Annotated in this window: 48 protein-coding genes, 1 other RNA gene and 1 riboswitch; of the genes, 20 read left to right on the top strand and 29 right to left on the bottom strand. The window is 68.9% G+C overall.

Annotation, left to right across the window (positions count from 1 at the left end; all coding sequences use genetic code 11):
• The first annotated feature begins 296 nt into the window (after positions 1-296).
• Positions 297-2,243 (top strand): asparagine synthase (glutamine-hydrolyzing), encoded by a 1,947-nt coding sequence (asnB, locus tag ACTIL2_RS06470; RefSeq protein ID WP_442336629.1) that lies wholly within the window; start codon positions 297-299, stop codon positions 2,241-2,243.
• 193 nt (positions 2,244-2,436) lie between these two features.
• Here asnB and ACTIL2_RS06465 read toward each other — a convergent pair whose 3' ends face one another.
• Entirely contained in the window at positions 2,437-2,781 is a 345-nt protein-coding gene (locus ACTIL2_RS06465) for a HesB/IscA family protein (protein WP_442336628.1), read from the bottom strand.
• A 129-nt stretch (positions 2,782-2,910) separates the two neighbouring features.
• Between ACTIL2_RS06465 and ACTIL2_RS06460 the strand changes: the two genes are divergently transcribed.
• On the top strand, positions 2,911-3,636 hold the full coding sequence (locus ACTIL2_RS06460; RefSeq protein WP_442336627.1) for a DUF3043 domain-containing protein: 726 nt from the start codon (positions 2,911-2,913) through the stop codon (positions 3,634-3,636).
• Positions 3,636-4,505 (top strand): nicotinate-nucleotide--dimethylbenzimidazole phosphoribosyltransferase, encoded by an 870-nt coding sequence (locus ACTIL2_RS06455; RefSeq protein ID WP_442336626.1) that lies wholly within the window; start codon positions 3,636-3,638, stop codon positions 4,503-4,505. Before ACTIL2_RS06460 ends, ACTIL2_RS06455 begins: the two co-directional genes overlap by 1 nt.
• Here ACTIL2_RS06455 and ACTIL2_RS06450 read toward each other — a convergent pair.
• On the bottom strand, positions 4,502-5,641 hold the full coding sequence (locus tag ACTIL2_RS06450; protein WP_442336625.1) for a branched-chain amino acid aminotransferase: 1,140 nt from the start codon (positions 5,639-5,641) through the stop codon (positions 4,502-4,504). The genes ACTIL2_RS06455 and ACTIL2_RS06450 overlap by 4 nt on opposite strands.
• Positions 5,642-5,691: 50 nt before the next feature.
• Between ACTIL2_RS06450 and ACTIL2_RS06445 the strand changes: the two genes are divergently transcribed.
• Positions 5,692-7,287: a leucyl aminopeptidase gene (locus tag ACTIL2_RS06445; RefSeq protein WP_442336624.1), complete on the top strand. Its 1,596-nt coding sequence runs from the start codon at positions 5,692-5,694 to the stop codon at positions 7,285-7,287.
• Between the two features lie 70 nt (positions 7,288-7,357).
• Here the strand turns inward: ACTIL2_RS06445 and ACTIL2_RS06440 are convergent, their stop codons facing one another.
• Positions 7,358-7,747 (bottom strand): oxidoreductase, encoded by a 390-nt coding sequence (locus ACTIL2_RS06440; protein ID WP_442336623.1) that lies wholly within the window; start codon positions 7,745-7,747, stop codon positions 7,358-7,360.
• 152 nt (positions 7,748-7,899) lie between these two features.
• Between ACTIL2_RS06440 and sucB the strand changes: the two genes are divergently transcribed.
• From sucB to ACTIL2_RS06420, 4 genes are all read left to right on the top strand, one after another.
• Complete coding sequence (sucB, locus tag ACTIL2_RS06435; RefSeq protein ID WP_442336622.1) at positions 7,900-9,594, top strand: 2-oxoglutarate dehydrogenase, E2 component, dihydrolipoamide succinyltransferase; 1,695 nt, start codon at positions 7,900-7,902, stop codon at positions 9,592-9,594.
• 73 nt (positions 9,595-9,667) lie between these two features.
• Positions 9,668-10,474: a lipoyl(octanoyl) transferase LipB gene (gene lipB, locus ACTIL2_RS06430; RefSeq protein ID WP_442336621.1), complete on the top strand. Its 807-nt coding sequence runs from the start codon at positions 9,668-9,670 to the stop codon at positions 10,472-10,474.
• A 9-nt stretch (positions 10,475-10,483) separates the two neighbouring features.
• Entirely contained in the window at positions 10,484-11,530 is a 1,047-nt protein-coding gene (lipA, locus tag ACTIL2_RS06425; RefSeq protein ID WP_442336620.1) for a lipoyl synthase, read from the top strand.
• Between the two features lie 78 nt (positions 11,531-11,608).
• On the top strand, positions 11,609-12,385 hold the full coding sequence (locus ACTIL2_RS06420) for a DUF4191 domain-containing protein (protein WP_442336619.1): 777 nt from the start codon (positions 11,609-11,611) through the stop codon (positions 12,383-12,385).
• Positions 12,386-12,392: 7 nt separating this feature from the next.
• Here ACTIL2_RS06420 and ACTIL2_RS06415 read toward each other — a convergent pair whose 3' ends face one another.
• Positions 12,393-12,956 (bottom strand): RDD family protein, encoded by a 564-nt coding sequence (locus tag ACTIL2_RS06415; protein ID WP_442336618.1) that lies wholly within the window; start codon positions 12,954-12,956, stop codon positions 12,393-12,395.
• Between the two features lie 276 nt (positions 12,957-13,232).
• Between ACTIL2_RS06415 and glnA the strand changes: the two genes are divergently transcribed.
• Positions 13,233-14,669, top strand: a complete 1,437-nt coding sequence (gene glnA / locus ACTIL2_RS06410) for a type I glutamate--ammonia ligase (RefSeq protein WP_442336617.1) — start codon at positions 13,233-13,235, stop codon at positions 14,667-14,669.
• Between the two features lie 169 nt (positions 14,670-14,838).
• Here glnA and ACTIL2_RS06405 read toward each other — a convergent pair whose 3' ends face one another.
• Positions 14,839-15,996 carry an acyl-CoA dehydrogenase family protein gene (locus ACTIL2_RS06405; RefSeq protein WP_442336616.1) on the bottom strand — a complete coding sequence of 386 codons (1,158 nt, stop codon included), beginning with the start codon at positions 15,994-15,996 and terminating at the stop codon, positions 14,839-14,841.
• 13 nt (positions 15,997-16,009) lie between these two features.
• On the bottom strand, positions 16,010-17,185 hold the full coding sequence (locus ACTIL2_RS06400) for an acyl-CoA dehydrogenase family protein (protein ID WP_442336615.1): 1,176 nt from the start codon (positions 17,183-17,185) through the stop codon (positions 16,010-16,012).
• 155 nt (positions 17,186-17,340) lie between these two features.
• Here ACTIL2_RS06400 and ACTIL2_RS06395 point away from each other — a divergent pair, with 155 nt between their 5' ends.
• The 4 genes from ACTIL2_RS06395 to ACTIL2_RS06380 all read left to right on the top strand — a co-directional run bounded on the left by ACTIL2_RS06395 (position 17,341) and on the right by ACTIL2_RS06380 (position 19,962).
• Positions 17,341-18,003 carry an NAD(P)H-binding protein gene (locus tag ACTIL2_RS06395; RefSeq protein WP_442336614.1) on the top strand — a complete coding sequence of 221 codons (663 nt, stop codon included), beginning with the start codon at positions 17,341-17,343 and terminating at the stop codon, positions 18,001-18,003.
• Positions 18,004-18,144: 141 nt separating this feature from the next.
• Positions 18,145-18,423 carry a hypothetical protein gene (locus ACTIL2_RS06390; RefSeq protein WP_442336613.1) on the top strand — a complete coding sequence of 93 codons (279 nt, stop codon included), beginning with the start codon at positions 18,145-18,147 and terminating at the stop codon, positions 18,421-18,423.
• 214 nt (positions 18,424-18,637) lie between these two features.
• A complete protein-coding gene (locus ACTIL2_RS06385) occupies positions 18,638-18,991 on the top strand; it encodes a GntR family transcriptional regulator (protein ID WP_442336612.1) in 354 nt (117 codons plus the stop codon).
• Complete coding sequence (locus ACTIL2_RS06380; RefSeq protein WP_442336632.1) at positions 18,988-19,962, top strand: DUF1648 domain-containing protein; 975 nt, start codon at positions 18,988-18,990, stop codon at positions 19,960-19,962. Before ACTIL2_RS06385 ends, ACTIL2_RS06380 begins: the two co-directional genes overlap by 4 nt.
• 25 nt (positions 19,963-19,987) lie before the next feature.
• Here the strand turns inward: ACTIL2_RS06380 and thiE are convergent, their stop codons facing one another.
• Entirely contained in the window at positions 19,988-20,683 is a 696-nt protein-coding gene (thiE, locus tag ACTIL2_RS06375; protein WP_442336611.1) for a thiamine phosphate synthase, read from the bottom strand.
• Positions 20,684-20,702: 19 nt separating this feature from the next.
• Positions 20,703-20,815, top strand: a riboswitch (TPP riboswitch).
• Between thiE and thiO the strand changes: the two genes are divergently transcribed.
• The 4 genes from thiO to moeB all read left to right on the top strand — a co-directional run bounded on the left by thiO (position 20,809) and on the right by moeB (position 24,142).
• Positions 20,809-21,969: a glycine oxidase ThiO gene (gene thiO / locus ACTIL2_RS06370; protein ID WP_442336610.1), complete on the top strand. Its 1,161-nt coding sequence runs from the start codon at positions 20,809-20,811 to the stop codon at positions 21,967-21,969. Its footprint overlaps the riboswitch before it by 7 nt.
• Positions 21,966-22,181, top strand: a complete 216-nt coding sequence (gene thiS, locus ACTIL2_RS06365) for a sulfur carrier protein ThiS (protein WP_442336609.1) — start codon at positions 21,966-21,968, stop codon at positions 22,179-22,181. Before thiO ends, thiS begins: the two co-directional genes overlap by 4 nt.
• A gap of 3 nt (positions 22,182-22,184) precedes the next feature.
• Positions 22,185-22,994, top strand: a complete 810-nt coding sequence (locus tag ACTIL2_RS06360) for a thiazole synthase (RefSeq protein WP_442336608.1) — start codon at positions 22,185-22,187, stop codon at positions 22,992-22,994.
• A complete protein-coding gene (gene moeB, locus ACTIL2_RS06355) occupies positions 22,991-24,142 on the top strand; it encodes a molybdopterin-synthase adenylyltransferase MoeB (protein ID WP_442336607.1) in 1,152 nt (383 codons plus the stop codon). Before ACTIL2_RS06360 ends, moeB begins: the two co-directional genes overlap by 4 nt.
• A gap of 288 nt (positions 24,143-24,430) precedes the next feature.
• Here the strand turns inward: moeB and ACTIL2_RS06350 are convergent, their stop codons facing one another.
• Positions 24,431-25,759 carry an MFS transporter gene (locus ACTIL2_RS06350; protein WP_442336606.1) on the bottom strand — a complete coding sequence of 443 codons (1,329 nt, stop codon included), beginning with the start codon at positions 25,757-25,759 and terminating at the stop codon, positions 24,431-24,433.
• Positions 25,760-25,832: 73 nt separating this feature from the next.
• Positions 25,833-26,576, bottom strand: coding sequence for a sulfite exporter TauE/SafE family protein (locus ACTIL2_RS06345; RefSeq protein WP_442336605.1), 744 nt, complete (start codon positions 26,574-26,576; stop codon positions 25,833-25,835).
• Positions 26,577-26,614: 38 nt separating this feature from the next.
• On the opposite strand from ACTIL2_RS06345, the gene ACTIL2_RS06340 reads away from it, so the two are divergent.
• On the top strand, positions 26,615-27,940 hold the full coding sequence (locus ACTIL2_RS06340; RefSeq protein WP_442336604.1) for a hypothetical protein: 1,326 nt from the start codon (positions 26,615-26,617) through the stop codon (positions 27,938-27,940).
• On the opposite strand, the gene ACTIL2_RS06335 is transcribed toward ACTIL2_RS06340, so the two are convergent.
• The 9 genes from ACTIL2_RS06335 to ACTIL2_RS06295 all read right to left on the bottom strand — a co-directional run bounded on the left by ACTIL2_RS06335 (position 27,858) and on the right by ACTIL2_RS06295 (position 38,763).
• Positions 27,858-29,342, bottom strand: a complete 1,485-nt coding sequence (locus tag ACTIL2_RS06335; protein ID WP_442336603.1) for a PH domain-containing protein — start codon at positions 29,340-29,342, stop codon at positions 27,858-27,860. The genes ACTIL2_RS06340 and ACTIL2_RS06335 overlap by 83 nt on opposite strands.
• Positions 29,339-29,800 (bottom strand): PH domain-containing protein, encoded by a 462-nt coding sequence (locus tag ACTIL2_RS06330; protein ID WP_442336631.1) that lies wholly within the window; start codon positions 29,798-29,800, stop codon positions 29,339-29,341. The genes ACTIL2_RS06335 and ACTIL2_RS06330 overlap by 4 nt, the downstream gene beginning before the upstream one ends.
• A 76-nt stretch (positions 29,801-29,876) precedes the next feature.
• Entirely contained in the window at positions 29,877-30,629 is a 753-nt protein-coding gene (locus ACTIL2_RS06325; protein ID WP_442336602.1) for a fructosamine kinase family protein, read from the bottom strand.
• 185 nt (positions 30,630-30,814) lie between these two features.
• Positions 30,815-31,516 carry a hypothetical protein gene (locus ACTIL2_RS06320; RefSeq protein ID WP_442336601.1) on the bottom strand — a complete coding sequence of 234 codons (702 nt, stop codon included), beginning with the start codon at positions 31,514-31,516 and terminating at the stop codon, positions 30,815-30,817.
• A gap of 52 nt (positions 31,517-31,568) precedes the next feature.
• A complete protein-coding gene (locus tag ACTIL2_RS06315) occupies positions 31,569-32,234 on the bottom strand; it encodes a heme oxygenase (biliverdin-producing) (RefSeq protein ID WP_442336600.1) in 666 nt (221 codons plus the stop codon).
• Positions 32,235-32,352: 118 nt separating this feature from the next.
• On the bottom strand, positions 32,353-33,144 hold the full coding sequence (locus tag ACTIL2_RS06310; RefSeq protein ID WP_442336599.1) for a heme ABC transporter ATP-binding protein: 792 nt from the start codon (positions 33,142-33,144) through the stop codon (positions 32,353-32,355).
• Positions 33,141-34,199, bottom strand: a complete 1,059-nt coding sequence (locus ACTIL2_RS06305) for a FecCD family ABC transporter permease (RefSeq protein ID WP_442336598.1) — start codon at positions 34,197-34,199, stop codon at positions 33,141-33,143. Before ACTIL2_RS06305 ends, ACTIL2_RS06310 begins: the two co-directional genes overlap by 4 nt.
• A gap of 36 nt (positions 34,200-34,235) precedes the next feature.
• A complete protein-coding gene (locus ACTIL2_RS06300; protein ID WP_442336597.1) occupies positions 34,236-37,370 on the bottom strand; it encodes a bifunctional [glutamine synthetase] adenylyltransferase/[glutamine synthetase]-adenylyl-L-tyrosine phosphorylase in 3,135 nt (1,044 codons plus the stop codon).
• A gap of 49 nt (positions 37,371-37,419) precedes the next feature.
• A complete protein-coding gene (locus ACTIL2_RS06295) occupies positions 37,420-38,763 on the bottom strand; it encodes a glutamine synthetase family protein (protein WP_442336596.1) in 1,344 nt (447 codons plus the stop codon).
• A gap of 111 nt (positions 38,764-38,874) precedes the next feature.
• Between ACTIL2_RS06295 and panB the strand changes: the two genes are divergently transcribed.
• Positions 38,875-39,711: a 3-methyl-2-oxobutanoate hydroxymethyltransferase gene (panB, locus tag ACTIL2_RS06290; protein ID WP_442336595.1), complete on the top strand. Its 837-nt coding sequence runs from the start codon at positions 38,875-38,877 to the stop codon at positions 39,709-39,711.
• Positions 39,712-39,714: 3 nt separating this feature from the next.
• Here panB and ACTIL2_RS06285 read toward each other — a convergent pair whose 3' ends face one another.
• The 7 genes from ACTIL2_RS06285 to ACTIL2_RS06255 all read right to left on the bottom strand — a co-directional run bounded on the left by ACTIL2_RS06285 (position 39,715) and on the right by ACTIL2_RS06255 (position 43,692).
• Positions 39,715-39,891 carry an SPOR domain-containing protein gene (locus ACTIL2_RS06285; protein ID WP_442336594.1) on the bottom strand — a complete coding sequence of 59 codons (177 nt, stop codon included), beginning with the start codon at positions 39,889-39,891 and terminating at the stop codon, positions 39,715-39,717.
• Between the two features lie 20 nt (positions 39,892-39,911).
• Positions 39,912-40,283, bottom strand: coding sequence for a DUF202 domain-containing protein (locus ACTIL2_RS06280; protein ID WP_442336593.1), 372 nt, complete (start codon positions 40,281-40,283; stop codon positions 39,912-39,914).
• A complete protein-coding gene (locus ACTIL2_RS06275; RefSeq protein ID WP_442336630.1) occupies positions 40,280-40,687 on the bottom strand; it encodes a YidH family protein in 408 nt (135 codons plus the stop codon). Before ACTIL2_RS06275 ends, ACTIL2_RS06280 begins: the two co-directional genes overlap by 4 nt.
• Before the next feature lie 170 nt (positions 40,688-40,857).
• An RNA gene (gene rnpB / locus ACTIL2_RS06270) (RNase P RNA component class A) lies at positions 40,858-41,315 on the bottom strand.
• A gap of 28 nt (positions 41,316-41,343) precedes the next feature.
• A complete protein-coding gene (locus tag ACTIL2_RS06265) occupies positions 41,344-42,000 on the bottom strand; it encodes a histidine phosphatase family protein (RefSeq protein WP_442336592.1) in 657 nt (218 codons plus the stop codon).
• The gene (locus ACTIL2_RS06260) at positions 41,997-42,785 is read right to left on the bottom strand and encodes a zinc ribbon domain-containing protein (protein WP_442336591.1); all 789 of its coding nucleotides are present in this window, start codon (positions 42,783-42,785) and stop codon (positions 41,997-41,999) included. Before ACTIL2_RS06260 ends, ACTIL2_RS06265 begins: the two co-directional genes overlap by 4 nt.
• Entirely contained in the window at positions 42,778-43,692 is a 915-nt protein-coding gene (locus ACTIL2_RS06255; RefSeq protein WP_442336590.1) for a Nif3-like dinuclear metal center hexameric protein, read from the bottom strand. The genes ACTIL2_RS06260 and ACTIL2_RS06255 overlap by 8 nt, the downstream gene beginning before the upstream one ends.
• 96 nt (positions 43,693-43,788) lie before the next feature.
• Here ACTIL2_RS06255 and ACTIL2_RS06250 point away from each other — a divergent pair, with 96 nt between their 5' ends.
• A complete protein-coding gene (locus tag ACTIL2_RS06250; protein ID WP_442336589.1) occupies positions 43,789-44,988 on the top strand; it encodes an arsenate reductase/protein-tyrosine-phosphatase family protein in 1,200 nt (399 codons plus the stop codon).
• A gap of 26 nt (positions 44,989-45,014) precedes the next feature.
• Here the strand turns inward: ACTIL2_RS06250 and bsaP are convergent, their stop codons facing one another.
• The 4 genes from bsaP to ACTIL2_RS06230 all read right to left on the bottom strand — a co-directional run bounded on the left by bsaP (position 45,015) and on the right by ACTIL2_RS06230 (position 49,852).
• Positions 45,015-45,254 carry a biotin synthase auxiliary protein BsaP gene (gene bsaP, locus ACTIL2_RS06245; protein ID WP_442336588.1) on the bottom strand — a complete coding sequence of 80 codons (240 nt, stop codon included), beginning with the start codon at positions 45,252-45,254 and terminating at the stop codon, positions 45,015-45,017.
• On the bottom strand, positions 45,251-46,264 hold the full coding sequence (gene bioB / locus ACTIL2_RS06240) for a biotin synthase BioB (RefSeq protein ID WP_442336587.1): 1,014 nt from the start codon (positions 46,262-46,264) through the stop codon (positions 45,251-45,253). Before bioB ends, bsaP begins: the two co-directional genes overlap by 4 nt.
• A gap of 79 nt (positions 46,265-46,343) precedes the next feature.
• Positions 46,344-47,348 carry an SURF1 family cytochrome oxidase biogenesis protein gene (locus ACTIL2_RS06235; RefSeq protein ID WP_442336586.1) on the bottom strand — a complete coding sequence of 335 codons (1,005 nt, stop codon included), beginning with the start codon at positions 47,346-47,348 and terminating at the stop codon, positions 46,344-46,346.
• Between the two features lie 71 nt (positions 47,349-47,419).
• Positions 47,420-49,852, bottom strand: a complete 2,433-nt coding sequence (locus ACTIL2_RS06230; protein WP_442336585.1) for an HtaA domain-containing protein — start codon at positions 49,850-49,852, stop codon at positions 47,420-47,422.
• Between the last annotated feature and the right edge of the window lie 215 nt (positions 49,853-50,067).

The following is a 50,067-nucleotide window of genomic DNA, read 5'->3' as shown; positions in this document are numbered from 1 at the left end:
TTCGCTGTTCCACGCGAGTATGCCTTCCTCAATCACACGTCGTGTTCATCGGGACCGCAAGTAACCGTCACCTGCAGAGGACGGCCAGGGTCCCGTGTCAGTAACCGACAATAGTCCATCCCGGGCACTGGTCCATCATCATCCACACCGTTGTGATTCCCCATCGGCCCTATTCGGGGTTGCCAGGCAGTCCACAGGCACGGCGCCGCCCGGGCTACTTCGTCCAGCTCCACCGCCCTTGTAGTGTTGGGTGCTTACGTGACCGACGACTTTGATGGAGATGACCCCTACAGCTCATGTGTGGACTTCTTGGAATCCTGACTTCGCAGGGCGACGCCGGACGGTTCGTCGACACCGTCGCCCGGGCCCTGCCCTGCATGCGCCACCGCGGCCCGGACGAGGACGGTACGTGGAACGACGGGGACGTCGTCTTCGGCTTCAACCGCCTGTCCATCATCGACCTGGAGCACTCCCACCAGCCGCTGCAGTGGGACCCGGAGGGATCGGACGGCGCGGAGTCCCGCTATTCGCTGACCTTCAACGGTGAGATCTACAACTACCTCGAACTGCGCGAGGAGTTGGAGGCCGAGGGTTACGGGTTCCACACCGACGGCGATTCCGAGACCATCGTCGTGGGCTACCACCACTGGGGTGCGGACGTCGTCAACCACCTGCGCGGCATGTTCGCCTTCGCGGTGTGGGACGCGCAGGAACGCACGATGTTCCTGGGACGCGACCCCTTCGGCATCAAGCCACTGTTCTACGCCACGACCGACGCCGGCACCGTGTTCGGCAGCGAGAAGAAGTCGATCCTGGCCATGGCCGACGACATCGGTCTAGCCAAGGACCTTGACGACCGCGCGGTCGCCCACTACACCGATCTCCAGTACGTCCCCGAGCCCGAGACCCTCCACGCCGGGATCCGCCGCGTCGAATCCGGCTGCCACGTCACCCTCACCCCCGGCGGATCCGTCGAGGCCGTCCGGTACTTCGAGCCGACGTTCCCGGTCGTCCCGGTCCCGCAGGGCACCGAGGACAAGCTGTTCCACCGGATCGCCGACGCCATGCAGGATTCCGTGGCCAAGCACATGCGCGCCGATGTGACCGTCGGCTCCTTCCTCTCCGGCGGCATCGACTCCACCGCCATCGCCGCCCTGGCGAAGCAGCACAACCCCGACCTGGTGACCTTCACCACCGGCTTCGAACGCGAGGGGTACTCCGAGGTGGACGTCGCCGCCGAGTCCGCGGCCGCCATCGGCGTCGAGCACGTCATCAAGGTCGTCTCCCCCGAGGAGTTCGCCGCCGCCGTTCCCAAGATCATCTGGTACCTGGACGACCCGGTGGCCGACCCGGCCCTGGTCCCCCTGTACTTCGTGGCCGCCGCGGCGCGTGAGCGTGTCAAGGTCGTCCTGTCCGGTGAGGGCGCCGACGAGCTCTTCGGCGGCTACACCATCTACAAGGAGCCCCTGTCCCTGGCACCGTTCGACAAGGTGCCGTCCCCGTTGAAGAAGGTCCTGCGGACCGTCGGTGACGCCCTGCCCGACGGTGTACGCGGGAAGTCCCTGCTGCAGCGTGGCACCACCCCGATGGAGGAGCGCTACTACGGCAATGCCCGCTCCTTCAACTACGGGCAGCTCGAGCGGGTGCTCCGGATCGCGCGTCCCGAATGGGACCACCGCGAGGTCACCGCGCCGATCTACGCGAAGTCCGGTGACATGGACCCGGTGTCACGGATGCAGCACCTGGACATGTTCACCTGGCTGCGCGGCGACATCCTGGTCAAGGCGGACAAGATCACCATGGCCAACTCCCTGGAGTTGCGCGTCCCCTTCCTCGACAGGGTCGTCTTCGATGTCGCCCGGACGATCCCCCATGAGCTCAAGGTCGGCCACGGCACCACGAAGTACGCGCTGCGCCGCGCCCTGGAACTGATCGTCCCGGAGCACGTCATCAACCGGAAGAAGCTGGGCTTCCCCGTGCCGATCCGGCACTGGCTCGCCGGCGACGAGCTCCACGACTGGGCGAAGAGGAACATCGAGGAGTCGCAGACCGACCACATCTTCAACAAGGCCGAGGTCCTCGCGATGCTCGAGGAGCACCGCGTGTCCATGACCACCGGTTCCGGCCCGGACCATTCCCGGCGCCTGTGGACGGTCATCGCGTTCATGATCTGGCACGGGATCTTCGTCGAGGAGCGTATCCACCCGGAGATCGACGAGCGGGAGTACCCGGTCCAGCTGTAGGACGGCGGTCTCCGCGGATCGCCCCTCCGCCGCAACTTTCGCACCGCCTCCGGCGTCATCGGCAGCAAAACACCAGGTCTGATTTTCCTACGCACCGTCCGAGGTGCGAAAGTTGCGGACCAGCCTCAGACAAACGGGAGCCCCGCACCACAAAGGTGCGGGGCTCCCGTACGTTGCCGGTGCCGTCAGACGGTCAGCTGAAGGAGTCGCCGCAGGCGCAGGAACCGCCGGCATTGGGGTTGTCGATGGTGAACCCCTGGGACTCGATGGTGTCGGCGAAGTCGATCTTCGCCCCCGTCAGGTACGGGGCGGACATCTTGTCGACGACCAGCTGCACGCCCTCGACCCGGTCGATCAGGTCGCCGTCGAGCGTACGGTCGTCGAAGAACAGCTGGTAACGCAGCCCAGCGCAGCCGCCCGGCTGCACGGCGATCCGGAGAGACAGGTCGTCCCGACCCTCCTGGGCGAGTAGTCCGGCAGCCTTTCCTGCGGCTGCGGTGGTCAGTTCAACCCCGGTGGTTTTTTCGGGAGCAGTCATCTATTCCTCCTCGGTGATGCGGATGTACCCAAGCTACGCCTGTGTAACCACGAACGCCAACGGAGTATTCCCGGTGAAACCACAACCCTCGTTGGTGCGGGTGACCTCCGGTGCTCTAGCCTGTGTGGTGTGAAACTCCCGTGGAAGAAAGACGACACAGACGCAGACGCAGCCGCGGCCGCAACCGGTGGCACCGCCGACGACACCGGCACCGGCCTGACCGACGGCTCCGACGGCGAAGGGGTCCTGCCCAGGGGCTACACCCCCAAGAAGGGCCGCCCGACGCCCCGACGCAACGAGGTGGAGCGCTCCACCGGTGTTCGGCGTGTGCACTACGACGCCCCGATGACGCCGAAGGAGGCCCGTCAGCGCAAGAAGGACGTCAAGAGCTCCATGTCCAAGGAGGAGTACAAGGAGGCCAAGAAGAAGCAGCGTGACGAGGCCGCCGCCGCCCGCGCCAAGGCGAATGAGCGGATGATGGCCGGTGATCCCGACTACCTCCTCGCCCGTGACCAGGGCAAGGAGAAGCTCTTCGTCCGTAACTTCGTGGACTCCCGCCGTTACCTGATGAACTACTTCCTGCCGATCGCGCTGGTCGTGGTGGTGGTGATGATCCTGGGTACGCAGCTTCCGGAACTGGCGAACATGCTCAGCCTGTTCATGCTGGTGGTCATCGTGATCCTGGTGGTCGAGGGACTCTTCCTGGCCCGCAAGGTCAACCGCTTCGTCCGCGAACGCTACCCGGACACCACCTTCGGCAAGTGGGCCATCGGTTTCTACGCCTTCACCCGCGCGACGATGATCCGCAAGATGCGGACCCCCGCGCCGCAGGTGGGTATCGGCGACTCGGTCTGATGACCCTGCTCACCCGGCTCGCCACCTGGTCCGCGTCCACCGGGTGTGCCGGTGCGCTGGGAGGCACCGGCCCTGGTGACGCGACCGGGACGGCCGGAAACCGTCCCACCCTGCTGCTCGTCGGCGGCGACCCGGTACCGGTCACCTCCGGCGACTCGGTCCTCAACGATCTCGCGCTGCAGGCGGACGCCGGGATCCAGGTGGTCGCTCCGGAGCCCGACTCCGGTGCCGGTGAGATTCCGCGGGAGGACGGTCTCACACCGGAGCAGGTCGAGACGTTCCTGGCACAGGGCCGCGCGCTCACCGATGCCCACGCGGACTCGGCCACTCCCCTGCTGCTGGTCGGTCTCCCCGACGGCCAGGGGACGACGGCCACGTCCACGGTGGCCCTGATCGGCACACTGTGCAATGTGGAGCCGGTGAAGCTCATCACGGCCACCGGGGGCGACGACGGGGCCTGGGAGGAACTGACGGTGTCCGTGCGGGACGCGATGTTCCGGGCCCGCCCCTTACGTCGAAGGCCCGCGGACCCGGCGACCGCCCGTGAACTCCTCCGGATCCTCGGGTCCCCGGAGATCGCGGTGACCGCGGGAATCCTGGCGCAGTCGGCGGCGCGGCGCACCCCGGTCATCCTGGACGGCAGCGCCACGCTCGCCGCCGGGCTCGTGGCGGATGCTCTGCACGCCGGTGCGTCCCGGTGGTGGTTGGCTCCCCATGCCCCCGGACCCGCCACCGCCTCCCCTGCCCTGTCCCGGCTGCGGCTGGACCCGGTCCTCGGCGAGGATCTCGGGGTGCCCGACGGTGCGGCGGGCCTGGCCGTCCTGCCGCTGGTGCGGACGGCCGCGGTCCTCGCCGGCCGGAACGGCTAGTCCGCGGCCGGGGCGGGGACCAGCGTGTAGTTCCAGTCGTGGGTGTCCTCCACGGTGCCGCGCTGGATCCCGGTCAGGTGCTCGCGCAGGCGCATGGTGATCTCACCGGATTCCCCGCCGTTGACCTGGAACTCGCCGGACCTGTCCTTGACGGTGCCGACCGGGGTGATCACCGCGGCGGTGCCGCAGGCGAAGGCCTCGGTGAGCTGCCCGGACGCGGCGGCGTCCTTCCACTCCTGCACACTGAACCGTCGCTCGGTGACGACCAGACCGTCGTCGACGGCGAGCTTCAGCAGGGACTCACGGGTGACGCCGGGCAGCAGTGAACCGGAGAGCTCCGGGGTGACCAGCTCAGTCACGCCGTCCTCCCGCGCATAGATGAAGGCCAGGTTCATGCCGCCCATCTCCTCCACCCACTCGTGTGTGGCGGCGTCCAGCCAGACCACCTGGTCGCAGTCCTGCTCCTCGGCGTAGGACTGCGCGGCGAGTGAGGCGGCGTAGTTGCCGGCGAACTTGGCGGCACCCGTACCACCCGGGGCCGCCCGGACGTACTCGGTGGACAGCCACACACTGACCGGGGTGATCCCACCCTTGAAGTACGCGCCTGCCGGGGAGGCGATCACGTAGAAGCTGTAGCTGTTCGCCGGGTGCACGCCCAGGCCGACCTCCTTCGAGATGATGAAGGGGCGCAGGTACAGCGCCTCCTCACCACCGGCGGCCGGGACCCAGTCGGCGTCGACGTCGACGATCTGGCGCAGGGACTCCAGGAACAGTTCCTCGGGGAGCTCCGGCATCGCCATCCGGCGCGCCGAGTTCTGGATCCGCTTCGCGTTGTTCTGCGGACGGAAGGTCGCGATGGACCCGTCCGGCTGCCGGTACGCCTTGAGCCCCTCGAAGATGGCCTGCCCGTAGTGCAGCACCGACGTCGCCGGATCCATCTGGATCGGGCCGTAGGGTTCGACCCTCGCGTCGTGCCAGCCCTCGTCCTCGGACCAGTCGATGACCACCATGTGATCGGTGAAGTAGTGGCCGAACCCGGGGTTGGCCAGTACATCGCTGATCCTCTCCACCGGGGTGGGGTTGTCGGTCAGCGTACGACTGAAGGGAACGGAGGAAGCAGGCGAAGATTCAGACATGGCCTGTATCTTAGACCCGTTGGCAAGTATCAATGAACGAGAGGTGTGGGATGACCACCGCAGCGTCCACGGCACGACAGGGTGACCCGGCCCGACCGGCACGTCCGGCACGGGGCGTCGTCCCCTCCCTGGAACTGTCCACCGGCACGGGGCCACTCACGGACGCCAGCGCTGATGTGCTGGTGATTCCCACTTTCCACGGGGATTCCGGCATCGAACTGGACCTGGGCGCGCCGGACACCGAGGAGGCGGATGACCCGGTGCACGTCGCGATCTGGAAGGCCCTGGTGGCGGTGGGTGCCACGGGGCGTACCGGTGAGACCGTCTCGCTGCCGCCGGTCCCGGGGGTCACTGCGGGACGTCTGCTGTCCGTGGGGCTCGGCGCCCCGGAGTCGCTCACGGCGGAACGGCTACGGAGCGCAGCCGGCACGGCCTCACGTGTGCTCGAGACCATGGCGGACTCCGGTGACATCACCGCGCTCAGTCTGCTGGGCCTGCTGGGGGTCGGTGCCGCAACGGAGGGGCACGGGCTCGGTGCCTACCGCTACGACGGGCAGAGGAGCGCGGGGGACGACGGTTCCTCCACGCATCTCGCGCGCGTCGTGATTGCCGCTCCGCGTGACGGCGATCCCGACGAGGCCGACGCCGACTTCGCCCACGCCTGCGTGGTGATCGAGGCGGTGACCTGTGCCCGGGACCTGGTAAATGCCCCGGCGAACCTGCTCTTCCCCGGGAGTTACGCCGAGCTCATCAACGATCTCGCGGGCGGGGCCGGTCTCGACGTGGAGATCCTCGACGAGGACGACCTCGCCGAGCAGGGTTTCGGCGCGATCCTCGGGGTCGGCCAGGGGTCGCTGCGTCCTCCCCGTCTGGTCCGGATCTCCTACCGCCCCGAGGGGGTCGGCAACGTGCCGCATGTGGCCCTGGTCGGCAAGGGCGTGACCTTCGACACCGGCGGTATCTCCCTGAAGCCCTCACCGAAGATGGACAACATGATCTCCGACATGGGTGGGTCGGCTGCCGTTGTCGCCGCCGTCATCGCCGCCTCCGAACTGGAGATTCCCGTCGCTGTGACGGCCACGGTCCCACTGGCGGAGAACATGCCCGACGGCACCGCGGTGCGCCCCGGCGACATCCTCCGGCACTACGGCGGCACCACCACGGAGGTGCTGAACACCGATGCGGAGGGGCGCCTGATCCTCGCGGACGCCATCGCCCGTGCCTGCGAGGATGACCCGGATTACCTGCTGGAGACGGCCACCCTGACCGGGGCCCAGGTCCGTTCGCTCGGCGACCGGACCCCGGCGGTGATGGGGACGCCGTCCTTCCGGGACCGGGTGGCCGGACTGTCGCAGGACGTCGGGGAGGACGCCTGGCCGATGCCCCTGCCCGCCGAGATCGCCCGCGACATCCGTTCAGACGTCGCCGACCTGCGCAATATCTCGACCCGGAGCGGTGGTGGGATGGCTGCGGCGGGACACTACCTCGCGGCGTTCGTGGCGGAGGGCCTCCCCTGGGCGCACCTGGACGTCGCCGGCCCGGCCTACAACACCTCCGGGGCGCACGGGTACACCCCACGCCGTGCCACCGGAGTCCCTGTCCGGACGATCATCGCGGTCCTCGAGGACCTCGCGGACAACCTCTAGATCTACTCAAACAACTAATGGCGGAACAGGATCAACCATTCCTGTTCCCCGGGGGCACCCACGGCCCCATTCATTCGGAATCCCGTCTCGCCTCGAATCGGGCGCGGCGTTCCTGTGCCTCCGCACGTTTACGGAGAACCCGGTCGCGTTCTATCCGGTCGCGCATGCGCTGGGGATACCCGGACTTCTCTGCGGCGTAGACCCGCACGCCCAGTTCCCGCACGATGACATCGGCGCCCTTCGGCCCGCCGATACGGCGCCTGGTCCAGTCGCCGGTGTCGTCGACGAGCACCACGGACATCTCGTTGACCAGGGTTTCCGGTTCCACAAAGGCCTCGACACCGCGGCGTTCGGTGGACCAGCGCTTGAGGTATTCCAGATCAGCCGCGCGGACGGTGTCCCCTGGCCCACGGGGTGGGCGGGGTCCGGAACGTTTGGATCGGCCGAAGAGATTGAACACGTCCCCGATAGTAATCAAACTCGGCTGCCCCCGTTAGGGCCGTCCCTCCCCGGCCACACGACGCCGACGGCGGTACCATATGTAGTATTCGTCTTTAGAGACCATTCCACGTACTCCACATCTGTACTTCGTCTTTTAGGAGCTTCAACACCATGGCGCACTCCGTCGAAATGCCCGAACTGGGCGAATCCGTCACAGAAGGCACTGTCACCCAGTGGCTGAAGCAGGTCGGGGACACAGTCGAGGTCGACGAGCCATTGCTTGAGGTCTCCACCGACAAGGTCGACACCGAAATCCCCTCCCCGGTGGCCGGCGTACTGCTGAAGATCCTCGCCGAGGAGGACGACACCGTTGACGTCGGTGGCGTGATCGCCGAGATCGGCGACTCCGGTGAGGAACCCGCCGGTGACTCCGGCGACGACGAGAGTGAGTCCGAGGCCGAGCCCGAGGCTGCCTCCGAGCCCGAAGCGGAGCCCGAGCCCGAACCGGCCGAGGACACGTCCCCGTCGGATTCAGCACCGGCCGGCGGTGAGGGCACGGACGTGACCATGCCCGAGCTCGGCGAGTCCGTCACCGAAGGCACCGTGACCCAGTGGCTCAAGAGCGTCGGGGACACGGTAGAGGTCGACGAGCCGCTGCTCGAGGTGTCCACCGACAAGGTCGACACCGAGGTCCCCTCCCCGGTCGCCGGGACGCTCCTGGAGATCCTCGCCGAGGAGGACGACACCGTCGACGTCGGCGGAGTGATCGCCCGCGTCGGTGACGGAAGTGCCCCGGCTGCCGCACCGGCCGAGGAGAAGAAGCCTGAGCCGGAACCCGAGCCCGAGCCTGAGCCCGAGCCCGAGAAGGCGCCCGAGCCCAAGAAGGAAGCCCCGAAGGAAGAGAAGAAGGAGACGCCCGCCGCCTCCTCGACCACCCCCTCCGACGGCAACCTGCCCTACGTCACCCCGCTGGTGCGCAAGCTCGCCGAGAAGCACGGCGTGAACCTGTCCTCCGTGGAGGGCACCGGTGTCGGTGGACGCATCCGCAAGCAGGACGTCCTCGCCGCCGCCGACGGTGGCGGCGAGGCCTCCGCGTCGACCGGTCCCGCAACGCCGGCACCGGGCGTCGACCCGGAGAAGGCCTCGCTGCGCGGCACCACCCAGAAGGTCAACCGGATCCGGGCGATCACCGCGAAGACCACGCTGGACTCCCTGCACGGTGCGGCCCAGCTCACCCAGGTCCACGAGATCGACATGACCCACGTCGCGGACCTGCGCAAGGCGTCCAAGGCCGCTTTCCAGGACAAGCACGGCGTGAACCTGACCTACCTGCCCTTCTTCGCGAAGGCCGTCGTCGAGGCTTTGGTCGACCACCCGAACGTCAACGCGTCCTACAACGCCGAGACCCAGGAAATGACCTACCACGACAAGGTCAACCTCGGCATCGCCGTGGACACCAAGGACGGCCTGCTTTCCCCGGTGATCCACGATGCCCAGGACCTGTCGCTGCCCGAGTTGGCCAAGGCCATCGCCGACATCGCCGACCGGGCCCGGAACAAGAAGCTGAAGCCGAACGACATCTCCGGCGGCACCTTCACCATCACCAACATCGGGTCCGAGGGCGCTCTCACCGACACCCCGATCCTGGTTCCGCCGCAGGCCGCCATGGTCGGCACCGGTGCCATCGTCAAGCGCCCGGTGGTCATCACCGAGGACGGCTCCGACAGCATCGGCATCCGCAACATGGTCTACCTACCCCTGACCTACGACCACCAGGTCATTGACGGGGCCGACGCCGGACGCTTCCTGACCACCGTCAAGGCCCGCCTCGAGGCGGCCGACTTCGACGGCGATCTGGAGCTCTAGGCCACGCCCGGGCCCCACAGGCCCCTCTACCCCGCCACCGTCCCCCGACGGTGGCGGGGTAGAGTCGTTAGGCATGGGATATCAACACGGATCCATCCGGATGGCGGACTCCCCGCTCACCGTCGAGGACCTGGGCACGGTCGACTACCTGTCCACCTGGGACCGGCAGGCCACCCTGGCCCGTCAGCGCGCCAACGACGAGACCGGTGACACCATCCTGCTGCTGCAGCACCCCCCGACCTACACCGCCGGTAAACGCACCCAGCCCGAGGACCTCCCCACCAACGGGCTGCCCGTCGTCGACGTCGACCGCGGCGGCCGCATCACCTGGCACGGGCCGGGACAGCTCGTGGCCTACCCCATCGTCAAACTCGCCGACCCGATCGACGTGGTCGACTACGTCCGCCGCATCGAGGAGGCGGTCCTCGCCACCTGCCGCGACCTCGGCCTGGACACCGTCGGCCGGGTACCGGGACGCTCGGGCGTCTGGCTGCCCGCCGGGCTGCGCCACGGGGAACTCGTCCCCGCCCGGAAGGTCGCCGCCATCGGTATCCGGGTCACGCGCGGGGTCACCATGCACGGGGTCGCGCTGAACTGCGACAACACCCTGGACTACTACGACCACATCGTCCCGTGCGGCCTACCGGACACCGGTGTGACCACACTGTCGGCCGAACTGGGCCGGGAGATCACCGTCGGGGAGGTCACCGACCTGTTCACCGGGCACCTCACCGACTCCCTGAACGGCACACTGGCGACGACCGACGCCGACGTTCCGGAGCGGCTGGCCCACGGGATCGTGGCGGACGCCGTGGACTCCGGCACCGGTCCCGGGGCGGACGCCACCTCCGACTGTGACGCCGCGGAAATCCGCGCGTAGGCTGGCCCTGTGACTGTTACAGCAGACGGACGACGACTTCTCCGCATCGAGGCGAAGAACTCCCAGACCCCCATCGAGCAGAAGCCACGGTGGATCCGCACCCAGGCCAAGATGGGCCCGGAATACCGTGACATGAAGAACCGCGTCTCCGGCGCCGGTCTCCACACGGTGTGCCAGGAAGCGGGTTGCCCCAACATCCACGAGTGCTGGGAGGAACGCGAGGCGTCCTTCCTCATCGGTGGTGACACCTGCTCGCGGCGCTGTGACTTCTGCCAGATCAAGTCCGGTAAACCCTCACCGCTGGACATGGACGAGCCGCGGCGCGTGGCCGAGAACATCAGCGAGATGGATCTGCGCTACGCCACCGTCACCGGCGTCACCCGTGACGACCTGGACGACGAGGGCGCGTGGCTCTACGCCGAGATCGTGCGCAAGATCCACGAGAAGAACCCACACACCGGCGTGGAGAACCTCACCCCGGACTTCTCCGCGAAGCCCGATCTCCTGGCCAAGGTCTTCGAGGCCCGCCCCGAGGTTTTCGCCCACAACCTGGAGACCGTCCCCCGGATCTTCAAGCGCATCCGCCCCGCCTTCCGCTACGACCGTTCCCTGGACGTCATCCGCGCCGCACGTGACTTCGGCCTCGTGACCAAGTCCAACCTGATCCTGGGCATGGGCGAGACCGCAGAGGAGGTGCAGAGCTCGCTGACGGACCTCAAGGACGCCGGCTGCGACATCATCACGATCACGCAGTACCTGCGTCCGACGAGCATGCACCACCCGATCGAGCGCTGGGTCAAGCCGGAGGAGTTCATGGAGCACTCCGAGTTCGCCAAGGAGCTCGGTTTCGGCGCGGTCATGTCCGGTCCCCTGGTCAGGTCGTCCTACCGTTCCGGACGGCTCTACGCCGAGGCGAAGGCCTCCCGCGGCGAGCCGCTCCCGGAGAACCTCGCCCACCTGGGCGACAACCTCGGCTCGACCACGAGCCAGGAGGCCAGCACGCTGCTGGAGAAGTACGGTCCGTCCACCGACACCCCGGTCTCCTCCGCGCGGTAGAGCCCCCGGTTCCACCCCTCCCACGCCCCCACGCGGGGGACTTACGGGCATGGGAGGGTGATGTTCTAGAGTGGGGGCATGGCGAAAGATCCCCGGGAAAAGGAAAACAAGCGGCTGGAGAAAGCCGCCAAGAAGAGCCGCCGCAAGCAGACCAGGAGTCAAATGTGGCAGGCCTTCCAGATGCAGCGCAAGAAGGACAAGAAGCTCATCCCCTTCATGCTGCTGGGATTCCTGGTCCCCATTGCAGCGATGCTGCTGCTCAGCCTGCTGTTCGGCTGGTGGTGGCTCAACCTCATCGTCGGTATCTTCATCGGCGTGCTGGTGGCGTTCTGGATCTTCTCCCGCCGTCTGCAGGCTGGCGTCTACGACCAGATCGAGGGCGAGGCCGGTGCTGCGGGATGGGCGCTCCAGAACCTGCGTGACGGGGTGGGCGTCAAGTGGATCACCGAGACCGCCGTGGCCACCAACACGCACATGGATGCCGTCCACCGGGTCGTCGGCGTCCCCGGCGTGATCCTCGTCGGTGAGGGAAGCCGTCACCGCCTGAAGTCGATGATGGCGCAGGAGCGCAAGCGTCTCGCCAGGATCCTCGGCAACACCCCGATCTACGACGTGTACATCGGCAAGGACGAGGGCGAGGTCGAGGTGCGCAAACTGCAGAATCACCTGGTCAAGCTGCCGCGCAACATCAAGAAGAAGGAAGTTGACGCGCTCAACAGCCGCGTCGAGTCGATCTCTCGCCTGCACTCACGCGAGGCGATGATGCCGAAGGGGCCGATCCCCAAGGGTGCGGGCAGCCCGTCCGGCGTGAACCGGCGCGCCCGCCGTGCGGCGAACCGCAACAAGCGGGGCTGATGCACTCCTAGCGCGTCCGGACGACCGCCGTGCCGGTCGCACGGTCGTGCATCCCGCGACTGTCGGTGTCCTGGACCAGCGGGGGGAACAGGAACACCGTGAGGACCGTGCGCACCGCTGCACGGACAAGTCCGACGCGGGCTTCAGGGTTGTCGACCCGGCAGACCCCGATGCCGACAATGGCGTGGCCCGGGGACTGTCCGAACAGCCAGACGGTGACAGTCCGCCAGAGGATCCACAGCACCAGCACCACGAACTCCGGTCCCCCGAGCGCGTCCGTGCTCTGGGTGATGAAGATCGCCATGACGTAGCAGATCAACCAGTCGGCGAGCAGGGCGAGGCAGCGCTGGCCGATGCTCGCGATCGACCGCGCCCCGTCCTTGGGCAGCCCCAGCAGCTTGCCGGGGTAGGCGCTGAGGTCACGGGGATCCTCGTATTTTCCGGGGACCTGGGGGCCCTCCAGCCAACTCGGCTGCGATGCCCGCTCATCCCGGAACTCCCTGCGCTCCCGCCTGCGCTCCGCCTTGTCCCTGTCGCCCTGCGGGCCCTTGCTGTTCTGCCGCTTCGCCATGTCACCCAAGACTACCGGCGGTCCCGTTGACCCCCAATTCCCCCGCTTCCACCCCGGAGTACCACACCCCGGCACCCGTCCTGGGTATCCTAGTCGGTAACCCCCAGCCACTCGGCCGGGGAACCCGGTCGTCTGTTACATGCCGGTAACATTCGATTGACAGCCGGGCAACAACCTGAGAATAGGGTTGTTCCACGACACACCCGACAGGGTGAATCCACTCGTGAGACAACGAGACCGCGAGTTGGGTCGAACATGACTGCAAGGAGTCCAGAAGTGGCATTTAAGACGGCCGAAGAGGTCACCAAGTTCATCGCGGACGAAGACATCGAATTCGTCGACGTCCGTTTCACCGACGTCCCGGGCGTGGAGCAGCACTTCACCATCCCGGCGGGCGCTTTCGATGAGGACGCCATCGAGACCGGCCTGGCGTTCGACGGCTCCTCGGTGCGTGGTTTCACCACCATCGACGAGTCCGACATGAACCTGCTGCCCGACCTCGCCACCGCGAAGGTTGACCAGTTCCGCAACAGCAAGACGCTGAACATCAAGTTCTTCGTCCACGACCCCTTCACCCGCGAGCCCTTCTCCCGCGACCCCCGCAACGTCGCCCGCAAGGCCGAGGAGTACCTCGCCTCGACCGGCATCGCCGACACCTGCAACTTCGGCCTGGAGGCCGAGTTCTACCTCTTCGACAAGGTGAAGTACTCCACCGACATCAACAACTCCTTCTACGAGGTCGACTCGAACGAGGGCTGGTGGAACCGCGGCAAGGACTTCAACACCGACGGCACCCCCAACACCGGCTCCAAGACCCGTATCAAGGGCGGTTACTTCCCGGTCCCGCCGTACGACCAGACCGTGGACGTCCGCGACGAGATGGTGGAGAACCTCCTCGCCGCGGAGTTCGACATCGAGCGCTACCACCACGAGGTCGGCACCGGTGGCCAGCAGGAGATCAACTACAAGTTCAACACCCTGCTGCACGCCGCGGATGACCTGCAGACCTTCAAGTACATCATCAAGAACACCGCCGCCCAGCACGGCAAGGCCGCCACCTTCATGCCGAAGCCGCTGTCCGGCGACAACGGCTCCGGCATGCACGCCCACCAGTCCCTGTGGAAGGACGGCTCCCCGCTGTTCTTCGATGAGGCCGGCTACGCGGGCCTGTCCGACCTGGCCCGCTACTACATCGGCGGCATCCTTCACCACGCCGGTTCCGTCCTGGCGTTCACCAACCCCACGCTGAACTCCTACCACCGCCTGGTCCCGGGCTTCGAGGCCCCGATCAACCTGGTGTACTCGCAGCGTAACCGCTCCGCTGCGGTGCGTATCCCGATCACCGGCTCCAACCCGAAGGCCAAGCGCCTCGAGTTCCGTGCACCGGACCCCTCGGGCAACCCGTACTTCGGCATGGCCGCGATGATGCTGGCCGGCCTGGACGGCATCAAGAACCGCATCGAGCCGCACGCCCCGGTCGACAAGGACCTCTACGAGCTCCCCCCGGAGGAGGCCGCCGGCATCCCGACCGCGCCGACCTCCCTGGAGGCCGCTCTGAAGGACCTGGAGGAGGACAACGACTTCCTCACCGAGGGTGGCGTGTTCACCGATGACCTGCTGGACACCTACATCGGCTACAAGTACGACAACGAGATCTCCCCGGTCCGGCTGAGCCCGACCCCGCAGGAGTTCGAGCTCTACTTCGACTGCTGAGCGGTAGTCGACTCCCGCGCCCACCGTGGCGCGGTGGCAGCCCGGCGGGGCGGTTCCGATTCTCTGATGATCGGAACCGCCCCGCCGGGTTGTTTCGCGTCTGCTGCCGCTGACGGGACGGGCGACTCAGAATCGGCGGCCCGTTGTCACCGTCATCATCGTTCCCGCCTCAGCTGTAGCTGGGCAGCTCGTTGTCCAGCAGGGCGCTCGGGGGCGTGGTCGGCGAGGACGAGGACACACCGGTGCTGCGTGCCTCCAGGACACCGCCGTAGATCTGCTGGAAGCTGGTCAGTGCCGCGGCGTAGTGGCTGATGGCCGTCTCGTAGGTCACGCCGATCCCGCCGTGCAGTTGGACGGCTTCCTCGGCGATCACACGGGCCTGGCGTGCCAGGAAGACGAACGCGTCCAACGCCGTCGACTCAAGCTCGTCGAGGGACACATCCTCCGATTCGGCGATGCCGGTGGCCCACAGTGCGGTGGAACGGGCCAGCTCCACGTCCGAGTACAGCTGCGCGGCACGGTGGGTCAGCGCCTGGAAACGGTTCAGGGTCACACCGAACTGCTTGCGGACCTTGAGGTACTCGACCGTCTGCGTCAGCGCCGTGTCCATCAGGCCGACGGCGCGGCCGCCCTGCACGATCCTCGCCAGGGCGACCGCACGGCGCAGCGCGTCGGACGCCGCGACGCCGTCTCCCCCACCGAGCCGCTCGGCGGCGGCCCCGTCGAAGGTGACGGTGCCGGACGCGACCCATTCCGCGTCCCGGTGCGGTTCCACCGTCACGCCCTCGCCGGCGGTGACCAGGTAGACGCCCGGGGTGCCGTCCTCCACGGCGGTGACCAGGAAGGCGTCGGCGTCCGCGGGCACGGCGACGGCCCGCTTCCCACCGCTGATCCGTCCGGCGGTGACCGTCGTTGACCGCTCCCTGCCCCAGCCCGCGCCGGATTCGGCGTGCGCGAGGGGGACGAGGGCCTCCCCGGCGGCCAGCCGCGGGAGCCAGTCCTGCTTCTGGTCGTCCGTGCCCAGGTCCTGCAGCAGCCACGACGGGACATAGGCAACATCCGTCAACGGCTCCGGGACCGCGAGGGCGCCCATCACATTGGCCGCGGCGTACGCCTCCCCGACACCGGCGCCCGCCCCGTCGTACTCCTCAGGGGTGACCAGGGCGGTCACCCCGAGTTCGGCGGCCTGCTGCCACACCTCCCGGCGGAAGGCCAGTGAACCTTCCGGGGCATCGGCCCCGGAGGTGGGGTCGCCGTCGGCCTGCGCGAACACGCTGCGGACGGAGTCGGCGAGCATGCGCTGTTCATCTGTGAGTGAAAGATCCATGGTTCCGCTCCTCCTAGAGTCCGAGAATGCCCTTGGCGATGACGTTCGCCTGCACTTCATTGGTGCCTCCGTAGATGGAGACCTTGCGGTTGTTGAGGTACTCGACGACATGGTCACCGTCCCCCGGCGCACCGGTTCCCCCGGCCGGGTCTGCGCCGGTGACTTCCACGGCGTCCGAGCCCAGTGCCTCGACGGCGAGCTCGCCGAGCTCCTGCCAGATGCGGCTGCCCTCCATCTTCAGCAGGGACGACAGCGGGCTGGGCTTGCCGCCCTCACTCGCTGCCGTGACCCGTAGCTGGGTGGCCTCGAGCGCGTTGAGCCGCAGCTTCACGTCGTAGAGGCGGTTGCGGAAGACTGCGTCGTCCAGCACGGTGCCTGCCGCGAGGTCCCGTCCCGCGGCGATCTCGACCAGGTCAGCGTAGAGACGCTGGCTGGTGCCGACCTGAGCCATACCATTGCGCTCGTTACCGAGCAGGAACTTCGCGTAGGTCCAACCCTTGTTCTCCTCACCGACGAGGTTCTCCGCCGGAATGCGGACGTCGGTGAAGAAGAACTCGTTGACCTCCACCGAGCCGTCGATCAGGCGGATCGGGCGGCGTTCGATGCCGGGGGTGTCCAGGTCGACCAGCAGGAAGGAAATCCCCTGCTGCGGCTTGGCGGCGTCGGGGTCGGTGCGGGCGAGCAGGAACATCCACTCGCCGAACTGGCCCAGCGTCGTCCAGGTCTTCTGCCCGTTGACCACGTAGTGGTCACCGTCGCGCACCGCCGTGGTCTTCAACCCCGCGAGGTCGGAGCCGGCCCCCGGCTCGGAGAAGCCCTGGGACCACCAGATGTCCAGGTTCGCGGTCTTCGCCAGGAAGCGGTCCTTGAGCTCGTCACTGCCGAAGGTGGCGATGACGGGGCCCACCATGCCGGTGTTGAACGGCAGTGGCTCGGGGATGCAGGCACGCTGCAGCTCATTGGTGTAGATGTGCGACTGGGTGGGGGTCCAGTCCTGTCCACCGTTGGCCTCCGGCCAGTGCGGGACGGCGACGCCATGCTTGTTCAGCACCTGCTGGGAGGTGATGATGTCCTCGCGGGTGATCCGCCCGGCGCGCATACGGGCGCGGATGCCGGACGGGACCTCGGCGAAGATGCTGCGGAGGTTGTCGCGGAAGGCAACGTCCTCCTCGGAAAGTTCCAGGTTCATCGGTGAAGCTCCTCACGTGGTCAGGGGTAACGTGATTCAGGTTACCTGGGTGGGTGTCCCCGGAATACCAACTGTGGGCAAAACTGGAATAGCGGCGGGTGAGGGCCCGTTGAGGCGGGTGGACAGCATTCATCACACTCCCACAGGAGGATTTCATGACCAGCGTTCTTATCATCGGCGGCCACGGCAAGGTCGGCCTGTTGGCCACACCCAAGCTCGTGGACCGGGACTTCGAGGTCACGTCCCTGATCCGCAACCCGGACCAGGCCCAGGAGATCGAGGCCCTGGGGGCCACTCCCCTGGTCCGCGACGTCACGAAGCTCACCGGCGAGGAGTGGGACGCGCTGCTCTCACGGTTCAGCGTGGTGGTCTGGACCGCGGGCAACGGTGGACGCGGCGGTGCCGACGTGACCTACGCCGTCGACCAGGACGCCGCGCTGGCTGTGGTGGATTCCCTGGAGCGGCTCCGGGACGCGGGCAAGGCGCCGCGCTACCTCAACGTCTCCTACCTGGGCGCGACGACGCACTCTGTGCCGGAGGACAATTCCTTCTTCCCCTACGCCGACGCGAAGAAGACGGTCGACGACCGCCTGAACAGCACGGAGGGTCTCGACTACCTGATCCTCGGGCCGACCGCGCTGACCGAGGAGCCGTCCACCGGTGTCGCGGCCGCCGGCACCCCGGAGGCCGAGGGGGTGACGACGTCCTCACGCGACCTGGTCGCCGACGTCCTCACCGAGTTCGCCGGACGCGACGAGCTTCCGTCGGAGCGCACGGTGGAGTTCGTGGACGGTAAGGGATCCGTCAGCGAGCTCTAAGCTCCGGCGACGGGGCCGATCGGCCGGGGATGGGGGACCCGCCGTCGTAAACGGCGTTGCGCCATCGGATCGGGGCGGTGCCGGGGAATCAACCGGCATTCTCCGATGGCGCTGAGCATTTTCTCATGACAGTGTCGGTGTATGCCCCTCTCCAACCCGCCAGGGCAGATCGAGCCCATGTCCCCGGTCTATGTGCCGGAGGAGACCCCGCCCCCTCGCAGGCCCCTGCGTGACCGGGTGACACTCTGGCTGCAGACGCCTCTGATCGCCCTTCTCGTCCTCGTGCTCTGGAACGATCTCCTCGATCCATTCCCGTTCTGGCAGCAGGCCATCATCATTGTCGTCGCAATACTGATCGTCAGCGAGCTCGTCTACCGTCTCGTGGCCCTGGTTGTCAGGATGTCCGGTGCCACGACGTAAACGACGCACGTACCGCACGCGCGGGACGACCTGGGCCAGCACCCAGTGGTTGCGGTGGCAGTCCCTGGCCGAGACCTTTCTCTCCCAGGACCGGGTCACTGGTTCCTCGCCATATCGATCGTTCCCCTGACCACGGGGCCTGCCCTCCTGTCACCGCGTCCGGAACCCAAAGAACTAGTTGTACTAGTTATGCTAGTTGAGTACCCTCGGAAGCATGCTCATTGCCATCGACCACAGCGACGCGACGCCGATCTACCGGCAGATCGCGGACCAGGTCGGTGAGCAGATCATGTCCGGCGCCATCAGCCCCGGCGAACGACTCCCCTCCGCCAGCGAACTGGCGTCCTCCCTCGACCTGAACCGCAACACCGTCCTGCAGGCCTACCGCGACCTGCGGGACGCCGGCACGATCGAACTGAGGAGGGGCCGGGGCGCCATCGCGCTCGATCCGTCGCCCACACCGGACCCCGTTTCCGCCGCCGTGACCGACCTCGTGATCCTCGCACGGCAGAAGGGGATGTCACTCTCCCGGGTCACCCGGATGCTCAACGAAGGAGGCCTGTCCTGAATCCCGACACCGAGCGTGGCCAGCGGAGGTACCTGCTGACCACCACCGTTCCCCTGGCGGTCATCATCATCGCCGCCGCAGTGTGGTCCATGGTGATGATCGCGGACGTCCCCGAACCGATGGCCACGCACTTCAACGGCTCCGGACAAGCCAACGGCTTCTCCTCCCCGTGGCTCAACATCCTGCTGCTCACGGGCATGGCCGTGGCGACCCTCGCGTTGCTCACGGTTCTCGGCCGGGCAGGACTGTCCTCCGGACCAGCCGCCCGGTTCAATGCAGCGGCCATGGGATTCACCGTGGTCCTGCTGTGCGGCATGCAGATCCGGATTTTCGAGGTCCAGCGAGGACTTGAGGACGCAGCGACGGCGGAGCTGTCCCTGAGCTCCGAAATATGGGTCTTCGTCGTGGCGGCCGCCGTCGCCACGCTCCTCGCGTTGATCACCCGTCCCGTACCGGACGCGATCGCCCCCATGACCGGGACCGTTCCCCCGCTCGATGTACCGGACGGGGTCCGGGTCGCCTGGTTCCGCACCGAAACCCTGAATCCGTGGATCCAGATCGGGACGTACGGACTGGTTGTGGGCCTCATCATCTTCGGTCTGGTCCAGGGTGATTCCACCATGTCCTCACTGGGGTCCATCGCCTTCGTTGTGCTGGTCGTCGTGTCCTGCAGCACATGGAGGCTCCGTGTGGACGCGGACGGTTTCAGCTACCGCTCAGTGCTGGGGCTCCCCCGTTCCAGCGTCCCCTACGACGAGATCTCCTTCGCCCAGCTCATTGACATCCACGCCGGTGAATGGGGCGGCTGGGGCTGGCGGTTCAACGGGATGGGAACCGGACTGATCACCCGAAGTGGACCGGGATTCCGGATCACCCGCACCAACCGCAAGGTCATCGAGGTTCCCTGCGAGGACGCGGAACGCTGCCTCGCAACCCTGCGGCACCACGGGGTCCACGTCCTGGCGTCCTGACACCGGACAAAAGGCTCCAATCCGGCTACCCCAGCAACCCCTTGAGTTCGGCAGCGGCGGCGCGGGGGGCCGCTGCGTCGGTGATGGCGCGAACAACCACGGCGCGGCGTCCGCCGGCGGATACAACGGACGGCAGGGTCGAGGCGTCCACGCCTCCGATGGCGAACCAGGCCTTGTCGCGCTGCACCGGATCGATGGCGTTGCCCAGCATCGCCGCCGTCTCCGCCACCAGCCCCAGACCGGTCGCAGCACGACCCGGCTTCGTCGGCGTCTCCCAGACCGGACCGGTGCAGAAGTAGTCCAGGTCAGCGTCCTGCGCAGCCGCCGTGGCCTGCTCCAGCGAATGTGTGGACAACCCCACCACCACGTCCGGCCCGAGCAGCGACCTGGCCTGCGCGGACGTCAGGTCGTCCTGCCCGACATGGAAGACATCTGCCCCGACCAGTGCGGCAACGTCCGCCCGGTCATTGACGGCGAAGAGCTTCCCGTGCTCGCGTGCCACCTCCGCGAGGACGGACAATGCGTCGATCTCGTTACAGGTGTCCAGCGTCTTGTCGCGCAGCTGGATGATGTCCACGCCCCCGTCGTACGCGGAGTGCAGGAAATCCCGCAGGTCACCCTGCTGCGTCCGGGCAGGGGTGCACAGGTAAAGGGTGGCGTCCCGCAGAAGCGTCATGCGCCTCTCACGGTCGGGGGTGACGTCGAATCGTTGGGGGGTCATGTGGTGGAATGGTAGTCGTCAAGCGCACTGCGGGAGCCCCTGAGGTGGGGGCTGAGAGGGCCGGGCAGCACCGGCCGACCGTTCACACCTGACGCGGGTCATGCCGCCGGAGGAAAGGACGCACCATGAATCGCACAGACACCGTCATCGTCGGCGCGGGAGTCGCCGGACTCACCGCTGCCTGGAACCTGCGCAAGGCAGGTCACACAGTCACCGTCGTCGATCCCGCCCCGGGCAACGGGGCCAGCCACGCCGCCGCCGGAATGATCGCCGCGGTCAGCGAGGTCGTCTACCAGCACGACACCATGCGGGAGCTGATGGTCGCCTCCGCAGCCGCCTACCCGTCCTACATCGCCGACCTCGAGACGGCCGTGGGGCACCAGGTGGGCTACCGAGCCACCGAGACCCTCGACATCGGCGCGCACCCGGCCGACCGGGACGCCTTCGCCGACCTCGCCGACCACCAACGGGCCTCCGGCATGCAGGTCGAGCAGATCACCACCCGTGAGGCACGCAGGCGTGAACCCGCCCTGTCACCCGCCATCGCGGGAGCGTTCCTGGTCACCGATGACCACCAGGTCAACCCCCGCGTGCTGGTCCCGGCCCTGATCGAGGCCGTCACCGGGCCGGGGGACGGCGCAGGACGCCTCGTCCGGCAGCGTGCCGTCCGCGTCCTGCGCGATGGCCCGCAGGTCACCGGGGTCGCGCTGGACGATGGCACCGAGATCCACGCCGAAACCACACTGCTGTGCCCGGGGGTGTCACTCGCCGGCATCGACGGGCTCCCCGAGGCCGAGGCGGTGAAACTGCGTCCGGTCCACGGCGACATCCTGCGCGCCCGACTCCGTCCGGGGCGTCCCGCCCTGCTGGAGCGCACCGTCCGCGGGCTGGTCAACGGCAAGCCCGTGTACCTCGTGCCGCGCGCCGACGGGGAGATCGTCATCGGCGCGACCGAGCGGGAGGACGGCTTCGACGGCGTCGCCCTGGAGGGCGCCTACCAGCTCCTGCGGGACGCCCAGGTACTCGTCCCGGGTGCGGCGGACCTGGAACTCACTGAGGTGCTCGCCCGCGCCAGACCCGGCACCCCCGACGACCTGCCCTACATCGGGCATTTGGACGGGGTCGACGGGCTGGTGGTCTCCACCGGGTACTCCCGGCACGGCATCCTGCTCGCACCGCTCGGTGGTCGCCTGGCCGCCGACCTCGTCACCGGCACCGGACCATCCGCACAGGACGCCGCCATCCTCGCCGCGACCGCACCTGAGAGAGAGGCACTGACAGCATGAACATCACCGTGAACGGTACCGACCACGACTACCCCGAGAACACCACCCTCGCCGGTCTCATCGGCGAGGTCACCGGGCACGACCCCGACTCCGACCAGCTCGGCGTGGCCGTCGCCCTGGATTCCGGCGTGGTTCCGCGCAGCCGGTGGGCGACGACCACGCTGACCGGCGGAACACAGGTCGAGATCATCACCGCCATGCAGGGAGGCTAGGGCATGCCCACCACACCGTCACTGACCATCGGGTCCACCACCGTGGACTCACGCCTGATCATGGGCACCGGAGGGGCGACATCCATGAGCGTCCTGGAGGACGCCCTGGTCGCCTCCGGGACGCAGCTGACCACCGTCGCACTGCGCCGTTTCGACCCGTCCACCGGAACGTCCCTGTTCGGTCTGCTGCAGCACCTCGGCATCGACGTGCTGCCGAACACCGCCGGCTGCTACACCTCCCGTGACGCCCTGCTCACCGCCCAGCTCGGCCGGGAGGCACTGGGCACGAACAGGGTGAAGCTGGAGATCCTCGCCGACGACGAGACCCTGCTGCCCGATGTCGTGGAACTGGTCGACGCCACTGAACAGCTCACCAACGACGGCTTCGAGGTCTACGCCTACACCTCCGACGATCCGGCGGTGGCCAAGGCGCTGGAGTCCGCTGGCGCGGTGGCCGTGATGCCGCTGGGTTCACCGATCGGCACCGGGCTGGGCATCCTGAACCCGCACAACATCGAGCTGATCTGCACCCGTGCCACCGTTCCCGTGATCCTCGACGCCGGCATCGGCACCGCGTCGGACGCCACACTGGCCATGGAACTGGGCTGCGACGGCGTGCTGCTGGCCACCGCGGTGACCCGCGCCCAGGATCCCACGGCAATGGCCACGGCGATGAGGTACGCCGTGGAGTCCGGGCACCTGGCCCGCCACGCCGGACGCATCCCGAAGCGGACCTGGGCGGACGGGGCACTGGCGTCCTCCCCGATGGAGGGCCGGATCGGCTCCGGACCCCGGGAGGCCGACGCACTGTGACACCGCTCGTCGAGCCCGCCGCCGAACTCACCCGGGAGGAACTGGTGCGCTACGCCCGGCACCTCACCCTGAACGACATCGGCCCCGTCGGACAACGCCGGCTGAAGAACGCCCGCGTGCTGGTCATCGGCGCCGGGGGTCTGGGCTCCCCTGCCCTGCAGTACCTGGCGGCCGCCGGGGTCGGCACCATCGGTGTGGTCGACGATGACGTTGTCGACGAGTCCAACCTGCAGCGTCAGGTCGTCCACGGCATGTCGGACGTGGGCGTGGCGAAGGTCGATTCCGCCGCTGCCGCCGTCGCACGCATCAACCCGCTGGTCACCGTGGAAACCCACCGGACCCGCCTGGGCCCGGACAATGCCGTCGACATCGTCTCCGGCTACGACCTGGTGATGGACGGGGCGGACAACTTCGCGACCCGCTACGCGGTCTCCGACGCCTGCACCCTGACCGGGACCCCGTGCGTGTGGGGGTCGATCCTGCGCTTCGACGGTCGGCTGTCGGTGTTCTGGAACGGTCCCGGGCATGACGGCATCAGTTACCGCGACCTGCACCCGGATGCCCCCGCCCCCGGCGAGGTCCCCAGCTGCGCCGCCGGTGGGGTGGTCGGCGCGCTGCCCGGGACAGTCGGTTCACTGATGGTCACCGAGGCGGTGAAGCTGATCACCGGGGTCGGCGATCCCCTGTACGGCCGCCTGCTGATCCATGACGGGCTGGCGATGACCTTCCGCGAACTGCGGATCATCCCCGACCCGGACGCGCCGCTGGTCACACATGTGGACGACGGGGTCGTCGATGCCTGCCACACAGTGTCCCACCCCACCGTGCAACCCACTGAACTGCAGTCCCGGCTGGACTCCGGGGCCGTGCTCGTGGACGTCCGTGAACCGTGGGAGCGCGACATCGTGAGCATCCCCGGTGCGGTGGCTGTTCCGCTGGGCGAGCTGGAGTCCCGTGGCGCCGATGCACTGCCGGGTTCCGCGCGGGGCCGGGACGTGGTCTTCCACTGCAAGTCCGGACGGCGTTCCGAGACTGCGCTGGATACGGTCGCGCCCTACTTCGCCGGACGCGAGGAGTCGGCGTCCCACCTGGACGGCGGGATCCTCGCCTGGGTCGATGACCTGCACCCTGAGCTGCCGCGCTACTAGTCGGCTCCCCGGCCCCTGCCCCACCCCGCTGCGCCGCGCCTGAATCTCTTCCGCCATGCCCTCCCACATGGTTATCCCCTGTGCCCAGGAGATGGTTGTCCGCCCTCCATCTGCCATGCCCTCCCATACGGTCAGCTGCCCTCACAAATGGTCGGGTTAATGCCGTTAACTCGACAATTCGTGAGGGCGGCCGACAGTTTACGAGGGCAGAGGCGCAGCGGGCCGGGCTGAGGTGCACCGGAGCTGGGCAGAGGCGCAGTCGAAGGTGGCCGGTGTCGCCGGCGAGCCCTACCGGGCGTCCTGCGTGGCCCGCCAGCGCTTCATCTTCACCCGGCTGACCAGCAGCCCCACGATCCCCACGAGCCACACCGCACCGAGCGCGCACCAGGCGACCCGGAAATCGCCCCAGGTGTAGTCCCCGCCGTCCGAGGTGATGTCCAGCACCACGCCGACCGCCTGCGAGGCGATCATCCCGGCGACGAACCCGCCCATGTTCGACAGGCCGGTGGCCGTGGCGGTGAAGCGGCGGTCGACCTCCTCCCGGACGGTGTCGAAGCCGTAGTTCGCCACCGGCGCCAACCCGGGCACGATGATGTTCACGATCGCCACGGCGACCAGGCCGCGCGGATCACCGGCGGCGAAGAACACCACCCAGGTCGCCGCCACGATGATCGTGGCGACCAAAGCGACCTCCGGGCGGCGGCGTCCCGCCCGGGCGGAGATGATGCCCATGATCGGCCCGACGAGCACGCTGACGACCATGTTGACCACCAGGATGGAGGACGCCTGCCCCTCGGTCAGACCCATGCCCAGGGTCATCAGCGGCACACCCCACAGCAGGGTGAACACGATCTGGCTCATCAGGGTGAAGTGGATGAAGAAGCCCAACCAGCAGGCCGGCTGATGCACCACGAACTTCAGGGTGTTCCAGATGCCTACCCGCGACGTCTTCGCCGCCGCGTCCTGCACCGTGTCTGTTGACTGACTGGCCGGGGTGGGGTCGGGCGAATCGGCGACGGCGACCCAGGCGAGGATCGCGATGACCACGCTGAGCCCGCCGAGGCTGAGGAACGCGGTCTGCCAGCCCTGCGCGTGCAGCAGCAGGCTGAACGGGACCGCGGACAGGAACTGGCCGATGTAGCCCAGACCACCGGTGAGCTGGGTGAACACCGGTGTCTGGCGGATCGGGATCCAGGCGGGCAGGATCCTCATCACTGACAGGAACGCCGTGGCGTCCGCGGTGCCCACGATCACCCGGGCGAGGATCGCCACCGGGTAGGACGACGTCGCCCCCAGCAGTACCTGGCCGACACCCATCAGCAGCGCACCGACGACGAGCATCCGGCGCGGGCCGAAGCGGTCGATGAGCATGCCCATCGGGATCTGCGCGCACGCGTACACACCGACCTGGACCGAGGTGAACACGGCCAGACGGGAGGCGTCGATGCCGAAGTGGTCCAGCGCCTCGACCCCGGCCACGCCCATCGAGGTCCGGCCCGTGATCGCCAGGATGTAGGCGAGCACACCGGCGGTCCAGACAACCAGGGCCCTGCGGGTCAGGCGGTCTGTCGCGGTGCCTGCGGCGGCGGACGGGTTCTGGCGGGGAGAAGGTGACACGTCATCTCACTGTAGACCCGTCGTGGTCCGACCTCTTGGGCGGGGTTCAGCGTGAACGGCGCGACGGCCGGTGTCACGACAGGGTCAGGACGCCACGCACCAGCACGGTCAGCCCGCCCAGCACGGCGAGGGTGAGTGCGAGGACACGGGCCCGTGACCGTTCGACCCGGCGCGACAGCGCCATGCCCACGGCGATGCCGAGGACCATGGCGACCAGTGCCGCCGGCCAGATCCCCCACGGTTGGCCGGTGATGTCGCCCGCGCCGGTGGCGTACTTGATCAGGAAGCTGACGATCCCGGAGACGACGAACAGTGGCTGCAGTGTGGCGGCGAAGGTGCGCTGGTCCCAGCGGGACGCCTGGGCGTAGACGGTGAGGACCGGCCCTGCCACGCCTGACAGGGTGTTGCTGAAGCCGGCGAGGACCCCGGCAACCACGGCCGGCGGCCCCCCGGAGACCCGCGGAACCCACCGCAGCCCCACGGTGGTGACCGTCAGGGCCACGAGGATCACGGCACCGACGACGATCTGGAGCACCGACGGTGACGTGACGTGCACCAGCCACGTCCCCGGCACGGCACCGACGACCATCACCGAGCCGATCAGTGCGAACCGGCGCCAGTCGACGTCCCTGCGCACGGTCACGGTGGACATCGTCGCGTTCACCGCCGCGAGGACGTTGATCACCATGATCCCCTCGACCGGGCCGATGGCCACGCTCAGCACGGGGGCACCGATCAGCCCGACCCCCATCCCCGACACCCGCTGCAGGCACGATCCGACGAGGATCGTCACGAAGACCAGCAGGGCGAGTTCCATTCACACCAATCTATATGGCCGCATTAGACTCCGGTGTCGTGAGTTCCCCCGCGTCCGGACGCCAGCGCAGCACGCGCGGACAGCAGTGGCCGGCGCATCCCGCCGTCCTGCTCCTCGGTTGGCTGGTGGCGCACGCCATCCCCGTTGCCTGGATCAGGGCCACCGGCGAGTCCACGGGCGACATACACTACTACTTCCGTGGTGTGGCGGGCCTGGAGCCCGGCGCGATGGACGAGTACCCGGAGGTCGGGACGTGGCCAGCGCGCCTGGTCGATATCATCGCCACCCGGCTGCCAGGGGAGGACACCGGGGCCCTCTTCATCGACGGTTTCATTGCCCTGAATCTGCTGGCCTCCGCCGCGTTCACCGTCTGCCTGTGGAGGATCGACCGGCACCGGCGTGCCAGGGCGGCGTGGTTCTGGATCCTCTTCGCGGCGGTCTCCGGGCCCATCCTCCTGACCCGGCTCGACATGTTCCCCGGTGTGCTGGTCGCCGGGTTCGCCGTCCTGCTGTTCAGCCGCTCAGCTCCGGGGCGTGCACTGTCGCCGGCACTCCTGGCCGCCGCGACCATGATGAAACTGTGGCCGGGGATCCTCGGCGCCGCGCTGGTCGGGGGTCTGCGCCGGGTGGGGACGTGGGCGCGGGTCGCCTGGTTCTTCGGGACGTTGGCGGCGCTGTGCGTCCTCGTGGTGGTCCTCGGCGGCACCGAGCGGCTGCTGTCCCCGGTGACCTACCAGGGCGACCGGGGCCTGCAGGTCGAGTCCATCCTGGCCACCCCCCTGATGCTCGCCAACGCCGTCCGCGGTGGCGCGGACACCCCCTGGGCGATCGGTTTCGCCGACTCGAAGAGCTACGAGATCACCGGCCCCGGGGTGGAGGCCATGCTCACCGCCGGTACCGTCCTGATGGTCCTGACGGTTGTCCTGGCCCTGGGGTGGGCTCTGGTGCGGTTGGTGCGGGACGACTGGACGCCGGTGCGGGCACTGTCCTTCGGCATGCTGCTGATCATGCTGGTGATCGTCACCAACAAGGTCTTCTCACCGCAGTACATGGTCTGGATCGCCCCCGTCGCCGCGGTGGCGATGGTGGTGTGCCGCCAAAGGGCGGTGACGGTGATCGCCGTGCAGGTCCTGGTCACTGCCGCACTGACCACGTGGGTGTACCCGGTGGTCTACGACCCCTACCTGATCTCGAACCCGCCGGACACCGGTGCTGCGCTGGTGCTGGTGCTGCGCAACGTCTCGGTCATCGTCCTCACCGTCAGTTGCGCGTGGTGGGCCTTCAGCCCTCGGGGGGCGCGGACGTGGGGACTGGATCCCGGACAACCGCAGGCGCGGGGAGCTGGCGCTGCCTCAGTCGGCTGACCAGGTCCACGGCATCTTCCTCGGTGAGGTCGCGCCCGGCCATCGACACCGGCCCGGGGACGAGGTCGAAGCGGACGCCGGACAGACCGAGCATCTGCTGCACCGGGCCCCTGCGGAGGCTGAGCTCCTGGATGTGGGACGGCGCGATGACGGACACTGCCCTGTACACGCGCCCCCGGTGGCACACCACCGCCTTCGCCGACACCAGGGTGACCCCCTGGCGCCGCCGGTCGATCGGCGAGACCCACCGCGCTGCGACGGGGCTGCGGTAGTACCGGACGCCGTCGTCGCCTGCGGTGCCGGCGTCCCCGGCAGTCTCCGTCCCGATCCCCTCCGGGTGGGCCAGGCCGACGATCTCCCCGGCATCCAGCGGCGAGACCAGTTCCAGCACCCTCAGGGTCTGGTCGAGGTCCCCCACCGGCAGGATGGTGGTCGTCGAGCCACCGTTGCTGTTCTCGTCGCCGTACCCGGCGACATCGACCTTGACCTTCCACCAGCCCAGCAGCCGCCACACCAGCGGCTGGGACACCTGGACGGCGTGGATCCTGGCCAGGGGCACCGACTGCCGGCGACGCTCGGTCAGGCCGAAGGTCACGCCGAGGACATCCCCGCTGAGCCGTGCGGTGAAGCGCCAGCTGGTGTTCAGCACGCCCCAGAGCCACGGCACCACACCGACGGCCACCGGCACCAGCAGGGCCAGGCCCGCCGGGGTGGTCAGCGACACCACCACGGTGATGAGGAACGCCACCGTGGCACCGGACAACGCAGCCGCCGCGAGCGACAGGCCGATGGGGATCGGCGGGACGATCACGGTGCCACCCTCTCCCCCGGGCGTCCCCTGGTCCCCGGCGCCGTCGACCAGGGGCCAGTGGTCATCGGCGTCCTGCAGGGTGCCGTTGACCAGGTGCAGCAGGGTCGTGCGGAGTTCCTCGGCATCCTTGCGGGGCAGGTACTCCACGCTGACCGCACTGTCCGCGCCGCCGGCGGTCTCGACCTTCACTCCCGCCAGCCGGAACAGCCGCGGGGCCAGCGGCTCCACCAGGTCCACTGCCTGCACACGGTCGAACCGGGCCGTCCTGACCTGCTTGGACACCACTCCGCGGCGCATGGCGATCTCCTCGTCGTCCACCCGGTACCCGGCCGCGTGCCACCACGGCAGGGACACCAGCCAGCCGAGTGCGAACACGACGGGGACGGCGACGACCGCCACCAGGACCACCAGCGCGGTGGGCAGTGAACTGTCCGCCAGCAGGTCCCGCAGGCGGCCGAGCTGCTCAGCCTGCTGGAAGATGACCACCGCGGCGACACCCACGAGAACGGCCCACATGCGCAGCAGCGGACTCAGCGGGTGGACGCGGCGCCACTCCGTGCCCTCCAGCCTGTCGGCGCTGTCGGCGCTCACAGCCCGCTCATCCTCTCGCGGGCGGCGACGGCGAGCCGGTCACGCAGGGCATCCGCCTCGTCCGCGGCCAGGCCGACGACCTCCGAGTCACTGGTCGAGGACGCGGTGTGCAGCTTCACCCGCTTGACGCCGAAGCCCCGCTCCACCGGGCCAGCGGTGACGTCCACGTACTGGATCCGCCCGTACGGGACCACGGTGAACGTGCGCCACAGCCGCCCCTTGGTGATCAGCAGTTCATCCCCGGTCTCCAACCAGCGGCGACGGTACGCCTGCACCGGGATCAGCCACAGCTGCCACACGAGCAGCGCCAGCAGGACCCCCGCCGCCGCCCACAGGATCACCGACCACACGCCCGACGCGAGTACCGCGCCGACGGCCGCGGCGATCATCGGGACCAGCGTCCACGGGAGGGTACCGATGTACGTTGCCGGGACGTACCCCGGCGCCACCCGGTTCATGGAGTCGATGGGGACCGGGCCACCGCCGTCGCGGTCGGGAGAGTTGGACATGCCGACAAGTGTGGCACACCATGGTCTACAAACTGAGCACCTGGCGGACCGTGCGCTCGGTTTCCCCGGTGTACCCTCCGCCGAAGACCGCGGAGTGCAGGTACAGGACCTGCAGACGGTGCAGCGGCAGAAGTTCCCTCCACCCCGGTTGGAGGGAGGCCGCCTCCGCGTAGGCGTCCAGGACGGTGTCCAGGTGCGGTGCCCCGAACATCGTGAGGAAGCCGAGGTCGGTGAGCCCGTGTCCGCCGTGGGCGGAGGGGTCGATCAGTGTCGCGCCTTCCGGCGACCACATCACGTTGCCCGACCACAGGTCTCCGTGCAGCCGTGCGGCGGGACGGTCGTCGTCGAAATCGCCGGAGGTGAGCCGGTCCAGCAGCCGGTCGGTCCCTGACAGTCCCCCGGCGGTCCTGTCCAGGTCGGCGAGCACCCGGGCGTAGAACACGCCCCAGGACTCCTCCCGCTGCAGCGGGAGGTCGAGCAGGTTGCCGTTGGGCCCCTGGTAGCCGGTGCCCTCCCAACCGTCCGGCCCAGCGCCGAAGGCCGGGGCGCCTGCGGCGTGGGTGGCGGCGAGCCGGCGTCCGAAATCCTCCGCGTGCTGGGCCGTGGCGTGTCCGGGACTCACCCGCCGGAGAACCAGGTCACCGCCCTGCCGGTCGGCCACTCCGGCGACGGGCACGCCGCCGTGGGAGTCCGCTGCCTCCTCCAGCCAGGACAGGCAGGCGGCCTCCCAGTCACCGGGACGGCCGGGATTGTGCTTGGTGAACGTTGCTTCGCTCATGTGACCACGCTACCGGCGTCCATGGAACCCAGCAGCGGTACCGGCACTGCGTCCGGCAAAGGCTCCGACCGAAGTTCTACCACTGTTCGCCTGATTGAACTCGCATAACTGCAGGTCAGCAGAAATCCTACCGCTGAAAAGTGGTAGAACTTCCAGCACCGTCGCCGGTGCCGACGGTGTTCCCGTCACTGCAGGGCGCTGCGGATCGTGGCCGCGGTGACCGCGCAGCTGCTGTCGGCGTCACGCTCCTGGTAGCCGCGGCACACGTCGGAGCCGTGCTGCATCAGTATCAGCAGTGCCGCACTGAGCTCCTCGGACAGCAGCTCGAGCCCCTCCTCGTCGGAGACGAGGGCGGTGATCGCCTCGTGCACCGCCCGGTCCTCCCCCATGTCCGCGGCCGGGGTGGGGCAGGCGCCGGCGGCCAGCAGGCGGAGGTAGGTCTGGCCGACCAGGCCGAGCACGTCCCCCTCGTCCTGCAGGGCAACGATATGGCGCCTGAACTGCAGCATCGAGGGCATGGTCACGTGCCGGTCGCGCCAGCGGGCCGTGGCATGCGCCTTGTCGAGGGCACCGGCGAACTGCTCGGTGGCGGCGGCGAGCGCGGTGCGCAGCGGAGCCAGTGCCCCAGCGGACGACGCCGATGCCATCCCCGGGGCCGCCAGGGCATTACGCAGGACCCGCAGGCCCTCCCAGTGCTGCTCCAGGTAGGCGGCGCGCCCGGCGAAGGGCAGCGTGCCGTCCGACATGCGGCGGAAGACGGTGGACCGGCGGATGCAGTCAACCGCGGAGTCACCGGCGGCGTCGAGGAGGTCAACGACCTCGGCGGCGTCGACGGGTGTCCCCGCGGCCCCCTGGTACGTCGCGTGCACCTGCTGCGTCTGGGCCATCCCGTTCACCGTCCTCTACCTCGATACCGCAATGAATGTTCGTGAGCCTACCCTAAGGGGTGGCCTGCCCGCCAGCCGAGATGCCGAGTGCCCTGTCCAGGCCACCGAAGACACCGGAGTTGTAGGCGAACGCCGCCCTGGCGGAGGCGAGAAGATGTTCCCGCTCCCCCGCACCGAGGTCCATGGCGTCCAACGCGGCACGGTAGGCGTCGCGGTAGCGCTTGGGCTTGTCGATGTGGGGGAAGCGGTAGAAGGCGGTGGCGGACTCCGGCACGCCGTAGTGGCGGCCCATGAGACGTCCGATCACCTGGCCGCCCGCCAGGTCACCCAGGTAGCGGGTGTAGTGGTGGGCGATGAGCGCCGGGACGTCACGTTCCCGGCCGATGCGCTGCAGTTCGGCGACATACGACGCCGTCTCGTCGAGCGGGACGGCGTCCACGGTGCCCCCGAGTGCCCCAAGGTCCGCCCGCAGGGCCGCACGGCGGTCCAGCAGGCGGTCAGCGACGGCACCCAGCCGGGCGTCACCCGAGCAGGCGTCGACCGCACCCTCCAGCGCCGAGTAGAACAGGTACGCCTGCTCCTGCAGGGCCGTGAATGCTGCCGCGTCCAGACTCCCGTCCAGCAGGCGCCCCATGAACACGGAGTGCTCCGCGTCCTCGTGGTCCTGCCTGGTCTCCTCGCGGAGACGCTCGGAGAGCGTGGCGGTCACAGCGGTCATCGTCCCTGTCCTCGGTCGACCGGTCACAGTCCCGGCATTCGATCAGCATCGTGTACAGGCAATGCTAACAACGGCCGACCTAACCCCGTATCATCCGAAAGGTTGATTCATCCCGGCCCTACGCACCCGGGGTCGGCCGGATCCACAGGTGGCCGTCGACGCGGCTCACGCTCACCGGCCAGTCGTACACCCCGGACAGGCGGTCGGCGGTGCAGACCTCGTCCGGGGTCCCGGTCGCCACGATGCCCCCCTCGCTGAGCAGCGCCAGCCGGTCGCAGTACCGGGCGGCGAGGTTCAGGTCGTGCAGCACCACGATCACCCCCGCACCCCGGGAGGCCAGGCGCCGGACGGAGTGCATGGTGCGTTCCTGATGGGCTATGTCCATGGCCGCGGTCGGTTCGTCCAGCATGACGCACCCGGCCTGCTGGGCCATCACGCGGGCGAAGGCGACCCGCGCACGTTCACCGCCGGACAGGGTGGTGATGTCTCGGTCCTGCATGTCGCCCATACCGACCTCGTGCAGGCAGTCGTCGACGATCCGGGCGTCGCGTGCCGGGTCCCGCGGCCAGGCGGACCGCCCCATCTCCACGACGTCGCGGACCAGGTGCGCGAAGGAGACCCGGGGGTCCTGCAGCATCACCGCCCGGTGCTGGGCCGCCTCGCGCGGACCGTAGTCACCGTAGTTCCGCCCCGCGAGCAGGACGCTCCCGCCGGACGGTGTGGCATCGCCGGACAGGGCCGCCAGCAGGGTGGACTTCCCGGCACCGTTCGGGCCGATCAGCCCCAGCACCTCCCCGGGGTGCAGGGTGAGGTCCACGCCGTGGAGGATCTCGGTGGGGTGGCGTCCCGGACCGACGGTGACCACGATGTCCCCGGCGTGGAGCAGCGGGTTGTGCGGTGTCCCGTTCATGCGGCACTACCCCCCTTCCTCAGCATCCGGCGCAGCAGGACGAAGAACGTCGGCCCGCCGACCAGCGCGGTGAAGATCCCGATCGGCAGGTCGGCGTAGGGGATCAGCGTCCGGGACGCCAGATCGGCGAGCAGCAGCAGGACCGCGCCACCGACCGCCGACAACGGGACGAGCCACCGGTTGGCCGGACCGGTGACCTGCCGCAGGATGTGCGGGACGATCAGGCCGACGAAGCCGATGATCCCGGCGAAGCTCACGGCCAACGCGGCCAACGCGGTCGACAGCCCGATGATCGTCAGGCGCATCAGCGGGACGTTCACCCCTGCGTGGCCGGCGGCGCGCTCACCGAGGCTGAGCACGTCGAGCTTCCCGGCGATGAGGACGGCCCCCACCAGGCACAGGACAACGGGGACCACGACGATGCCGACCTGGTTCCACTGCGAGCCGTTGAGGGAGCCCATCTGCCAGAAGATGACCTGCTCCCGCGAGGACGTCGGCGCCAGGAACACCAGGAAGGAGATCGCGGCACCGGCGACCGCGTTCACCGCGATGCCGGTCAGGATCAGGGTCAGGACCTTGACTTCGCCGTTGATCGAGGCGAGCCGGTAGATCGCCACGGTGGTCAGCACACCCGCCACGAAGGCGAACACCGGGACGGTGGCCGGGCCGAGGACGGTGATGCCGAAGACGATGGCGGTGGCGGCACCGACACCGGCCCCCGAGGTCACACCGATCACGCTGGGTTCGGCCAGCGGATTGCCGAACAGTCCCTGGAGCAGCGTTCCGGCCACCGCCAGGGCGGCGCCGACCAGCAGGCACAGCACGATCCGCGGCATCCGGATCTGCCACAGCACATTGGCCTGCTGGGCGGCATCGGGACCGGTGCCGGCGGGTGCGCCACCGGGCCCGTGGAGCAGCGCGTCCCACACCTGCCCCGGCGCCAGGGTGAACTGGCCGAGGACCAGGTTCACCGCGACCACGGCCACCAGCGCGGCCAGCAGGACGCCCAGGGTGGTCAGCCGCGTCGCCCGGCGCCGCGCAAGTGTCTGGTTCATCGGTGTGAGAGCCTACCCTCATCTATCACCGCGGCATTAATCACCGAACTCCGCGTCGGTGACCTCCTCACCCCAGAACACCCGGTCAATGACCCGGCGTGCCCGCCGGGTGGTCTTCAGGTAGTCGTCGAGGAACCCCTGGGAATCCTCCGGCTCCCAGTTCGCCGCCGCCGAGATGTGGGCGAGCTGCGGCCCCGGCCCGGGCAGCTGGTCGCGGCGCTTCGCGTTGACCAGGATGATGGCGTTGCGGGCCCTGGTGGCGGTCAGCCACGCGTACCGCAGGATCTCCACGTCCGCCTCGGACAGCAGTCCAGCGATCCTGATCTCCTCCAGGACCTGCAGGGTCGAGGTGTTGTGGAGGTTCTCGATCTGGTGGCAGTGCTGCATGGTGAGCAGCTGGACGGTCCACTCGATGTCGCCCAGTCCGCCGCGGCCGAGCTTGGTGTGGGTGTAGCGGTCGGCGCCCCGGGGCAGCCGCTCGGCATCGACCCGGGCCTTCATCCGGCGGACGTCCTGCACCGCCTTCTGGTCCACCCCTCCGTCGGGGTAGCGGAACTCGTCGATCATGCGCAGGAAGCGGATGCCGAGGTCCTTGTCCCCGGCGATCCAGGTGGCACGCAGCAGGGCCTGGAACTCCCAGGTCTCACCCCAGCGGTCGTAGTAGTTGCGGTAGGACTCCAGCGTGCGCACCGTGGGGCCGCTGCGTCCTTCGGGACGCAGGTTCAGGTCCACCTCCAGCGGCGGGTCCTGGGACGGCCGTGACAGGCGGGTCCGCATCCGCTTGCAGATGCCGGTGGCCCAGGTGATGGCGTCGTTCTCGGTGTCCGCCTCCCCGTCGCCGTCCAGGTCGCCGGCGCCGGCCCCCGGCACGGGTTCGCAGACGAACATCACGTCCGCGTCCGAGCCGTAGCTCAGCTCCGAGCCTCCCAGGCGCCCCATCCCGATCACGGAGACCAGGGCAGGGGCATTGCGGTGGTGCTCGTCCTCCCACGCCCTGATCTCGGCGCGCAGCGCAGCCTCGAGGACGGCGTCCCAGACATAGGACAGCGACCGGCACACCTCCGGGGTGTCGATGTGGCCGAGCAGGTCCGCCGAGGCGATGCGGGCGAGTTCGGTGCGGCGCAACGACCGTGCCGCGGCAATCGCCGCATCGGGGTCGCGGTGGCGACCGGCGGCGGCGACCAGGGAGTGGCTGATCACCGTGGAGTCCTTCTCCAGCAGCTTCGGCCCATTCGCCCCGTCCGACAGCAGACGGACCGCGTCCGGGGCGGCCATGAACAGGTCGGCGATGTAGGGCGAGGTGCCCAGGATGTGCATCAGGCGCTGGCCCACGATGTTCTCGTCGCGCAGCAGCCGCAGGAACCAGGAGCGGTCCACCGCCGCATCGGACAGTTTGCGGTACGCCAGCAGTCCGGCGTCGGGGTCGACGGTGGAGGACAGCCACTCCATCAGCGACGGCAGGATCAGACCCTGGATCCGCGCCTTGCGGCTGGTGCCGGACGCCAGCGCCGCCAGGTGGTCCATCGCCCGGTGCGGGTGCAGGTAGCCCAGCGCGGCGAGCTGCCGTTCCGCGGCCGCCGGGGTCAGCCGCAGCGCATCCACCGGCATCGCCACGACCGAGGTCAGCAGTGGACGGTAGAACAGCTTGTTGTGGAGCTGACGGATCTGGCTGGCGACCTTCCTCACGTTCGCGTTCAGGGCGGTGACCGGGCCGGCCTGGCCCTCACTGTGCACCCCCGCGGTCCGGGCCAGACTCAACCGTCCCGGGATGTCGTCCTCCGGCGGCAGGGCGTGGGTGCGGCGCAGGTGCTGGAGCTGCATGCGGTGCTCCAGCATGCGCATGTACTCGTAGCACCTGATCAGGATCTGGCCGTCCTCGCGTCCCACGTAGCCGCCGTCGACGAGCGCGGTGAGCGCCCGGACGGTGGAGCGCACGCGCAGCGTCTCGTCCACGCGTCCGTGCACCATCTGCAGCAGCTGGATGGCGAACTCCACGTCCCGCAACCCACCGGGGCCGAGCTTCAGCTCCAGGGGCAGCAGGTTGTCCGGGACGTTGTCGATCACCCGGCGGCGCATCGCCTGCACGTCCGGGACGAAGTCCTCCCGCTCGGCGGCCTTCCACACCATCGGTGCGAGTTCCTTGACGTACTCCCGCCCCAGATCCAGGTCACCGGTCATCGGCCGGGCCTTCAGCAGCGCCTGGAACTCCCAGGTGGACGCCCAGCGCCGGTAGTAGTTCAGGTGTGACTCCAGGGTGCGCACCAGCGCCCCGTGGCGTCCCTCCGGACGCAGCGCCGCATCCACCTCGAAGAACACCCGGCAGCCGATGTTGATGAACTCGCCGGCCAGCCGGGTGGTCTGCGGATCGGCGGGCTCGGCGACGAAGATCACGTCCACGTCCGAGATGTAGTTCAGTTCCCCCGCCCCGCATTTGCCCATCGCCAGGACGGCGAGTTTGACCGGCACCGGCCCCTCCGGGAACACCGTGGCCACCGCGACCGACAGGGCGGCCGTCAGGGCGGCGTCCGCCGCATCGGCGAGCCTGCCGGTCAGCGTCTCGAACTCCACCGGCGCGTCCCCGCGCACCGAATCGGACAGCTCCGTCCCGTCCCGTTTGCGGTAGGTCCCCGCCAGATCGATCGCTGCGATCCGGGCCAGGACGGTGCGGTAGGCCGTGCGCATCGCCCGGTCCGCGTCCACCCCGGTGATCCCGGCACGCAGCAGCAGTGAGTCGTCCTCGTGGCCACCCTCCACCGGCTCCGCACCGACCGAGGCGATGAGCGCCCCCATCACCTCGTCCCGGGTGGGGAACTCCCCCCCGATCGACGGCCAGATCCCCGGACAGGCGATCACGTGGTCGCCGAGGAGGGTGGACCCCCCGAAAAGGGCCAGCAGACGAATCCGGAACCCGGGGTCGGTGTCGAGCGCGGCGAGCAGTGCCGACGACGACTCCTCCCCGGTGAACCCTCCCCCGTCCAATGACTCCACCAGCCGGACGACCGCGTTCAGCGCCCTGTCCGGGTCCCCCGTGGACGCCAGCACCCCCAGGAGGTCCAGGTGTTCCTCATCGTCCCAACCCAGCCTCGACAGGTCATCTGCCGCGGTCGGACGGTTGAGTCCCAGTGACACCGGGGAGGGTACTCGACGGCGGGTCGTGCGTGGCTGGTTCACCGGGTGACTCAACTCCTGAAGTTCATCGTCGGGGCGTTTCCCCGTCCGACTAGAACTCCAGGTTATGCGCCAACTCCCACGGAGTCACCTGTGACTGGTAGGACTTCCATTCCTGCCACTTATTGCGCAGGAAGTACTCGAAGACATGCTCGCCGAGCGCGTCGGCGACGAGCTCCGACTTCTCCATCTCGCGCAGCGCCAGGTCGAGGTCGCCCGGCAGGTCCTTGTAGCCCATGGCCATGCGCTCGCGGCGGGTCATCCCGGCCACGTCCTCCTCGACCGGGGAGGTCAGTTCGTAGCCCTCCCGGATACCCTTCAGCCCGGCGGCCAGCAGCACGGCGTAGGTCAGGTACGGGTTCGCGCCGGAGTCCGGGGTGCGGATCTCCACGCGGCGGGAGGACGGCTTGTTCACCGTGTACATCGGGACACGGATCATCGCCGAGCGGTTCGACGCTCCCCACGTTGCGGCGGTCGGGGCCTCCTCGCCACTGGTCAGACGCTTGTAGGAGTTCACCCACTGGTTGGTCACCGCGGAGATCTCCGGGGCGTGCTCCAGGATGCCGGCGATGAAGGACTTCGCCGTGTCGGACAGGTAGAACAGGTCGTCCGGGTCGTGGAAGGCGTTGTTCTCCCCCTCGAACAGGGACATGTGGGTGTGCATCGCCGAGCCCGGGTAGTCGTGGAACGGCTTGGGCATGAACGTGGCACGCACGTCATTGCGGCGTGCGACCTGCTTGACCATGTAGCGGAAGCTCATCACGTTGTCCGCCATCGACAGGGCGTCAGCGAAACGCAGGTCGATCTCCTGCTGGCCCGGCGCGGCCTCGTGGTGGGAGAACTCCACGGAGATGCCCATCGACTCCAGCGCGGTGATCGCGTCCTGCCGGAAGAGCGGGGCGGAGTCGGTGACGGCCTGGTCGAAGTACCCGCCGGTGTCCGAGGGCACCGGACGCCCGTCCGGACCGTTCTGCTCCTGCAGCAGGAAGAACTCGATCTCGGGGTGGACGTAGCAGGAGAACCCCTCGTCGGCGGCCTTGTTCAGCTGACGGCGCAGCACCTGGCGCGGGTCCGCCCAGCTCGGCTCGCCGTCGGGCATGGCGATGTCGCAGAACATCCGGGCGGTCAGGGTCTTGTCGCTGCTGGCGTTGTCCAGCGGCAGGATCTGGAAGGTGGACGGGTCCGGGCGGGCGATCGTGTCCGACTCCACCACCCGGGAAAAGCCCTCGATCGAGGAGCCGTCGAAGCCGATTCCCTCAGCGAAAGCGCCTTCGAGCTCCGCGGGAGCGACGGCGACGGACTTCAGATACCCCTGGATGTCCGTGAACCAGAGACGGACGAAGCGGATGTCACGCTCCTCGAGGGTGCGGAGGACGAATTCCTGTTGGCGACTCATGGCCACCATCGTATCTTCCACGTCGTCCGGTAGCCCGTTTTTGGTGCCCCGCCACACGGGTTGTTACAAGCCGTTAACACCTCGACGATGAAAGTGGCACAATATTGTGCCATGGCTAACACGAATCCCCCCACCGGGTACCTGACGCCCACCCGCCAGATTCGCATTGGCGACCTGCGGAAACGCAAGGCCACGGGTGAGAAGTGGGCCATGCTCACCGCCTACGACTACTCCACCGCCCGGGCGCTGTCCGAGGGCGGCATCGAGTGCCTGCTCGTCGGCGATTCCGCGGCGAATGTCGTCTTCGGCTACGGGCAGACCCAGCAGATCAGCCTGGACGAGATAGTCTACCTCGCCGCCGGTGTCGTGCGCGGCGCCGGCAACGCCCTGGTCATCGTCGACCTGCCCTTCGGCACCTACGAGGCCTCGGACGAGCAGGCCGTCCGCTCCGCCGCCGAGGTGATGCGGCGCTCCGGTGCCGCGATGGTCAAGATCGAGGGCGGGGTGCGCATCGCCCCCCGGATCCGCGCCCTGGTGGCCGCCGGCATCCCGGTGTGCGCCCACGTGGGCTTCACGCCGCAGTCGGTCAACGCCCTGTCCGGGTTCAAGGTCCAGGGCCGCGGGGACGCCGCCGACACGCTGGTCGAGGACGTCACCGCGGTCGCCGGGGCCGGAGCCGACTTCGTGGTCATGGAGATGGTGCCCGCCGACGTCGCGGTGCGGGCGACCGGGGCCGTGGACATCCCCACCATCGGCATCGGCGCGGGCCCCGGCACGGATGCCCAGGTTCTGGTCTGGCATGACATTGCCGCACACCCGGCGGACGGTCACCGGCCGAAGTTCGCCAAGCAGTGGGCGCAGGTCGGGGCGGACCTCACGTCCGCCGCCGCGTCCTACAAGCGGGAGGTCACCGAAGGCTCCTTCCCCGCGGAAGAGCACTCCTTCTAGGCCCTAGTCCTCGTCCCACTCGTCGGCGGCCTCGGCGCGCTGACGGGCGGTCGTCAGCGCGCGCTCCGCCTCAGCCTGCGAGTCGTACGGTCCCATCCTGGTGTCCCAGCCGGAGACCTTGCCCTGGGTGACCTCCCCGGTGGAGGTGTCGAAGTACCACTTGCCTGTGCTGTCGCTCATGTCCGCCAGCCTAGACCGATCTACGGTGCGCCTCCCAGTGCGTCCACCGCCACGAAGGCGATTCCGGCGCATCCCAGCAGCACAGTGCACACGGCCAGGGCGATCACCGGGACCACCGACGCCCCCAGCAGCTCCCCTGCACCGTGCACCGAGCGCGCCGACCTGCGGTAACGGCGGCGCTGCGTCCCGTAGATCCCGAACGCCACGAGCAGCAGCACCCCCGAGGCGAGGACCACGATCCCGCCGTAGTGCGGGGCCCACCGGAGCATCACCGCCGCGGCCACGAGGTAGGCCAGCGAGGTCCTGCCCCAGGCCATCGTGGTGCGCTCGGGCTGCAGGCCGGGATCCGGGGCCGCGGACGGAGCGGCGGCCGGGGCCGCAGTGGCGGTCATGCCAGCACCATGACCGCGACCACGATGCCCGCGATGACCGCTCCCGCCGACAGCGCCGGGACGATCGCCGGGGCAGGGAGTGGCTTCTGCTCCCGCATCGCCCGTTCCACCCGGAGCCAGCGGACCGCCGCTCCCCCGGCCAGGAGGATCCCGAGGCCGATCGCCACAATGGCGGCGATGCTGCGCAGGTGGGACGGGATGGCGTCGATCGGCAGGGCCTCCAGGGCCACCCCGCCGGCGATGAATGCCAGTGCTGTGCGCATCCAGGCCAGGAAGGTGCGCTCGTTCGCCAGGGTGAACCGCGGATCCGGTTCCCCGCCCTCCGGGAACAGGCGTCTCGACAGGGCCGACCGCCGGTCAGGGTCATTCTCCCGGCCTGCCGCCTGCTCTGGTGTCCGTTCCATACGGGGGCTTTCACTCACGGTGAATCATTCTAGGCCGCGCGACCCGTGACTATCACACCGGCACGGGAATCCACTCGTCAGGAAAACCTCTCCGACCTGCAGGTATCACATAGTGGGAATCGTCGGCGGTGTGAATGTCCACCGGCGGCGATGGCGGAGACCACGAAGAAGTGTCGAGAGGGCCTGTGAGCCGGATTCTGTATCCCCGGCCAGCGCCCGTGGGCGGACGGCCGGGGAGGCGATCATCCATCTGGGTCAGCCGTCACCGACTGCCTCAAGCGGTCTACCTGTCCCTTCACCGACGAGCAGCCGACGGGACACGACCACACCCCCACCCCGATAGAACAGGGGAACGGTGCAGCCACTTGACCTTGCTCCCGGTGGGGTTTACCTAGCTGCGCCGGTCACCCGGCACACTGGTGCGCTCTTACCGCACCGTTTCACCCTTACCCGGCAGAAATGCCGGGCGGTCTGTTTTCTGTGGCACTAGCCCGCGGGTCACCCCGGGTTGCCGTTAACAACCACCGTGCTCCAAGGAGTCCGGACTTTCCTCGATCCCGGGCGGACGTCCGGCGTCCTGCAGAACTCCCGACGCTGTCCCCGGAACCGCGATCACCCGGCCCTCTCGACGGGAGTCAACACTAGCACCACCGCCACTACCGCAGGTAGTGGGTGTCGTTGACCTCACGGACCATGGACCGTGCCGGGTAGAACTCGACCACGGACAGTCCCGCCAGGTCGAGGTGCAGGGTGGAGTAGATCGTGGAGGGAACGCGCAACGCCTCCCTCAGGATGGACTTGATCGGCGAAACATGGCTGACGAGCAGGACGGTTCCTCCGTCCCCCTCGCGCAGCCCGTCGATCAGCGCGCGGGAGCGCCGCTCCACGGCAGACATGCTCTCGCCGCCGACGGTCGGGACGGTGGTGTCGCGCACCCAGGCCTCGTGCTCCTCGGGCCACTGTTCATGGACATCGGAGAAGGTCATGCCCTCCCACCGGCCGAAATCGGTCTCGATGAGGTTGTCGTCGGTGCCCACACCCAGCCCCAGGGCGCGCGAGGCGGCCTCGGCGGTCTGCCGGGTCCGGGTCAGCGGCGAGGAGATGATCCGGTCGATGCCCTCTCCCCCGTCCTGCCGCTGGGCGAGGTAGTCGGCGGCCCTGGTGACCTGTGACTGCCCCAGCTCGGTGAGCTCGGGGTCACTGCGTCCGGAGAAGACGCCGGCCACCGACATCGGGGTCTGCCCGTGGCGCAGCAGGAGCAGCCGCAGCGGCCGGTCGTCCCCGGATCCGCCGATCCACCCGGGGCGGGTCATGACCCGTCCTCCCTGATCAGCAGCGTCCCGCACTCCGGGCAGGTCACCAGGGCATCGGCCGGGGCGTTCACGATGCGGGACAGCGACGCCCGGTCCAGCGACATGAAGCAGGACCGGCAGACGGCACCGGCGAGCTGCGCGGCGCCGACACCGTTCTCCCTCTCCCCCGTCTCGTAGCGCTCACGCAGGTCATCGGGCAGTTGCGACCGCAGGAAACGGGACGTCCCGGCCAGATCGTCGATCTTCGTGTGGAGTTCCCGGATCACGGTCTTCTCCGTGTCCCGCGCGGCGTCGAGCTTCTCCCCCGCCCCGTCCAGTGCGACCCGCGCCTCTGACACGGCAGGGGGAACCTCTGGTTCGTCACCGTCGGCCCCCGTCCCGGTGGTGCCTGCACCGTCACCGAAGACAGCCACCGTCCTCTCCTCGCGGCTGATGGACTCCTCGACCTCACCGAGGCGCCGGTCGGCGACGGAGAGGTCGTGCTGCAGGTCCTGGCGCCGTTCGCGGTCGGTCTCCGCCCGCAGTCCACGGAGGTCGTCGCGGCGCCGGGCCCGCAGTTTCGCGGCGTCCTGCCGCAGCCGCTGCAGCGTCATGCCCAGGTCCTCGGCGACCCGGTCGGCCTCGGCCAGCTTCTGGCGGCGGTTGCGGACCTCGTCCTCCAGGCGCTGGACCTCGTGGGACTCGGGCAGGGCCTGCAGCCGGGCGGTGAGCAGCCGTGAGCGCTCGTCCACCTGCGTCAGCTCCCGCAGGTTCGTCATGGTCGTCCGTTCCGGGGTGTCAGGCATCGTCGTCTCCTCCGCTTGCCGCGTGCACTGTCCAGGGATCCGTCCGCACCGGGATGACCCCGGTGTCCAGCCGCGGGTCGGCCGCGGCGATCACCCCGGCGGCCTGGGCGCACCACGGGAACTCGCTGGCCCAGTGCGCCGTGTCGATCACCGGGCAGCCCCCGGCCCTGAGGTGTTCGTCGACCGGGTGGTGACGCAGGTCGGAGGTGACGAAACAGTCGACATCCAGGCCGGCGACGGTGTCGAGGAAGCTGTCGCCCGCCCCGGAGGAGACCGCCACCCGGCGGATCACCCGGTCAGGGTCACCGGCCGCGCGCACGCCCCACCGGGTGGCGGGAAGTCTCTCCGCGACCCGCGCGGTGAATTCACGCAGGGTCATCGGGGTGTCCAGCTCGCCGACGCGTCCGATGCCGAAAGCGGCCCCCGGGTCCGGCGGCAGCGGACGGCCCTGCACCGCCAGCGCCGCTGCGGTGGCGGCCGGCGACGACGGCGCCAGCGGGTGACCGGGGGTAACCCCCAGCAGCTCGGCGAGCCGGTCATTGACCCCGGGACGTGCGGCGTCGGCACTGGTGTGTGCCGCGTACAACGCCACCCCGTGCCGGATCAGGCGGTGGACGATGCGTCCCTTCGGATGGGACGCGGGCACCCCCGTGACGCCCCGCAGCAGCAGCGGGTGATGGACCAGCAGCAGGTCGGCACGCGCGTCGATGGCGGCGTCGACCACCTCATCGGTGCAGTCCAGGGCCACGAGGACGCGGCGGACCGCGTCAGCCGGGTCACCGCAGACCAGTCCGCAGGCGTCCCAGGATTCGGCGAGCGCCGGCGGGTAGGCGCGCTCGATGATGTCCACCACGGAGGCGACCGTGACGGCGGAGGACTGTTCGGAGGGTTCTGTTCTCTCACTCACACCGTCCACGATAGCGGTAACGCGGCAGACGTCCGCCGACGCAGGTTCGGCCGCCCTTGGCGGCATCCCCGGGCGGATTCTGGCACCCTGGATTCCGTGACCGACGCAGAGCAGGCAGCAGAACCCGCCCCACAGGGCAGGAACGTCAGGAACCGGACCCTCCTGATCGACGTCGACGGAACACTCGTCGACTCGTACCCGGGCATCCGGTCGAGTTTCCTGCGCGCACTCGAGGACAATGATGTCCCGTTGCCGACCGAGGACCAGCTGGGCCTCATCGCCGGCCCACCGATGGTCGACACCCTCAGTGCCCTCGGCCTGGAGGGTGCGGAACTCGATGCCACGATCGCCAGCTACCGCGAACACTACGACGGTGGCGGCTGGCTGGAGGCACAGCCCTTCGACGGTGTCGTTGACCTGCTCACCACGTGGCGGGAGCAGGGGTTCACCCTGTCGACGGCGACCTCCAAGTCGGTGTCGTCGGCGACGCGGCTGCTGGAGCACTTCGGGCTACTCGGGTACTTCGACGTCATCGCCACCGCGTCCGACGACGGGACCCGCCGCTCCAAGTCCTCGGTCGTCAGCTACGCCATGGAGCAGCTCGGGCAGGACGCCCGCCCCGTCACGGACGGTGGGCCGGAGCACCGCTCCGACCTGCTGATGATCGGCGACCGGGTGCACGACGTCGACGGCGCGCACGCCTACGGGATCCGTACGGTTTTGGTGGACTGGGGTTACGGGGGACGCGACGAGCACAGGAAGTCCGATTACTCGGTCGCCGACGCCGCCGAGCTCGGACGGCTCGTCGAGCACTGGTCGGACAACCGTCCGCACATCTGCGTGGTCTGCACCGGGAACATCTGCCGCTCCCCGATGGGGGAGATCATGCTGCGCGCCGCCCTGGTCCAGGCCGGGATCGAGGGGGATGTGCGGCTGAACTCCTGCGGGACGGACGGCTGGCACGTCGGCGAGGCGGCGGACCCCCGGGCCGTGGCCCAGCTGCAGTACGACGGCTTCAACGGCTCCGGGCACCGGGCCGCCCAGTTCGGCCCGGAGCACCGCGATGCCGACCTGTTCCTGGTCATGACCGCGACCCACCGCAAGGCCCTGGTCAAGCAGGGGATCGACCCGGAGCGCATCGCCCTGTTCCGCAGTTTCGGACCGGCCGGGGACAAGGAGGTCGAGGATCCCTACTACGGCGGGGAGGACGGCTTCACCGTGGTCTCCCGCCAGCTCAGCGAAGCGATCCCCGGCGTTGTCGACTGGGCCCGTGAACAGGTCGCCGCGCGGGTCTGACCGCGCACGGGACTAGCGGCGCCGCACTAGCGCTGCTCCAGGTCCAGGGAATCGGTGATGCCGTGCCGCGAGCATGCGGAGGTCCAGCCGTGCGGTGTCACCTGCACGACCGCGCGGCGCCCGCATTCCTTGCAGTAGCGCGGGGCGTCCAGACCCGCCTTCTGGGCGGGCGAGTACTCGATCCACTCCCCCTCGCCCAGGTCCGCACCGGTGTACGGGTCGAATGGACCGGTGCCGGTGCCGCGTCTGCGTCCCACTGGGCTCACACGCTCCTGCTGAGGACCTTGATCGGCAGGTTCAGCCGTCCCACGGTGTCCAGGTCCTGCTCCGCCGGACGGCCCAGCGTGGTCAGGTAGTTGCCGACGATCACACCGTTGATGCCGCCGGTCAGCCCCTGCTCCAGGCCCATGTCGCCCAGGGTGAGTTCGCGTCCGCCGGCGAAGCGCAGGGTCGTGCCCGGCATCGCGAGACGGAACATGCCGACCGCGCGCAGCGCGTCCTTGCCGTCCATCACCGGCTTGTCCTCGAAGGGCGTGCCGGGGCGCGGGTCCAGGAAGTTCAGCGGGACCTCGTGGGGGTCCAGTTCACGCAGCTGCACGGCGAACTCGGCGCGCTGCTCCAGTGACTCCCCCATCCCGATGATGCCGCCGCAGCAGACCTCGATCCCGGCGTCCTGGATGAGCTTCATGGTGTCACGGCGTTCCTCCCAGGAGTGGGTGGTGACGACCTCCGGGAAGAAGCTGCGCGCGGTCTCGAGGTTGTGGTTGTAGCGGTGGATGCCGACGGCCTTGAGCCGTTGCACCTGCTCGGGGGTGAGGATACCGACGGACACCGCCACGTCAACGCCCTCGACGTTGGCGTAGATCTCCTCGACGGCCTGCTCGAGCTGCACCATGAGGTTCTCGTCCGGGCCCTTGACCGCGGCGACGATGCAGAACTCGGTGGCACCGGTCTTGGCGGTCTGACGGGCCTGCTCGATGAGTTCGGCGATGTCCAGCTTCGTGGAGCGGACCGGGGACTGGAAGAGGCCGGACTGGGAGCAGAAGTGGCAGTCCTCCGGGCAGCCCCCGGTCTTCAGGCTGACGATGCCCTCCATCTCGATCTCCTCGCCGCACCACCTGACCCGGACCTCATGGGCCAGTGCCAGGAGATCCGGGATGCGGTCGTCGGGGAGGTGGAGGACCTTGATGAGGTCGTCGTAGTCGAGGCCGCGTCCCTCGTCGAGGACGCGGGCGCGTGCGGTGGTGAGGATATCGTCGGTGTGGATGTCAGCCATGGAGCACATGGTAACTTGAACGGTGTACAAGTTCCAGTCCGAAACAACTGCGGCGCGTCCGGGCAGGTGGTCCGGGGGTCTAGAAGCGCTCCTCGTCGCGGGCGTTGCGCTTCTCGAAGAATCGCGACCGGCTGCCTCCGTAGCGGTCCTCGAGCTTGCGCTCACGGGACGGTGCAGCGGTCGTCGCGCCCGCGGGCTGCTGCGGGTCCGCACCAGCGGAGGACGCCGCCGCGTCCTGCCCCTCCGTGTCGACCTGCCGGGCCGGCTCAGCCGCGGCGACCTCGTCACGTCGGCGACGGCGCTCCCTGATCTCCGCCCAGATGAAGTACGCCAGCCCGAGCGGCACCATCACACCGAAGGCGATCCACTGCAGCCCGTAGGACAGGTACGGGCCCGAGTCCAGGTCGGGCAGCGGCAGCGCGGACATGCTCCCGTCCCCGTCGGTGGCCTCCACCGACGGGCCGTCGAGCTGGACGTAGTCGGACGCGTAGTCCACACCGACCGCCTCCCCGACGGCCGCGGTGCTCATCCCGTAGACCTGCAGGCGGCCCCCCTCCGACATCGGATCATTGTCCGGCGCCGCCTCCGACATGCGCACATAGCCGGTGACGGTGGTCGGCGACCCGTCCACCGCCGGGACGTCCTGCACGCCCTGACCGTCGGAGGCGTCCATCCACCCACGGTTGACCATCACGGTCTGGCCGCCGTTCAGCTGGAACGGCGTCAACGCCTGGTACGCCTGGGTGCCGCCCACCGGACGGTTGCGCAGCAGGGCCTCGTCCCCCGGAACGAAACGGCCCTGCAGCTCCACCCGGGTCCACTCCTCCTGCTCACCGGCGCTGGAACCGTCGGCGGGCAGGACCTCGGACGCCGGGACCGGATCCGTCTCCAGGGCGGTGTTCAGCCGGTCCTGGAACTCCTGGGTGTCCCGGTTCTTCCCCAGCTGCCACGGCGCCAGGACGGTGAAGGCGAAGTAGGCGAACACCACCGCGACAATGGTCGTGAGCACCCAACCGGGGGTGAGGAACGACCGCCACCCCCGGCGCCGTCGGGCGGACCGGGGCGGGGAAGCTGGCTCAGTCACGTGCTCTGTCACCTCCACGAGTCTAGTCACCCTGGGCGGGTGCAGGACAGTCGCGGCGCCCGCTCCCCTGCTCAGCCCTCGCCATTGCCGCGGCGCAGACGGATGCCGAGCCAGGCGGCGACGATGACGGCGATCAACGCGATGCCGCTGGGGATCGCCGACGCCGGGTTGGTGACGAACGAGACGAGGGCGTTCCCGTCATCGTCGCTGTCCCCGGGATCCGCGGACGTGTCGGCGTCATCGTCCGAACCACGGACGGTGACCTCCCCGTCGCCCTCTGCATCGTCGTCGCGGTCGGGACGGTCCCTGTCCGACTCGTCCTCCGGCATATCGTCCAGCCCCGCTCCCTCACCGTCGCAGCCGTCGGACAGCGCGGCCTTCAGTGTCAGCGGGTCCATCTCGGCCCCGGCCTCGTAGAAGTCGCCCATTGCCGAGGAACCGTCCTGGGTCAGGGTGGCGGACGCCGCAGCGTCGAGGACGCCGTCGGTGACCGAGGACTCTGAGAACGACAGGTCGGCCACGCTGATGCGGCCGTAGTCGTGCGGATTGCCCTCGGTGTCGTTGGAGGTGACGTCGGCGACAAGCGTGCCGGTGGACCCGGAGACCTCGATCTCGGGGTTGGCGACCGTGGTGTCCAGGATCCCGTCGTGACCGGTGAAGTTCACCGACCCGGTGAAGGACACGGCGCCGTCCTGCACGTCATCGCCGTCGAGGGCGACCTTCCCGTCGCTGCCGGCGAAGACGAATGCACCGTCGCTGTAGACGGCGCCGTCGCCGGTGGTCCAGTCGCCGTTGGCGATGCTTCCGCGGATGTAGCTGCGGAAGGACTCCTTGATGCCCCAGCCCATCCGTGCGTCAGTGACCCCGTTCTCCCCGTCCTCCGCTTCGCAGGTGGTGTCGCTGTCGCGCGCGGTGCCGGTCACCCGCGGTGCGGACACGGTGAGGTCCGGGGTTCCGGAGCCCGATGCGGCGCCGGCGCCCCCGGCTCCACCCGTACCGCCGGACGCCGGGGCGGCCGACTCGATTCGGCTGAGACCCCCGCCGGAACCGGCACCGCAGTCGCCGCCGGTGGTCTCGAGGGTGACGTCCAACGGGTCAGCCTCGTTGTTGCCCTCGCCGTAGTTGCCGCCGAAGGCCGTGTTGCCCTCGGCGGTGATGAAGCCGGGGCCGGACAGGGCGATACTGCCGGACTCCGCTGCCGCCGCCGAGATCGGCTGGTCCAGGGTGAACTCGGCGATCGGCACCTGGGACCCGGTGTCCGCCCCGGTCACCTCGGCGCCCGGGGTGAAGCTGCTGACGGTGGACGAGCGGTAGTCGGCGATGAACTGCGCGGTGGTGCCGCGGACCTTCACCGACATATTCGACAGGGTGATGTCCAGTGCACCGAAGTGGCCGTTCATGTTGATCGATCCGCCGAGGGGAATGTCCGCGTCCTGCCCGGAGATGGTGACCGAGGAGGGGGCACCGGTGAAGTCGAAGCTGCCCTGTCCACGGGGGTCGCCGGAGAACCCCACGCCATTGAGGTCCCAGCCGCCCATCGCGATCGGCCCGTTGATGTAGCTGCGGAAGGACTCCTTGATGCCCCAGCCGACGTTCGCCGCGGTGACCTCGCCGCACTGTGCGGCGTCGGTCGCCGGCACCTGGTTCTGGGATGTGTTCTGCTGGGGGTTCCGGGCCGGGGCCTGCCGGGTGGCAGGTGCAGCGGGCTCCGCGGAGGTGTCCGGCTGCCCTGCAGAACGCGCGATCTGCACGCCCTGCTCGACCCCCTGGTTTCCGCCGGGAGCCGTCGACAGGCTGAGGCTGAAACGGTCGCCGTCGTTCTTCCCCTCGCCGTAGCTGCCCAGGAGTGCCTGGTTCAGGTTCTCGTGGATCCAGCTGTCACCGGTGATGGTCGCTGCACCGGAAGCGGCACCGGCCTGTGTCAGTGTCTCGTCGAGATTGAAGGTGGCGACGGGCTCACCGGTGAAGGCGGGTGGGCCACCTGCCATGCTGACCGCCGCGTCCACGTCCGCACCGAGGTAGCGTCCGTCGGCGATGAGCTGCGCCTTGTTCCCCCGGATCTGCATGACGATGTTGGACAGGGTCACGTTGATCAGCCCGGCGTGGCCCACCAGGGTCATCTCCCCGCCCATCGGCAGGTCGGCGTTGTCCCCCTCCACGCGGGAGGACGCCGGGTCGGCGGCGAACTGGAATGCGCCGTCCTCCGCGTTCTTCCCGCCGGTGTAGCCGATCCCGTTGAGGTTCCAGTGTCCGCCGGCGATCGGACCGGTCAGGTAGTTCCGGAACGACTGCTTGATCCCCCACGAAAGAGTGCCCTGGGTGACCGTGGACGCCTGCCCCGCGGCCTCCTGCCCCGGGGCAGCCACTGCGGCGGGGAGCGGGGTGTTCGGCACGATCGCGGCGCCGACCAGCGGCAGGGTGGCCACCACAACAGCAGCGGATGCTATCCGCAGCGGGCGTGAGTGGCGGACGGGTGCCGGGACGGCGGGGAACGGTGACTTCACTGGGCGCACTTTCCGTACTGGGGACGCCCGCGGGGCGGGACGTCACGATTGAAACGTCTGGATTCACATCAATCCACAGTTAGGCAAGGCTAGTCGGAGTAGCGCCCGTTTGCCCAACCCGCCACACTCGTCCCATCCCCCAGCCAGCCACGGGTGCGCGGAACACGGATCACGCACCCCCGATAGGGGTGGGAGAGCCCCGGACCCATCCCCCC

Source organism: Corynebacterium sp. (genome assembly GCF_052107835.1).
Lineage (GTDB): Bacteria > Actinomycetota > Actinomycetes > Mycobacteriales > Mycobacteriaceae > Corynebacterium.
This window is presented reverse-complemented; position numbering and strand designations above follow the sequence as displayed.

Coding starts and splice junctions, on each gene's coding strand:
- asnB (WP_442336629.1), top strand. CDS start 297: ATGTGTGGACTTCTTGGAATCCTGACTTCGCAGGGCGACGCCGGACGG.
- ACTIL2_RS06465 (WP_442336628.1), bottom strand. CDS start 2,781: ATGACTGCTCCCGAAAAAACCACCGGGGTTGAACTGACCACCGCAGCC.
- ACTIL2_RS06455 (WP_442336626.1), top strand. CDS start 3,636: ATGACCCTGCTCACCCGGCTCGCCACCTGGTCCGCGTCCACCGGGTGT.
- ACTIL2_RS06450 (WP_442336625.1), bottom strand. CDS start 5,641: ATGTCTGAATCTTCGCCTGCTTCCTCCGTTCCCTTCAGTCGTACGCTG.
- ACTIL2_RS06445 (WP_442336624.1), top strand. CDS start 5,692: ATGACCACCGCAGCGTCCACGGCACGACAGGGTGACCCGGCCCGACCG.
- sucB (WP_442336622.1), top strand. CDS start 7,900: ATGGCGCACTCCGTCGAAATGCCCGAACTGGGCGAATCCGTCACAGAA.
- lipB (WP_442336621.1), top strand. CDS start 9,668: ATGGGATATCAACACGGATCCATCCGGATGGCGGACTCCCCGCTCACC.
- ACTIL2_RS06420 (WP_442336619.1), top strand. CDS start 11,609: ATGGCGAAAGATCCCCGGGAAAAGGAAAACAAGCGGCTGGAGAAAGCC.
- ACTIL2_RS06415 (WP_442336618.1), bottom strand. CDS start 12,956: ATGGCGAAGCGGCAGAACAGCAAGGGCCCGCAGGGCGACAGGGACAAG.
- ACTIL2_RS06405 (WP_442336616.1), bottom strand. CDS start 15,996: ATGGATCTTTCACTCACAGATGAACAGCGCATGCTCGCCGACTCCGTC.
- ACTIL2_RS06400 (WP_442336615.1), bottom strand. CDS start 17,185: ATGAACCTGGAACTTTCCGAGGAGGACGTTGCCTTCCGCGACAACCTC.
- ACTIL2_RS06395 (WP_442336614.1), top strand. CDS start 17,341: ATGACCAGCGTTCTTATCATCGGCGGCCACGGCAAGGTCGGCCTGTTG.
- ACTIL2_RS06390 (WP_442336613.1), top strand. CDS start 18,145: ATGCCCCTCTCCAACCCGCCAGGGCAGATCGAGCCCATGTCCCCGGTC.
- ACTIL2_RS06385 (WP_442336612.1), top strand. CDS start 18,638: ATGCTCATTGCCATCGACCACAGCGACGCGACGCCGATCTACCGGCAG.
- thiE (WP_442336611.1), bottom strand. CDS start 20,683: ATGACCCCCCAACGATTCGACGTCACCCCCGACCGTGAGAGGCGCATG.
- thiO (WP_442336610.1), top strand. CDS start 20,809: ATGAATCGCACAGACACCGTCATCGTCGGCGCGGGAGTCGCCGGACTC.
- thiS (WP_442336609.1), top strand. CDS start 21,966: ATGAACATCACCGTGAACGGTACCGACCACGACTACCCCGAGAACACC.
- ACTIL2_RS06360 (WP_442336608.1), top strand. CDS start 22,185: ATGCCCACCACACCGTCACTGACCATCGGGTCCACCACCGTGGACTCA.
- ACTIL2_RS06345 (WP_442336605.1), bottom strand. CDS start 26,576: ATGGAACTCGCCCTGCTGGTCTTCGTGACGATCCTCGTCGGATCGTGC.
- ACTIL2_RS06330 (WP_442336631.1), bottom strand. CDS start 29,800: ATGAACCGGGTGGCGCCGGGGTACGTCCCGGCAACGTACATCGGTACC.
- ACTIL2_RS06325 (WP_442336602.1), bottom strand. CDS start 30,629: ATGAGCGAAGCAACGTTCACCAAGCACAATCCCGGCCGTCCCGGTGAC.
- ACTIL2_RS06320 (WP_442336601.1), bottom strand. CDS start 31,516: ATGGCCCAGACGCAGCAGGTGCACGCGACGTACCAGGGGGCCGCGGGG.
- ACTIL2_RS06315 (WP_442336600.1), bottom strand. CDS start 32,234: ATGACCGCTGTGACCGCCACGCTCTCCGAGCGTCTCCGCGAGGAGACC.
- ACTIL2_RS06310 (WP_442336599.1), bottom strand. CDS start 33,144: ATGAACGGGACACCGCACAACCCGCTGCTCCACGCCGGGGACATCGTG.
- ACTIL2_RS06305 (WP_442336598.1), bottom strand. CDS start 34,199: ATGAACCAGACACTTGCGCGGCGCCGGGCGACGCGGCTGACCACCCTG.
- ACTIL2_RS06295 (WP_442336596.1), bottom strand. CDS start 38,763: ATGAGTCGCCAACAGGAATTCGTCCTCCGCACCCTCGAGGAGCGTGAC.
- panB (WP_442336595.1), top strand. CDS start 38,875: ATGGCTAACACGAATCCCCCCACCGGGTACCTGACGCCCACCCGCCAG.
- ACTIL2_RS06285 (WP_442336594.1), bottom strand. CDS start 39,891: ATGAGCGACAGCACAGGCAAGTGGTACTTCGACACCTCCACCGGGGAG.
- ACTIL2_RS06280 (WP_442336593.1), bottom strand. CDS start 40,283: ATGACCGCCACTGCGGCCCCGGCCGCCGCTCCGTCCGCGGCCCCGGAT.
- ACTIL2_RS06275 (WP_442336630.1), bottom strand. CDS start 40,687: ATGGAACGGACACCAGAGCAGGCGGCAGGCCGGGAGAATGACCCTGAC.
- ACTIL2_RS06265 (WP_442336592.1), bottom strand. CDS start 42,000: ATGACCCGCCCCGGGTGGATCGGCGGATCCGGGGACGACCGGCCGCTG.
- ACTIL2_RS06260 (WP_442336591.1), bottom strand. CDS start 42,785: ATGCCTGACACCCCGGAACGGACGACCATGACGAACCTGCGGGAGCTG.
- bioB (WP_442336587.1), bottom strand. CDS start 46,264: ATGGCTGACATCCACACCGACGATATCCTCACCACCGCACGCGCCCGC.